The sequence below is a fragment of the Alcanivorax sp. NBRC 102024 genome (assembly GCF_001602235.1).
Classification (GTDB): Bacteria; Pseudomonadota; Gammaproteobacteria; order Pseudomonadales; family Alcanivoracaceae; genus Alcanivorax.
In genome coordinates, this window is the sequence record NZ_BDAS01000001.1 from 454974 (window position 1) to 510010 (window position 55037).

Annotated in this window: 59 protein-coding genes (2 of these 59 cut by a window edge); 28 read left to right on the forward strand and 31 right to left on the reverse strand. The window is 59.7% G+C overall.

Going from position 1 to position 55037, the window contains the following annotated elements; all coding sequences use genetic code 11:
- Positions 1-163: the end of a hypothetical protein gene (locus A0251_RS02135; RefSeq protein ID WP_062815173.1), read on the forward strand. It extends 599 nt beyond the left edge of the window; the window shows 163 of its 762 coding nt (coding positions 600-762); the start codon falls outside the window, past its left edge; it ends in the stop codon at positions 161-163.
- Positions 163-873: a hypothetical protein gene (locus A0251_RS02140; RefSeq protein ID WP_062815174.1), complete on the forward strand. Its 711-nt coding sequence runs from the start codon at positions 163-165 to the stop codon at positions 871-873. Before A0251_RS02135 ends, A0251_RS02140 begins: the two co-directional genes overlap by 1 nt.
- Positions 874-897: 24 nt before the next feature.
- Here A0251_RS02140 and A0251_RS02145 read toward each other — a convergent pair whose 3' ends face one another.
- A complete protein-coding gene (locus A0251_RS02145) occupies positions 898-1800 on the reverse strand; it encodes a LysR family transcriptional regulator (protein WP_062815175.1) in 903 nt (300 codons plus the stop codon).
- Positions 1801-1930: 130 nt separating this feature from the next.
- Here A0251_RS02145 and A0251_RS02150 point away from each other — a divergent pair, with 130 nt between their 5' ends.
- The 3 genes from A0251_RS02150 (at position 1931) to A0251_RS02160 (ending at position 4567) form a co-directional block, all read left to right on the forward strand.
- Positions 1931-2518: an FMN-dependent NADH-azoreductase gene (locus A0251_RS02150; protein WP_062815176.1), complete on the forward strand. Its 588-nt coding sequence runs from the start codon at positions 1931-1933 to the stop codon at positions 2516-2518.
- An 89-nt stretch (positions 2519-2607) separates the two neighbouring features.
- Complete coding sequence (locus A0251_RS02155; protein ID WP_062815177.1) at positions 2608-3612, forward strand: glutathione S-transferase family protein; 1005 nt, start codon at positions 2608-2610, stop codon at positions 3610-3612.
- A 94-nt stretch (positions 3613-3706) separates the two neighbouring features.
- Positions 3707-4567 carry a pirin family protein gene (locus A0251_RS02160; protein ID WP_062815178.1) on the forward strand — a complete coding sequence of 287 codons (861 nt, stop codon included), beginning with the start codon at positions 3707-3709 and terminating at the stop codon, positions 4565-4567.
- A gap of 102 nt (positions 4568-4669) precedes the next feature.
- Here A0251_RS02160 and A0251_RS17115 read toward each other — a convergent pair whose 3' ends face one another.
- The gene (locus A0251_RS17115; protein ID WP_035245841.1) at positions 4670-4828 is read right to left on the reverse strand and encodes a YqaE/Pmp3 family membrane protein; all 159 of its coding nucleotides are present in this window, start codon (positions 4826-4828) and stop codon (positions 4670-4672) included.
- Between the two features lie 152 nt (positions 4829-4980).
- On the opposite strand from A0251_RS17115, the gene A0251_RS02165 reads away from it, so the two are divergent.
- Complete coding sequence (locus tag A0251_RS02165) at positions 4981-5526, forward strand: NADPH-dependent FMN reductase (RefSeq protein ID WP_062815179.1); 546 nt, start codon at positions 4981-4983, stop codon at positions 5524-5526.
- Positions 5527-5621: 95 nt separating this feature from the next.
- On the opposite strand, the gene A0251_RS02170 is transcribed toward A0251_RS02165, so the two are convergent.
- The 4 genes from A0251_RS02170 to ubiA form a co-directional block, all read right to left on the reverse strand.
- Positions 5622-6206, reverse strand: a complete 585-nt coding sequence (locus A0251_RS02170) for a TIGR00730 family Rossman fold protein (protein ID WP_062815180.1) — start codon at positions 6204-6206, stop codon at positions 5622-5624.
- 55 nt (positions 6207-6261) lie between these two features.
- Positions 6262-7572 (reverse strand): phosphate regulon sensor histidine kinase PhoR, encoded by a 1311-nt coding sequence (gene phoR, locus A0251_RS02175; RefSeq protein WP_062815181.1) that lies wholly within the window; start codon positions 7570-7572, stop codon positions 6262-6264.
- 111 nt (positions 7573-7683) lie between these two features.
- Positions 7684-8388 carry a phosphate regulon transcriptional regulator PhoB gene (gene phoB, locus A0251_RS02180; RefSeq protein ID WP_062815182.1) on the reverse strand — a complete coding sequence of 235 codons (705 nt, stop codon included), beginning with the start codon at positions 8386-8388 and terminating at the stop codon, positions 7684-7686.
- A 197-nt stretch (positions 8389-8585) separates the two neighbouring features.
- Positions 8586-9458 (reverse strand): 4-hydroxybenzoate octaprenyltransferase, encoded by an 873-nt coding sequence (ubiA, locus tag A0251_RS02185; RefSeq protein ID WP_062815183.1) that lies wholly within the window; start codon positions 9456-9458, stop codon positions 8586-8588.
- 262 nt (positions 9459-9720) lie between these two features.
- On the opposite strand from ubiA, the gene A0251_RS17325 reads away from it, so the two are divergent.
- Both A0251_RS17325 and A0251_RS02195 read left to right on the forward strand, forming a co-directional pair.
- Positions 9721-10098, forward strand: a complete 378-nt coding sequence (locus tag A0251_RS17325) for a hypothetical protein (protein ID WP_156478217.1) — start codon at positions 9721-9723, stop codon at positions 10096-10098.
- Positions 10095-10286: a helix-turn-helix transcriptional regulator gene (locus A0251_RS02195; protein WP_062815488.1), complete on the forward strand. Its 192-nt coding sequence runs from the start codon at positions 10095-10097 to the stop codon at positions 10284-10286. Before A0251_RS17325 ends, A0251_RS02195 begins: the two co-directional genes overlap by 4 nt.
- Positions 10287-10478: 192 nt before the next feature.
- On the opposite strand, the gene A0251_RS02200 is transcribed toward A0251_RS02195, so the two are convergent.
- Positions 10479-11009, reverse strand: coding sequence for a chorismate lyase (locus A0251_RS02200; RefSeq protein WP_062815185.1), 531 nt, complete (start codon positions 11007-11009; stop codon positions 10479-10481).
- 257 nt (positions 11010-11266) lie between these two features.
- Here A0251_RS02200 and rd point away from each other — a divergent pair, with 257 nt between their 5' ends.
- From rd to A0251_RS02225, 5 genes are all read left to right on the forward strand, one after another.
- Complete coding sequence (rd, locus tag A0251_RS02205; RefSeq protein WP_008929914.1) at positions 11267-11431, forward strand: rubredoxin; 165 nt, start codon at positions 11267-11269, stop codon at positions 11429-11431.
- A 50-nt stretch (positions 11432-11481) separates the two neighbouring features.
- Positions 11482-12630, forward strand: a complete 1149-nt coding sequence (locus A0251_RS02210) for an NAD(P)/FAD-dependent oxidoreductase (RefSeq protein WP_062815186.1) — start codon at positions 11482-11484, stop codon at positions 12628-12630.
- Positions 12631-12715: 85 nt separating this feature from the next.
- Complete coding sequence (locus tag A0251_RS02215) at positions 12716-13096, forward strand: hypothetical protein (RefSeq protein ID WP_062815187.1); 381 nt, start codon at positions 12716-12718, stop codon at positions 13094-13096.
- 154 nt (positions 13097-13250) lie between these two features.
- Positions 13251-13487 (forward strand): DUF5062 family protein, encoded by a 237-nt coding sequence (locus A0251_RS02220; RefSeq protein WP_062815188.1) that lies wholly within the window; start codon positions 13251-13253, stop codon positions 13485-13487.
- A 106-nt stretch (positions 13488-13593) separates the two neighbouring features.
- Positions 13594-14235, forward strand: a complete 642-nt coding sequence (locus tag A0251_RS02225) for a hypothetical protein (RefSeq protein WP_062815189.1) — start codon at positions 13594-13596, stop codon at positions 14233-14235.
- Between the two features lie 52 nt (positions 14236-14287).
- Here A0251_RS02225 and A0251_RS02230 read toward each other — a convergent pair whose 3' ends face one another.
- From A0251_RS02230 to znuC, 3 genes are all read right to left on the reverse strand, one after another.
- Positions 14288-15571 carry an MATE family efflux transporter gene (locus A0251_RS02230; RefSeq protein ID WP_082810729.1) on the reverse strand — a complete coding sequence of 428 codons (1284 nt, stop codon included), beginning with the start codon at positions 15569-15571 and terminating at the stop codon, positions 14288-14290.
- Positions 15572-15762: 191 nt separating this feature from the next.
- The gene (znuB, locus tag A0251_RS02235; RefSeq protein ID WP_062815191.1) at positions 15763-16545 is read right to left on the reverse strand and encodes a zinc ABC transporter permease subunit ZnuB; all 783 of its coding nucleotides are present in this window, start codon (positions 16543-16545) and stop codon (positions 15763-15765) included.
- A complete protein-coding gene (gene znuC, locus A0251_RS02240) occupies positions 16538-17311 on the reverse strand; it encodes a zinc ABC transporter ATP-binding protein ZnuC (protein ID WP_062815192.1) in 774 nt (257 codons plus the stop codon). The genes znuB and znuC overlap by 8 nt, the downstream gene beginning before the upstream one ends.
- Positions 17312-17552: 241 nt before the next feature.
- On the opposite strand from znuC, the gene A0251_RS02245 reads away from it, so the two are divergent.
- Positions 17553-18416, forward strand: coding sequence for a metal ABC transporter substrate-binding protein (locus tag A0251_RS02245; protein WP_062815193.1), 864 nt, complete (start codon positions 17553-17555; stop codon positions 18414-18416).
- Between the two features lie 277 nt (positions 18417-18693).
- Here A0251_RS02245 and A0251_RS02250 read toward each other — a convergent pair whose 3' ends face one another.
- Positions 18694-19044 (reverse strand): hypothetical protein, encoded by a 351-nt coding sequence (locus A0251_RS02250; RefSeq protein WP_062815194.1) that lies wholly within the window; start codon positions 19042-19044, stop codon positions 18694-18696.
- Positions 19045-19204: 160 nt separating this feature from the next.
- On the opposite strand from A0251_RS02250, the gene A0251_RS02255 reads away from it, so the two are divergent.
- Complete coding sequence (locus A0251_RS02255; protein WP_062815195.1) at positions 19205-20305, forward strand: cellulase-like family protein; 1101 nt, start codon at positions 19205-19207, stop codon at positions 20303-20305.
- A 276-nt stretch (positions 20306-20581) separates the two neighbouring features.
- Here the strand turns inward: A0251_RS02255 and A0251_RS02260 are convergent, their stop codons facing one another.
- The gene (locus A0251_RS02260) at positions 20582-21499 is read right to left on the reverse strand and encodes a homoserine kinase (RefSeq protein ID WP_062815196.1); all 918 of its coding nucleotides are present in this window, start codon (positions 21497-21499) and stop codon (positions 20582-20584) included.
- Between the two features lie 118 nt (positions 21500-21617).
- Between A0251_RS02260 and A0251_RS02265 the strand changes: the two genes are divergently transcribed.
- Together A0251_RS02265 and A0251_RS02270 are read left to right on the forward strand one after the other, a co-directional pair.
- A complete protein-coding gene (locus tag A0251_RS02265) occupies positions 21618-22226 on the forward strand; it encodes an outer membrane beta-barrel protein (RefSeq protein ID WP_062815197.1) in 609 nt (202 codons plus the stop codon).
- Positions 22227-22291: 65 nt separating this feature from the next.
- Positions 22292-23320 carry an alpha/beta hydrolase gene (locus A0251_RS02270; protein ID WP_062815198.1) on the forward strand — a complete coding sequence of 343 codons (1029 nt, stop codon included), beginning with the start codon at positions 22292-22294 and terminating at the stop codon, positions 23318-23320.
- Positions 23321-23482: 162 nt separating this feature from the next.
- Here the strand turns inward: A0251_RS02270 and A0251_RS02275 are convergent, their stop codons facing one another.
- The gene (locus tag A0251_RS02275) at positions 23483-24250 is read right to left on the reverse strand and encodes an ATP-binding protein (protein ID WP_062815199.1); all 768 of its coding nucleotides are present in this window, start codon (positions 24248-24250) and stop codon (positions 23483-23485) included.
- A 256-nt stretch (positions 24251-24506) separates the two neighbouring features.
- On the opposite strand from A0251_RS02275, the gene A0251_RS02280 reads away from it, so the two are divergent.
- The 4 genes from A0251_RS02280 (at position 24507) to A0251_RS02295 (ending at position 28610) form a co-directional block, all read left to right on the forward strand.
- Entirely contained in the window at positions 24507-24794 is a 288-nt protein-coding gene (locus tag A0251_RS02280) for a hypothetical protein (RefSeq protein WP_062815200.1), read from the forward strand.
- Between the two features lie 15 nt (positions 24795-24809).
- Complete coding sequence (locus A0251_RS02285; protein WP_062815201.1) at positions 24810-26168, forward strand: DUF2868 domain-containing protein; 1359 nt, start codon at positions 24810-24812, stop codon at positions 26166-26168.
- Positions 26165-27616: a GTPase/DUF3482 domain-containing protein gene (locus A0251_RS02290; RefSeq protein ID WP_062815202.1), complete on the forward strand. Its 1452-nt coding sequence runs from the start codon at positions 26165-26167 to the stop codon at positions 27614-27616. The genes A0251_RS02285 and A0251_RS02290 overlap by 4 nt, the downstream gene beginning before the upstream one ends.
- 268 nt (positions 27617-27884) lie before the next feature.
- Positions 27885-28610: a DUF1963 domain-containing protein gene (locus tag A0251_RS02295; RefSeq protein ID WP_062815203.1), complete on the forward strand. Its 726-nt coding sequence runs from the start codon at positions 27885-27887 to the stop codon at positions 28608-28610.
- Positions 28611-28909: 299 nt separating this feature from the next.
- On the opposite strand, the gene A0251_RS02300 is transcribed toward A0251_RS02295, so the two are convergent.
- Positions 28910-29821 (reverse strand): AraC family transcriptional regulator, encoded by a 912-nt coding sequence (locus A0251_RS02300; protein ID WP_062815204.1) that lies wholly within the window; start codon positions 29819-29821, stop codon positions 28910-28912.
- A 139-nt stretch (positions 29822-29960) separates the two neighbouring features.
- On the opposite strand from A0251_RS02300, the gene A0251_RS02305 reads away from it, so the two are divergent.
- From A0251_RS02305 to mmsB, 3 genes are all read left to right on the forward strand, one after another.
- Positions 29961-31457 (forward strand): CoA-acylating methylmalonate-semialdehyde dehydrogenase, encoded by a 1497-nt coding sequence (locus A0251_RS02305; protein WP_062815205.1) that lies wholly within the window; start codon positions 29961-29963, stop codon positions 31455-31457.
- A gap of 118 nt (positions 31458-31575) precedes the next feature.
- Complete coding sequence (locus A0251_RS02310) at positions 31576-32727, forward strand: acyl-CoA dehydrogenase family protein (RefSeq protein ID WP_062815206.1); 1152 nt, start codon at positions 31576-31578, stop codon at positions 32725-32727.
- A gap of 79 nt (positions 32728-32806) precedes the next feature.
- Positions 32807-33709, forward strand: coding sequence for a 3-hydroxyisobutyrate dehydrogenase (gene mmsB / locus A0251_RS02315; RefSeq protein ID WP_062815207.1), 903 nt, complete (start codon positions 32807-32809; stop codon positions 33707-33709).
- A gap of 132 nt (positions 33710-33841) precedes the next feature.
- Here the strand turns inward: mmsB and thpD are convergent, their stop codons facing one another.
- The 4 genes from thpD to A0251_RS02335 form a co-directional block, all read right to left on the reverse strand.
- Complete coding sequence (gene thpD / locus A0251_RS02320; protein WP_062815208.1) at positions 33842-34774, reverse strand: ectoine hydroxylase; 933 nt, start codon at positions 34772-34774, stop codon at positions 33842-33844.
- Positions 34775-35148: 374 nt separating this feature from the next.
- Positions 35149-35817: a DUF899 family protein gene (locus A0251_RS02325; RefSeq protein WP_062815209.1), complete on the reverse strand. Its 669-nt coding sequence runs from the start codon at positions 35815-35817 to the stop codon at positions 35149-35151.
- A gap of 250 nt (positions 35818-36067) precedes the next feature.
- On the reverse strand, positions 36068-37150 hold the full coding sequence (locus A0251_RS02330) for an alkane 1-monooxygenase (protein ID WP_404840816.1): 1083 nt from the start codon (positions 37148-37150) through the stop codon (positions 36068-36070).
- A 137-nt stretch (positions 37151-37287) separates the two neighbouring features.
- Positions 37288-38307: a putative solute-binding protein gene (locus A0251_RS02335; RefSeq protein ID WP_035245912.1), complete on the reverse strand. Its 1020-nt coding sequence runs from the start codon at positions 38305-38307 to the stop codon at positions 37288-37290.
- Positions 38308-38499: 192 nt separating this feature from the next.
- Between A0251_RS02335 and A0251_RS02340 the strand changes: the two genes are divergently transcribed.
- The gene (locus tag A0251_RS02340) at positions 38500-39516 is read left to right on the forward strand and encodes an AraC family transcriptional regulator (RefSeq protein ID WP_103917222.1); all 1017 of its coding nucleotides are present in this window, start codon (positions 38500-38502) and stop codon (positions 39514-39516) included.
- Positions 39517-39524: 8 nt separating this feature from the next.
- Here A0251_RS02340 and A0251_RS02345 read toward each other — a convergent pair whose 3' ends face one another.
- From A0251_RS02345 to A0251_RS02375, 7 genes are all read right to left on the reverse strand, one after another.
- Positions 39525-40145 (reverse strand): class I SAM-dependent methyltransferase, encoded by a 621-nt coding sequence (locus A0251_RS02345; protein WP_062815210.1) that lies wholly within the window; start codon positions 40143-40145, stop codon positions 39525-39527.
- Positions 40146-40157: 12 nt separating this feature from the next.
- A complete protein-coding gene (locus A0251_RS02350; RefSeq protein ID WP_062815211.1) occupies positions 40158-40877 on the reverse strand; it encodes a lysophospholipid acyltransferase family protein in 720 nt (239 codons plus the stop codon).
- Between the two features lie 123 nt (positions 40878-41000).
- Entirely contained in the window at positions 41001-41882 is an 882-nt protein-coding gene (locus A0251_RS02355) for a DUF4231 domain-containing protein (RefSeq protein ID WP_062815212.1), read from the reverse strand.
- The gene (locus A0251_RS02360) at positions 41879-42289 is read right to left on the reverse strand and encodes a TIR domain-containing protein (protein ID WP_062815213.1); all 411 of its coding nucleotides are present in this window, start codon (positions 42287-42289) and stop codon (positions 41879-41881) included. The genes A0251_RS02355 and A0251_RS02360 overlap by 4 nt, the downstream gene beginning before the upstream one ends.
- A 119-nt stretch (positions 42290-42408) precedes the next feature.
- The gene (locus A0251_RS17485; RefSeq protein WP_062815214.1) at positions 42409-43512 is read right to left on the reverse strand and encodes a TIR domain-containing protein; all 1104 of its coding nucleotides are present in this window, start codon (positions 43510-43512) and stop codon (positions 42409-42411) included.
- A gap of 133 nt (positions 43513-43645) precedes the next feature.
- Positions 43646-44197, reverse strand: coding sequence for a hypothetical protein (locus A0251_RS02370; RefSeq protein ID WP_062815215.1), 552 nt, complete (start codon positions 44195-44197; stop codon positions 43646-43648).
- 316 nt (positions 44198-44513) lie between these two features.
- Positions 44514-45584 carry a fatty acid desaturase gene (locus A0251_RS02375; protein ID WP_062815216.1) on the reverse strand — a complete coding sequence of 357 codons (1071 nt, stop codon included), beginning with the start codon at positions 45582-45584 and terminating at the stop codon, positions 44514-44516.
- Positions 45585-45676: 92 nt separating this feature from the next.
- Here A0251_RS02375 and A0251_RS02380 point away from each other — a divergent pair, with 92 nt between their 5' ends.
- Entirely contained in the window at positions 45677-46669 is a 993-nt protein-coding gene (locus A0251_RS02380) for an AraC family transcriptional regulator (RefSeq protein WP_062815217.1), read from the forward strand.
- 86 nt (positions 46670-46755) lie between these two features.
- Here the strand turns inward: A0251_RS02380 and A0251_RS02385 are convergent, their stop codons facing one another.
- From A0251_RS02385 to A0251_RS02395, 3 genes are all read right to left on the reverse strand, one after another.
- The gene (locus tag A0251_RS02385) at positions 46756-47025 is read right to left on the reverse strand and encodes a YdeI/OmpD-associated family protein (protein WP_062815218.1); all 270 of its coding nucleotides are present in this window, start codon (positions 47023-47025) and stop codon (positions 46756-46758) included.
- A 146-nt stretch (positions 47026-47171) separates the two neighbouring features.
- The gene (locus tag A0251_RS02390; RefSeq protein WP_062815219.1) at positions 47172-48590 is read right to left on the reverse strand and encodes an amidase; all 1419 of its coding nucleotides are present in this window, start codon (positions 48588-48590) and stop codon (positions 47172-47174) included.
- A 266-nt stretch (positions 48591-48856) separates the two neighbouring features.
- The gene (locus A0251_RS02395) at positions 48857-49684 is read right to left on the reverse strand and encodes an HAD family hydrolase (RefSeq protein ID WP_062815220.1); all 828 of its coding nucleotides are present in this window, start codon (positions 49682-49684) and stop codon (positions 48857-48859) included.
- A 161-nt stretch (positions 49685-49845) separates the two neighbouring features.
- Between A0251_RS02395 and glsA the strand changes: the two genes are divergently transcribed.
- Positions 49846-50880 (forward strand): glutaminase A, encoded by a 1035-nt coding sequence (glsA, locus tag A0251_RS02400; RefSeq protein WP_082810730.1) that lies wholly within the window; start codon positions 49846-49848, stop codon positions 50878-50880.
- A 133-nt stretch (positions 50881-51013) separates the two neighbouring features.
- On the opposite strand, the gene A0251_RS02405 is transcribed toward glsA, so the two are convergent.
- Both A0251_RS02405 and A0251_RS02410 read right to left on the reverse strand, forming a co-directional pair.
- Positions 51014-51487 carry a peroxiredoxin gene (locus A0251_RS02405; protein WP_062815222.1) on the reverse strand — a complete coding sequence of 158 codons (474 nt, stop codon included), beginning with the start codon at positions 51485-51487 and terminating at the stop codon, positions 51014-51016.
- A gap of 398 nt (positions 51488-51885) precedes the next feature.
- Positions 51886-53760, reverse strand: coding sequence for a hypothetical protein (locus A0251_RS02410; protein WP_062815223.1), 1875 nt, complete (start codon positions 53758-53760; stop codon positions 51886-51888).
- Between the two features lie 219 nt (positions 53761-53979).
- On the opposite strand from A0251_RS02410, the gene A0251_RS02415 reads away from it, so the two are divergent.
- Positions 53980-54645, forward strand: coding sequence for an SDR family oxidoreductase (locus A0251_RS02415; RefSeq protein ID WP_062815224.1), 666 nt, complete (start codon positions 53980-53982; stop codon positions 54643-54645).
- A 197-nt stretch (positions 54646-54842) separates the two neighbouring features.
- On the opposite strand, the gene tmpT is transcribed toward A0251_RS02415, so the two are convergent.
- On the reverse strand, positions 54843-55037 hold the final stretch of the coding sequence (gene tmpT / locus A0251_RS02420) for a thiopurine S-methyltransferase (RefSeq protein WP_062815225.1). Its footprint extends 453 nt past the window's final position; 195 of the gene's 648 nt are visible here — the last part of the coding sequence; its start codon lies off the right edge, out of view; its stop codon occupies positions 54843-54845.

The window sequence follows — 55037 nt, forward strand, 5'->3', positions numbered from 1 at the left end:
GCTGCGCGCCAGCGCCACCATCCTGGAACCCGCGGACGCCCTGATTGCCGAGATGGATCTGAAATTGCCACTGCGGGAAGTGGGCCTGTCGTTTGTCAAGGACGGCAAATCTGCCACGGCTGATGAGGGTGGCATGACCCCGCCCCGCGGGGAGCAGCCTTGATGGGCCGTTGGGTGCTATGGGGCTGGGTGTCACTTGCGGTTATTGTGACAGGGCTGTTTCTGGGTTTTGTGCTCTACAGCCGTATCGTCATCGGTGTGGGCCTGCAGGAACAGTTCGCACTGCTGAAATTGCCGGAAAGCCTGATCGTGCAGACCCGGGCGGAGGAGGACGCGGCAATTACCCTGCAAGGGCGGGTGGAAGTGGATGTGCCGTTCAAGCACCAGGCCCTGCCGTTACCCCTGCGTGGCACCTACAAGGCCAATCTGGCGCTGGATACCATGGTGCCCCTGCGCATGACCATCGAGTATCAGGACGTGATATCCATCGACACCACCGTGGCCATCGAAGGGGATACCAAACTGATAGCCGACTGGCTGCCGCGCATTCCCCTGGAGGGTGAGCTGCCCTTGAAGCTGGATGTGCCGGTGTCCCTGAAAGTGCCGGTGGATACCCGTATCCGGTTTGTGTACGACGGGCCGGTGCAGGTGGGGTTCGACCAGACCATTCGACCGCCGGTGGATACAACCCTTCATACAGCCATCAATCTGGATGAGGAAATCAGCGCACCGATCACCAATGTGTTCGAGGCCCGGGTGATCCCCGATAACCGGGCGTTGCCCATTATCCTTACGGATACCGGTTTGACCTTGCCGCTGGAGAATCTTCGGGTTCGTCCCATGGCGTCCCGGGTGCAAGACGAGACACCCTAGCCGGGATTGGTGGGCCTGGAACGATCAGGACACGGTGACCCCGGGACAGGGCACCGCAGCGGCCTCGCGAATCCGCTCGCCCAGGTAACGGGCGGCTTGCCCGGCGTACTGCCCATCCGCATAAATCAGATGCAGGTCCACCAGCCGTTCAACCCCCTCTTTCAAGGGCAGCACCTTCAGTGCCCCGGTTTCCAGGCCGTCGCCGATCTCGGCCTCGGGGACCCAGGCAAACCCCAGGCCCCGGCGAATGGCGGCGATACGGGTGGACGGGTGTGACACGGTCCAGCGTTGCTCAGCGCCCAGCCAGCCGGAGTCGATGCGGCGGCTGCCGGAATCACGGATCACGATTTGCCGATGCTGGCGAAGATCCTCATGGGTGAGGCTGTCGGCCTGGTTGAGTGGATGGTCTGCTGCGGCCACCGCCACAAAGCGCACCCGCATCAGTGGATCACCGAAGAACCCCGGCGGTACCCGCCCGCCGATCACCACATCCGCCTCCTTGCGTAGCAGGGCTTCATCGGAGCCGGACAGCACGGTCTCGGTGTACTCCACGCGGGTCAGCGGGCTGTGCTGGGCGAACGCATCCAGGGCCGAGAGCATGCAGTGTTGCGGGAACAGGGCGTCAGCGGCCACGCGTACCAGCGGCTCCCAGCCCTGGCTGAGCTGGATGGCGGCACTCTCGATCCGGTTGGCCTCCTCCACCAGCACCTTGGCCTGGCGATACAGCATCTGGCCGGTTTCCGTCAGCCTGGCCCGCCGCCCTTCCAGGGCAAAGGCGCGGACCCCCAGCTCGGTCTCGATTTTCTGCACCGCATAGCTGATGGCGGACTGGCTCTTGTCCAGGGCCTCGGCGGCGCTGGCGTAACCGCCCTCATCCACTACCGCAATCAGGGCTTGCCACTGATCCAGACTGATTTTCGCTGACATATCGAATTACCTGAGCTAAACGTGCAAATTTATCCGGTTTTATATCGCATTTGCTGAATCCAGAATAGCCCTACAGTTAGCAAACAGCGTTCGGCCGTTGCCGACACAGTCATTACAAGGAGTTGGGGTCATGAATATTCTGGTCATCAAAAGCAGCGTCTTCGGCGATAACGGCAATTCTTCCACTCTGGTCAACGAGCAGGTGGAGCGTCTGAAGGCCCAGCACCCGGAAGCGACCGTGGTAGTGCGTGACCTGTCTGCAGAGCCGATTCCGCATCTGGACGGCGAGCGGGTTGGCGCCTTTTTTACCCCGGCGGATCAGCGCACTGACGAGCAACAGACAGTGGAAGACTTTTCCCAGGCGCTGATCGCGGAGCTCAAGGCTGCGGATCATGTGGTGCTCGGTCTGCCCATGTATAACTTCGGCATTCCCAGCCAGCTGAAGAGCTGGATCGATCATGTGGCCCGCGCCGGCATCACTTTCCGCTATACGGAAAATGGCCCGCAGGGATTGCTGGATGACAAGCCGGTCACCGTACTGGCCGCCCGTGGCGGGCTATATGCCGGTACCGAGAACGATACGGTGACACCGTACATCAAACTGTTCTTCGGCTTTGTGGGTATCACCGATGTGTCGTTCGTGTTTGCGGAAGGTCTGAACATGGGTGATGAGAGCAAAGAGAAAGCCATGAGCGAAGCCCGGGCTGCGCTGCAGTGATCCAGGTTGCAGGAGCTATGCTTGCATGGCGAACTTGCCAAGGCACGGCTCCTGCGGTGAGACGGTAATTCTGCAACAAGGAGACAATCATGGGACTGCTGGTTGATGGCAAATGGCAGGACAAGTGGTACGACACCAAGAGTACCGGTGGGCGTTTCAAGCGTTCCGAAAGTCAGTTCCGCAACTGGGTGACGGCGGATGGCAGCGCTGGCCCCAGTGGCGACAGTGGCTTTCAGGCAGAAAGTGGCCGCTATCACCTGTACGTGTCCTACGCCTGTCCCTGGGCACACCGCACGTTAATCGTGCGGGCGCTGAAAGGGCTCCAGGAACATATCAGCGTATCCGTGGTGCATCCGCACATGCTGGAGAACGGCTGGGAACTGCGCGATGACTTTGACGGCGCCACCGGCGATGGGCTCTATGGCTTCAGCAAGCTGTATGAGTTGTACCTGAAGGCCGATGCCAGCTACACCGGTCGCGTCACGGTTCCGGTGCTGTGGGACAAGCAGCGCGAAACCATCGTCAGCAATGAGTCCGCAGAAATTATTCGCATGCTCAATACCAGCTTTGACGGGTTGGCGGCGGTGCCGGGGAATTTCTATCCCGAAGCGTTGCAGGCGGAAATCGATGCCATTAACGACCCGGTCTATAACCACGTGAACAATGGCGTCTACAAGGCCGGTTTTGCTACCAGTCAGCAGGCCTATGATGAAGCGGTGGTGACGCTTTTCGAGCAGCTGGATGCTCTCGAGCAACGACTGGGCAAGCAGCGTTATCTGGTGGGTAACACCCTCACCGAAGCGGACATTCGCTTATGGACGACCCTGGTGCGCTTTGATCCGGTGTATGTCACCCACTTCAAGTGTGACAAAAAACGCATTGCCGATTATCCGAACCTGAACGGATTTTTGAAAGAGATTTACCAGCTGCCCGGTGTGGCCGAAACCGTGAATATGGCGCATATCCGCCACCACTATTTCCGCAGCCATCCGACCATCAACCCCCACGGGGTTATTTCCATCGGGCCAGAGCTGGATTGGGATTCGCCCCACGGCCGTGAACGGCTCGGGGAAAGAGAGATTATCAACCAGTGACGAGGGGCGAGTAACGAGAAGCGAGTTTCGAAAATCAAAATCGGTTTCGCTCTTCGCAACTCGTAACTCGACACTGCTACATCAGGAGGTTCCCATGGAACGCACAATTCTCAACACCATTCGCGCGCTGGATACATCCGACGGTGCCGGTGTTCGCCTGAAGCGGGCGCTGGGCTACAACCCCATGGTGCGGCTGGATCCCTTTCTGATGCTGGACGCTTTCTCCTCCGATAATCCGGATGATTACATTGCCGGCTTCCCGCCGCACCCGCACCGGGGCTTTGAAACGGTGACCTACCTGATGGAAGGCCACATGAAGCACCGTGACCATCTGGGTAACGAAGGGAATCTGCAGCAGGGTGGTGTGCAATGGATGACCGCGGGCCGCGGCATTATCCACGAGGAAATGCCACAACAGCAGGATGGTCTGTTGCGGGGTTTTCAGCTGTGGATCAACCTGCCGGCAGCGGAAAAAATGAAAGCGGCCGGTTACCGGGACATTGCCGATAACGAGATCCCGCGTCTGGACTTGTCCAGTGGAGGCCAGATCAAGGCCATCGCCGGGGAAGTGATCATCGGCAATCAGGTGATCAGCGGGCCGGTAAAAGGCGGTAGCACCGATCCACTTTACCTGGACGTGAAATTGCGTGCGGGTGAAAGGGTGACGGTGCCGCTGACACAGGGTTACAACGCTTTCCTGTATCTGTTCGAAGGTGAGGTCAGCGTGGCGGATGAGGCGGTCAAGAGCGACCATCTGGCGACCTTCACTGACGGTGACAGGGTCACTCTGGTGGCCGGAGAACACGGTGCCAGATTGCTGCTACTGGCGGGCAAACCCATTGGCGAGCCCATTGCCCAGTACGGCCCGTTCGTGATGAATACCCAAGACGAAATCAACCAGGCCCTGAGTGATTATCGCGACGGCACCCTGACCGCCGAACCGTCGTTGTTATAACGATGTCCTGGAAGCGAGTGGCGAGTAACGGGTTTTGAAAGGCAACACCTCTATGGGGTTAAGGCTTTCGCGACTCGCAACTCGCTTCTCGCTCTTTCTTTTCTAGCGTGACGCGATCACCCAGACCGCATGCACGATGCCGGGGATGTAGCCGAGAATGGTCAGCACAATGTTGATCCAGAAATGCTTGCCGATCCCCTCCTGGAGAAATACGCCCAGTGGCGGAAGCAGGATGGCGATAAGAATGCGTAACAGGTCCATGCGTCTCTCCTTGAGTCCGAAAGTCTCACTGTAAGATCATTCTTTCATGGCGTCTGCTAAAAAATACAAACTGCAGCACAGATTGCGTTGCTGACACCGTTAATTTCCGCGAAGCTGGTCGTTATTACGATATCCGGGAAAGGAGAGACAGTATGAAAGTTCTGGCCATAGCTGGCAGCTTGCGGGAAAAATCCTATAACCGTGGTCTGGTGCGCGCCGCCCGGGCATTGGCGCCGGCGGGCATGGAAATCATCGAAGCGGATATCAGCGATATTCCACTTTATAACGGTGATGACGATGGTGACACCCAACCTGCTCCAGTGCTGGCTCTGGCGGAAAAGGTAAAAGAAGCGGATGCCCTGTTGTTTGCCACGCCGGAATACAATTACTCCATCCCCGGGGTGCTGAAGAATGCCATTGACTGGATGTCACGCGTGCCGGGCGGCATCTTTGCCGGCAAGCCCGCTGCCATCATGGGGGCCTCCATGGGCGGCATGGGGACCAGCCGCAGCCAGTACCACCTGCGTCAGGTGCTGGTGTTTCTGGATGTACATCCGCTCAACAAGCCGGAAGTGTTCGTCTCCGCCGCCCATGAGAAATGTGATGGCAATGGCGATCTGCAGGATGAAAAAACCAGAGAAATGATCGGCAAGCAATTGGAGGCACTTAAGGTCTGGGCGGAGCGGCTCGGCGAATAATTAAGGTCGTTGGAGCCTTGCTTGCAAGGCGAAGCTTTCAGAGCGGGGCGACGGGGGTGTCTCTTCACCTTGCAAGCAAGGCTCCAACGCGGTTCCTAGAGTTGGCTTTCTCGCCGAATCCATTTGGTGACATCCGGCGCCTGATAATCCGCGAAGCTGTCCAGCAGCACTGTCGGGGTATCGTGAACCTGAAGCAGGCCTCTGTGTTCCTGGCGCAGAAAGCCCTGGCTGACGGCATGGTCGAGGAAAGTGATTAGGTGGTCGTAATAGCCGTTGATGTTCAGCAGGGCGCAAGGTTTGTGGTGAAAGCCCAGTTGCGCCCAGGTCAGAATTTCAAAAATTTCTTCCAGCGTACCCATGCCGCCGGGCAAGGCGATAAAGCCGTCAGAGCAATCGGCCATGGCCGCTTTGCGCTCATGCATGGAACCGACTACACGCAATTCGGTGAGATGGTCGTTGCCGATTTCCTTGCGCATTAAGGCATCGGGAATAATGCCGATCACCTCACCGCCCCGTTGCATGACCGCATTGGCGATGGCGCCCATGACACCGACGCTGGCGCCACCATAAACGAGTCCCAGCCCGCGCTTTACCAGTTCGTCGGCCAGATCTTCAGCGGCGGTGATGTAGTCGTTCCCCTCACCGGGGCTGGAGCCGCAATAGACGCAGATTCTTTTCATGGATATTCACCTGATCCCTGCGACGCTCCTACGGCGGGGTATTTAAAAGTATCACTCATCCCGCCACCGCCGTGGGTTTGCTCACCAACCGCTCCGCCGGGAAATGACAGGTGAAGACGCTCCCCTTGCCCAGCTGACTCTTGATTTCCAGTTTGCCGTTATGACGGATCATCACATGTTTGACGATGGCCAGGCCCAGGCCGGTACCGCCGGTCTCGGTGACGCGGCTGTTGTCCGGGCGGTAGAAGCGTTCGGTGAGACGCGGGATATGCGCCGGGTCGATGCCGACACCGTTATCACTCACCGCCAGGTGTGCGCCACGCTCATCCTGCCACCAGTGAATACGGATCTGGCCACCGGCGGGGGTGTACTTGACCGCATTGGTGATCAGATTGCCGAAGGCGCTCTCCAGCTCCGCCGGGTTGGCAATCAGGCGGGCTTCTTCGGGCACGTCCAGCTCAATGCTGTGGCCCTTGTCGGCGCTGATCGCCAGGGCATTTTCGCGCATGCGCTTGAGCATGCCGTGGACAGGGACCGCCTGGCTGAGATTGTCCGCATTGGTGCCCTCCAGCCGTGCCAGCAACAGCAGGTCCGAGACCAGGGCTTCCATACGGTTGGACTGGTTGTCCATCTGGGTGAGGGCCCGCCGTAACCGGGACTGTTCCTCCGGCACCGTGTCCAGCAGGGTTTCCAGGTAGCCCTTGAGCACGGTCAGTGGGGTTTTCAGTTCGTGGCTCACGTTGGCCACGAAATCCTTGCGCATCTGTTCCAGATGATGGATCCGGGTGACATCCCTGGCCATCATCAACTGCTCGCCCACCCCAAATTCGGTAATGCGAAATTGCAGGATGCGGTTGTCGTCCACCGGCGAGGGAATCTCCAGCGCCTCGCGGAAATCCCCCTTGCTCAGGTATTCGGTGAATTTCGGATGGCGCACCAGGTTGGTCAGCGGCTGGCCCAGATCCTGGCGGGCGTTGAACCCCATGTAGCGTTCCGCAGCCTGGTTCCAGTATTCCAGGTAGCCGTGCTGGTCAATCAGAATGACCACATCTTCCAGGGCATTCACCGATTGCTGGGCACGGTGAATGATGCCCTGCAGATTTTCCTGGGCGCGGCGTTCTTTCTGGAAAAGGTGCTCAAGGCGGGTGTAGAACTCCCCCCACAGCCCGATGCTGTCCGGGGGTTCGGTGTGGTCATCGCGCACCAGCCAGCTGTACAGACCAAACAGCTGCCGGGTGCTCCAGATGATGTAGCCCAGCAGACCGACCACCAGTGGCCAGATGTGGCCCACTGCCAGCGCTGCCGCAACGGACAGCAGGATCAAGCCGACTATGCGATTTACTTCCTTGGCCAGACTGGCTTTCATGATCTCGCTTCCACCGCCCCGTTGCGGCTACGTGGGTGCATTCACCGTCACCGATCCGCATTGCATCACCTCTGGGGATTGCGCGCAACGCGCCATGCGGACCGGATCGCTTCAGCTTGCCTTGGCGGATTTTACCGAAAAACGGTAGCCAGTGCCGCGGACTGTCTGGATAAAGCGGTCGTAGCCGAAGGGGGACAGGGCCTTGCGCAGCCGGCGGATATGCACATCGATGGTGCGGTCTTCCACATAGACATTGGCGCCCCACACCTGATCCAGCAGCTGGGTCCGCGAATAGGCCCGCTCCTGGTGGCTCATGAAGAATTCCAGCAGACGGTACTCCGTGGGCCCCATGTCCACCGGCTCATCGTCGGCGCTGATGCGATGGCTCACCGGATCCAGGCACAGGCCTTCCACTTCGATGGCCTTGTCTGCCGCGGTGCTGGAAGCACGCCGCAGCACGGCCTTGATGCGGGAGATCAGTTCGCGGGTGGAAAACGGCTTGGTGATGTAGTCGTCGGCGCCCACATCCAGCCCCTGGATCTTGTTGTCCTCTTCGCTCTTGGCGGTAAGCATGATGATGGGGATTTCGTTGGTGGTCTCATCACGCTTGAGGCGGCGGGCCAGCTCGATACCGGTAACCGACGGCAGCATCCAGTCCAGCAACACCAGATCCGGGCGTTCATCGACAATAATTTCGTGGCCTCGCTGGGCGTTTTCCGCCTCCAGCACATCAAAATCGGCCAGCTCCAGCGCAACGGCCACCATTTCCCGAATGGCGGGTTCGTCGTCAACAATCAGAATACGGTTACGGGACATGGCTTTCCTTCCTTGCCTGTCTGTCTGTGTTGCCCTATTAGATTGCTTTTTTGTGACATCTGTATGACAAATTGGGCGGAAACGGGCGAAAAAGCAAGGGGGGGAAGCGTTACGAGGTACGAGTCGCGCGTGACGAAAAACCGGACAATCGAGACGGGGTTGTCCGGTTTTCGGAACTCGCCACTTTCAACTCGCGGCTAGAAGTACTGGAAATACAACCCGACAAACACACACGCCCCGGCCCAGTGGTTATTGAGAAAAGCGTGGAAGCTGGGCCAGCGTTCCCGGTAACGGATCAGGCTGTGCTGGAACAGGAAACTCAGGGACATGCCGGCCAGACCCAGGAACCAGGGCCAGGAAAAGTCCAGCCGTTGCCCCACCATGATCAGGGCCAGCAGAGTCAGCCCCTGGAGGATGGCGATCATCAAGCGGTCCGCATCGCCGAACAGGATGGCGGTGCTCTTGATGCCCAGTTTCAGGTCGTCTTCCCGGTCGCACATGGCGTATTCGGTGTCGTAGGCCACGGTCCACACCAGGTTGGCCACGTAAAGCAGCCAGGCGATTTCCGGCACGGCACCGGTTTCGGCGGCAAAGGCCATGGGAATGGCCCAGCTGAAGGCGGCGCCGAGAAACAGTTGCGGCATAAAGGTGAAGCGCTTGGTAAAGGGGTACAGCACCGCCAGCCCCAGCCCGCCGAAGGACAGCCAGAACGTCAGTTCATTGAGAAACAGCACCAGCACAAAGGCCAGCAGCCCCAGCCCGCAAAACAACGCCAGGGCTTTCTTGGCGCTGATAGCACCGGTGGCCAGCGGACGGCCTTTGGTGCGTTCCACATCGCCGTCGAAATCCCGGTCGGCAAAGTCGTTAATCACGCAGCCAGCGGCACGCATGATGATCACCCCGAGAATGAAGATCACCACGGTCTTCAGGCTGGGCGTACCGTTCCCGGCAATCCACACCGCCCACAGGGTCGGCCACAACAGCAACAAGGTGCCGATGGGGCGGTCCAGCCGCATCAACTGAATGTAGGGCCAGAGCGACGGGTAGCGTTGTTCAACGAAGGCAAACATGGGACATCCGGTTGTCAGGGGCGGGGGTAAGTTTCAAGTTGAAAGTGGAAAGTTTCAAGGCGCGAATCGAATGGGTAGCCAATCGAGATCGCCGATAACGCGCCGCCGCGCAAGAAGAGATCATGAATCGCGGCCCGCATGGTTTGGCGGTAGCGTGATCTTACCGGTCGTTGCTTCAGAAGGCGTCAAGTATGCTTGACATTCGAACAAGAGGTTCCTAGGATTTTATGTAAAGCTCGCTTTACATATCAGGGTCTTTACAATGTGGAATACAAAACGATATCTAACTGAATTTGGCCTGAGCATGGCGCTATATATGGCCGCGCTGTTCTTTAGCATTTATTTCCTTGTGCATTATCCAGATGCCTCCTGGATTGTCTGGGTGTCCTTGTTGCCAGTGCTGCCAGCGATATTGGCAACCGTATCCGTCCTTAGAGCGCTTAGACGGCTTGATGAGCTTCAGCAGCGAATACAGCTGATGAGCTTTGCTATCAGTTTTGCCATTGTTGGTCTTGTGACCTTTACCTATGGCTTTCTTGAAAATGTCGGCTTCCCGCATATCCCTTATGTATGGATTTTCCCTTTCATGATAGCTGTGTGGGGTTTATCTATGCCCTTTGTCGCGAGATCTTATCGATGAGGAATACATTACGAGAGTTAAGGTCGAAAGAAGGTATGTCGCAGGCAGAGATAGCCAAAATACTGAAGGTGTCACGCCAAACCATTAACTCAATTGAAAAAGGCAAGTACGACCCAAGCTTGCCTCTAGCGTTCAGGATAGCCGGCCATTTTGGTTTGAAAATAGAAGAGATCTTCGTTCCGGATTGAGGCAAATCGCGCATTCGGTTATTGGCGGCGGAGATGAGTTCCCGCCTGCAAGCTGCAAATCTAAAGGCATGAATCAGGCGAGTAGCCAACCGAAATCACCGGAGCCGCGCCGCCGCTGTGAGCGCTCCAAAAATAGAAGCGCGGCGATAACCTTGCCGTTTAACCAAGGCTCTTGCCCGCGCCTTGCAACTTTCAACTCGCAACTTTCAACTGAACCTTCTCCCACAGCGCCGGCAGGAAGTATTCTGCCACCAGCAACGGTTCACCGCGTTTGATAAAACGGGACTGGCGCCCCCAGCACACTGGCATGGCTTCTGCAGGGCTACCAAAGCGGGCCCAGACCTGGTCGCGCTGGCAGGTGGGGCGTTTGTACAGTTCCAGGCCCAGGGAGCGGCTGCCCATATGGCCCAGGGAGCGATTGGCACCGGTCAGACTGGTCAGGGGGAGTACGCTGCGGGCGGCCACCACCGGGGTGTCGTCCAGCAGCAGGGTCACTTCGCGGATTAGCGCCGCCCGCCGGGGGGCCAGGTTCAGCAGTTGCCGTTCGTCGGCGCGGGGAAAGCTGATGGCGTGGTAGCCCGGCGCTACCCGGAACTGGCCGTGACGCTTCAGGCGCAGGGTCAGGGAGGCGGGATCCGCCATCCAGTCACGGATACGCGGCGGCAGCACCAGCTGTTCCAGCGGGCGCCAAAGGCTGTCAGGATGCAGGGCGGCAGGCAGCATGGGTCTCTCAACGTCGCAGGCCGCAGGACTATGGCGCAAGCGGTGACTCAGGGCAAGTCGGCGGTCAGCCTGTGTGCAGGCGCTTGCCTGCAAGGGATAATGGCGCTGGGCCCGGTCGATGGACCCCGGCGCCGTGCTTTGCCAGCGCCCAATGTCATTGATTTTTCGGGCGTGCGCCGATAGGTTAACGCCCCCCGAGAAACACCCTGTATGTAGCAGAGTAAGCAAGTACTTACTCCAAATCGACGAGGTTCACGATGAAGAAGTGGGAATGCGTAGTGTGCGGTTTCATCTATGACGAAGCCGAAGGTCTGCCCGATGAGGGTATTGCCCCGGGTACCGCCTGGGATGACGTGCCGGAAGACTGGGTTTGCCCGGATTGCGGCGTGGGCAAGGAAGACTTCGAAATGGTGGAAATCTGAGCCACTGCTACGGTCATTCTGCCCGTTCACTGATTAATTAAGGACTGTTCATGCAACCTATCGTCATCATCGGTTCCGGCCTTGCCGGCTTCAACACCGTCAAGGAATTCCGCAAGCTGGACAAGGACACGCCCATCGTCATGCTCACCAGTGACGACGGCCGTAACTATTCCAAGCCCATGCTGTCCGCCGGTTTTACCAAGGAAAAAACCGCTGATGACCTGTGCATGGCCACGCCGGAGAAGGTTGCCGAGCAGTTCAATGTGGAAGTGCGCACCGATGTGCACGTGGCAGAGATCGATCCTTCCGGCAAGCGCGTGCTGCTGCCGGACGACCACCTGGACTACAGCAAGCTGGTGCTGGCCCTGGGCGCGGATACCTGGACGCCGCCGCTGGAAGGCGATGCCGTGGGCGACGTGTTCTCCGTCAATGACTTGATGGATTACGGCAAATTCCGCACTGCCCTGCAGGGCGCCAAGAAAGTCACCATCCTCGGTGGGGGTCTGATTGGCTGTGAGTTTGCCAATGACCTGTCCAACGGTGGCTATGCGGTGACCCTGGTGGAACCCCAGGGCCGTTGTCTGCCGCTGTTGCTGCCGGAACCGGCCTCTGCCGCCGTGGGTCGTGGCCTGGCGGATCTGGGCGTGACCTTCCACTTTGGCCCCCTGGCCCAGGCGGTGAATCACGGCGACAACAACCAGCTGGTCACCGAGCTGTCCGACGGCACGCGCATTGAATCCGATGTGGTGCTGTCCGCCATCGGCCTGCGCCCGCGCATCGCCCTGGCCAAGGAGGCCGGCCTGGCTATCAACCGTGGCATCATCACTGACAAGACCCTCAAGACCAGCGCTGAAGACATCTACGCCCTGGGTGATTGCGCCGAGGTCCAGGGCCATGTGCTGCCCTATGTGTTGCCGCTGATGGCCTCCGCCCGTGCCCTGGCCAAGACCCTGGCCGGCGAAACCACGGCGGTGAGCTATGGCGTCATGCCGGTCACCATCAAGACCCCGGCCTGCCCGGTGGTGGTGTGTCCGCCTGCAGATGCAGAGAATGGCGAGTGGGAAATCCAGGAAGACGGCAACAACGTTCAGGCCCTGTTCCGCGGCAAGGACGGCAGCCTGCAGGGTTATGCCCTCACCGGTGATGCGGTGAAAGAGAAGATGAAGCTCAACAAGGAACTGCCGCCGTTGATGCCGTAACGACGGCCCGCCGCAGGAGCCATGCTTGCATGGCGAACCGCCCAGGTAGCGCTCCTGCCATCGGCCACCCAACAAAGGAACGCCCATGAAATTTGCACTGGTTTTGCTGGTCCTTGGCTGGCGTTTGCGCTGGTTGGCCTGGCGTAATGCGGGTTTTCGCAAACAACTGGAAAACCGCAACGTGATAATGCAGTGGCGGACCTTCAAGGGTAAGCCGGCGCGCAGTTTTCATTTCACGCCAGGCAAGGTGGTGTCCTCCGGTGGCCTGCACGACAAGCCCACGGTCACCCTGAACTTCAAGGACGCCAGCTACGCCTTCCGCACTCTGCAGGTGGCGGGCAAGAACCAGATGGCCTTCATGGAAGGCATGCAGGCCGGCGACATCAAGATCGAAGGCGATCCGGGGCAGCTCATGTGGTTCATGACCCTGATGAAATTCATCATGCCGGGTGGCAAGAAAAAATAGCTCTCCCGGTTCTTCCTGCAAATGTCTCACTGCACGCCCCGGATTCGGGGCGTGTTCGTGTCTGGCCCTCCGCTTCCGTTTTCCCTTTGGTAAATTCGGGTCATCCCGTAGGCTGGTGAAATATTCAGGTTGCTAACCAAGACAGGGAATGGCGATGAAGAAACTGAAAAACGAAAAGGAACTGGTCAAGAAAGCCATTGCACTGGGGGTGGATTACGCGGAGAAGCGCGGTGTGGTGGAATTCGAACCCACCGATTCTGCGGCGGAGAAACTGGAGTACATCTACCGGCTGCTGGTGCACGACAAGGTGATTCAGCCGTTGCCGGAGGACCAGGTATCTCAGCCCTCCATTCAGCACAAACTCGCGATCTGGGCTTCCAAGCAGACATAACCGGTATCGCTTGTTGCTTGCCGGTCTGTTATAAAAATCCTTGAACTCGAGCCTGTGGGCAAGTTCCCGCGCTCGATGGAATTGCCCCTCTTCAAAAGGACCTGATATGCGACGCATCGCCCTGTTGGCCATTGCCAGTATCGTTTTGCTACTGACCGCCTGTGCGACAACCACGGAAACCCATTCCACCTGGCAAACCAAAACCGGAGAATCCCACCCGACCTTCCGGCATATGTATGTGCTGGTGCTGGCGGATGACCCGGCGGTTGCTGCCACGGCAGAACAGCAGGTGCGCAAGAGCCTGAATCATCGGGCCGTGGAAGCCACGCTGGCCAGTGAGACCCTGGGCGAGCGAGAGAGCGAACGGGAGGCGTACCGTGCCCAGGTAGAGGCGGCCGTGAAGGCCAGCGGTGTCGATGGCGTCATGGTGGTGTCGTTGCTGAAAGTGGAAGAACGCTCCGAGTATGTCCCGCCCCAGGTGGACTATGTGCCCGTGCCCTCTGCCCCCATGTATCTGGGCTACGGCCCCTATGTGGGCCACAGTTACGGTGCCATTTATCAGCCCGGCTATTACCACAATGCCAAGGACTATTACCTGCAGACCCAGGTCTACAGCGTGGAGCGCAAGCGCCCGGTGTGGCAGGCCCAGTCGCGCAGCATGAATCCGGATAGTCTGAAGAACGGCGCCAAGGGCTATGCCAAGAGCATTGTCTCGCAGCTGGACAAGGATGGTGCCCTGAAGCGCTAGCCGTTATGCCAGAGAGGGCACAGAGCCCGCGCAACCCCCTCCGCTCTGTGCCCTATCCCGCCAGCCGTTTTTTCAGCACCCAGCCCATCAATATCCCTCGCCCCGCCATAAAGCCGTTCATGGCCAGCCACAGGCCGTGGTTCTCCCAGCCCAGGGTTAACGCCCAGAGCACAAAGAAAATCCCCACTGCCAGCAACATGGTGTTGCGCATGGCCGCGCCCCAGGTGGCGCCCACGAAGATGCCGTCCAGCCAGAAGCCGGCACTGGCGGTGAGGGGTAACAGCAACATCCAGGGCAGATAGGTAATGGCTGTGTCGCGGATGCCGGGCAGGTCAGTGAGCAGATGAATCAGTGGCACACCGCCGAGACTGAACGCGATCAGCCCGAGGGCCGCACAGGCCACGGTCCAGCGGCCGGTGGCGCCAATCGCCTGGCGCAAGGCCTGTCGATCATGTCGGCCATGGGCGTCTCCCACCAACGCTTCCGCCGCATTGGCAAAGCCGTCCAGCAGGTTGCTGAGCAGCAACAGAAAGGTGATCAGTACCGCATTGGCGGCCAGCACCGCATCCCCCAGGCGGGCGCCCTGGGCGGTGAAGAAAAAGAAGGTGCTGAGCAGGGCCAGACTGCGCAGAAAGATATCCCGGTTCACCGCCATCAGCGCCAGCATGGCCGCCGGCTGCCACAACCGTTCCTGTCGCGCCGGTGGTCGCAGGGCGGCGCGCAGCCAGAACAGACCGCCGGCCAGGCCCACGTATTCCGCCGTGGCACTGGCGATGGCAACGCCGCGCACATCCAGATGCCAGACCTGTACCAGCAGCACGTCCAGCAGGGCATTGGTGCTGTGCATCAGCACCGTCATCTTCAATGGCACCCGGGTATTGTGGGTGCCAATGGCAAAACCGATCAGGGCAAAATTGGCCAGCGCCGCCGGGGCGCCCAGAATGCGGATGTTGATGTAGTCCCCGGCCAGCTTCTGTACCTCGTCGCTGCCGCCCAGCAGCCACAGCCCGGATTCCCGCAGCAGCGGCGACAGGGCAATCAGCCCCAGCCCAAGCACGGTGGACAGCAACAGGGCGCGCAGCAATACCACCCGGGTATCCTTCTCGCCACCCCGCGCCTGGGAGGCAAAGCCGGTGGTGCCCATGCGCAGGAAATTGAAGGAGAAATACAGGAACATGAAGACATTGCCACCCAGCGCCACCGCCGCCAGATAGCGGGGATGGTCCAGATGCCCCACCACGGCGGTGTCCACCAGCCCCAGCAACGGCGCCGTCAGATTGGACAGCAACAGCGGCCAGGCCAGCATCCAGATGCGGCGGTTAATCGATAAGCTCACTCAGCCCTCTTCAACAATCCTTCTACGGAGCCGCTGTAGGAGCGCCTCTCGAGGCGCGAACCGCGTGTAAACGCGGAAATCGCCCGCAGGGCGATCAGGCATCCCGGGGCTCGACAGGTTTGGATAGAAACCCGATCCCCCGCTATTGCTCGGGTTCGCACCTCAAGCGGTGCTCCTGCAGAGAGAAACCGTCAGGCCGGTTTCCGCAGCAACGTCAGCACAAACAAACTGCTGGCGGCGACCACGATGGAGGGTCCCACCGGTGTATTGGCAAACCAGCTCACCGCCAGCCCGGCCAACACTGCCAGGGTGCCCAGCACGCTGGCCACCGCCGCCATCTGCGCCGGGGTATGGGTGAGCCGGCGGGCGCTGGCGGCGGGGATCACCAGCAGGGAGGTGATCAACAATACCCCCACGGTGCGGATGGCACCGGCGATCAACAGGGCCAGCAACAACATCAGCAGCAGCCGGGTGCGCTGTACTGCCACCCCTTCCACCTGGGCCAGTTCCTCGCTGACGGTGATGCTCAGCAGGGCCCGCCACTGCCACAGCATCAGCAACAGAATCAGGATGGCACCGGCCCACAGGGCCAGGGCATCCTGCCAGCCCACCGCCAGCAGGTCGCCGAACAGATAGGCAAACAGGTCCACCTGGATACCCTGCTGCAGGCTGATGGCGATCACCCCCAGGGCCAGGGTGGTGTGGGCGACAATGCCCAGCAGGGTATCGCTGGCCAGTTTCTGTTGATGCTGCAGGGCGGTGAGGGCAGCGGCCAGGCCCAGGCATACGGCCACCACAGCCAGGTACAGACTGATATCCAGCGCCAGCCCCAGGGCCGCCCCCAGCAGCGCGCCGTGGGCCAGGGTGTCGCCAAAGAAGGCCATGCGCCGCCAGACCACAAAGGCCCCCATGGGCCCGGACACCAGGGCCACGGCCAGGCCGGCGAACAGCGGCGGCAACAGCAGCTCAATCATGGTGGCAATTCCCGTCGTGTTGGTGGCCCGGTTGGGCGTCGCCATGCAGATCATGGTCGTGGTCATGATCGTGGGTGTAGAGCGCCAGGTTGGGGGTGCCGGCGCCGGGCCCGAACAACTCGTGGTAGGCCGGGTCCCGGCTCACGGATTCCGGGCTGCCGGAGCAGCACACATGGCGCTGCAGGCAGATCACTTCGTCGGTGGCGGCCATCACCAGATGCAAGTCGTGGGAAATCAGCAGGATGGCGCAGCCCAAGTCATCGCGGACCGATTTGAGCAGCCCATAGAGCGCATTCTGCCCGGCCACGTCCACCCCCTGGGCCGGTTCGTCCAGCACCAGCAGGTCCGGCTTGCGCAGCAGGGCCCGGGCCAGCAGCACCCGCTGCATCTCGCCGCCGGACAGCTGTTGTACCGCGCGGCGGCGCAGGTGGGCCACCCCGGCCTGCTCCAGGGCTGCCCGCCGGGCGGAGGTGGGACCGGGAGCGGCCAGCCACAGGAAGCGGTCCACGGTCAGCGGCAGGCTGTCGTCGATCTTGATGTGCTGGGGCATATAGCCCACCCGCAGGCCCTTGCGCCGGGTCACCGAGCCGCTGGACGGCGTCACCAGCCCCAGCACCACCCGCGCCAGGGTACTTTTGCCGGCGCCATTGGGGCCGATCAGGGTGGTGATGCGCCCGGGAGCCAGGGTCAGGCTCACCCCGGACAGCACGCTGTTGCCACCCAGGGTGACTGACACCGCCTGCACATTGACCAGAGGATCCGACATAGCAAAAGGGCCCGAAGAACAAAGGCGCAATGATATACTGCCGGCCTTTCGCCTGCACTTTGGGTTCAGTTGAAAGTTCAAAGTTGAAAGTTGAAACGCGCGGATAAAGCCATAGCCACTCGAAACGGGCCGTGCCCGCGCTTCACTGTCTCGACGGAAAACGCGGGCACGGCCTGGAAACCACGATCGCACTTCCCGCGCTTTTCAACTTTGAACTTTCAACTCGCTAAACGAGGAAATGATGCGCAGTGTGTGGTTGGTAACGTTGATGATGCTCAGTGCCCAGGCAGTGAGCCAGACCCTGGTGGCCAGTGTGGAGCCGTTGGCCAAGGTGCTGCGCGGCCTCTATGGCGACCAGGTGGAGGTGGTGACCCTGTTGCAGGCCAACCAGAACCCGCATCAGCTGGCCCTGTCCCCCCGCCAGGCCATGCTGGTGCAGCAGGCGGATCTGCTGGTGTGGCTGGGCGAGGCGGTGGAAGCGCCGCTGGCTCCCCTGGTGGCCCGCCGGCAGGGTCCGACCCTGAGCCTGCTGGCCCTGGAAGGCGTCCATCGCCGGGAAGGGGGGGAGGATCATGACCATGGACATCAACATGCCGACCACGCCGATGCCACTCTGGATCCGCACCTGTGGCTGTCACTGGACAACATGATGCGACTGGCCGGAGCGCTGGCGCAGCAATACCCGCAGGGGCTGAAAGCCGGAGAACCGGCACGCTGGCAGCAACAGGCCAAAGAGCGCCATGCCCGGCACCGGCAGGCGCTGGTCGGGCTGGAGGGAGTGTCCTGGCTGAGCTACCACCAGCCCTGGGGGTATCTCACCGAAACCCTGGGGCTGGCGGAGCCGCTGGTGGTGTCAAAGCAACTGGATGCGGGACCCGGTAGCCGGCGTTTTGTGGCGCTGGCCGGCGAGATTCGCGAGCAGCAGGTCCGCTGCGCCATCCTTGAGCCGGAAGCCCGCGCCGCCATGGTCTCCCGGCTGTGTCCGGATTGCCGGGTGCAGCCTCTGGACCCGCTGGGCCGGGACTACCCGGAACTGGATTATCTGAGCTGGCGGGATCGGCTGGTGGAAGGTTTCAGGGCGTGTCTGCAGGCGGGAGCGGGCTGAAGCTACGAGCTCCGCTCGCTGGATAAGAAAAGGTTGGAAGGTTCCCAAGGCTTCGGCATTTCTTACGAAGCCGCTGTAGGAGTACCTCTTGAGGTGCGAACCTTGCGAAGCAAGGAAATCGCCCGAAGGGCGATCAGGCATTTCAGCACTCGACAGGTTTCAGAAAGAATGGCTGTAAGATTGATCTTTGTCGCCTCGCTAAGCGCGGTTCGCATGTCGCAGATCCCCTGCGGGGGCAAGCATGGCTCCTACAAAAGACTGCCAACCCTCGCAGCTGCTAAAGCTCCCGAATCGGAATCAACGTGGGTGGCGGTGGCGGAGGGGTGTTGTCGCGCAGCGCTGGAGGGCGGACAGATTCGGCCTGGCGCTGACGCAGCTCCTGTTGCTCGTCTTCCAGATACCGGGTGTCCGGGCTGACCGCATTCATGCCCCGGCTTTCATCGCTAGTATCCAGTTCCCGGGGGGACTCCAGATACATGGCCTCCAGCTCCTTGCCATCCAGCGGCTGGGCGGGAACCGGCTCGCGGGTTTGCGGCGCATCATCGTCCGGCGGCGCGGAGTCGGGCAGTTGTTCCGCCGCCAGGCTCAGGGCCGGGGCCATTAACAGGGCAATCATTATTTTTTTCATATCCCGATCATAGCGCTCCCGCAGGCCCGGGGGAACTGGCGGATTCGCACCACCCGGTGTCAAGGCGGGTCAATAATTCCCCGTTGGGCTCAGGGCCATTGAGGCGGCACCGGAAAACGGTATGCTGGAGCGCTTAATCTGAAACGGGTGCAGGGCCTGAATGGCACAGCAAAGCAAACCTATCGCAATGGCCTGCTGGGATTTGTCCTGGCTGCTGGACCGTGACAGCCGTCACGGGGCCTTTGCGTCGCTGGAAAAAGTGCTCGATGAAACCCAGCAACGGGGTTTCAATGCCTTGCGCCTGGATCCGTGCCCGCACCTGATTGCCCGCCCCGAGAACGGTGTCCATCTGGACCGCTGTGAATTGCAGGCGCCCGGGTGTGAGCCGGTGGAAGTGAAAATCCGCCACAGCCTGCAGAAACTGCTGCAGTCTGCCCACGAGCGCGGCCTGAAGGTCTGGTTCAGCAGCCGTTTTGTGGATGACAGCCGCGCGCGCCGTTCCTTTGTGCGACGGCCGGAAGACTTCGTCGCGGTGTGGAGCGATACCCTGTCCCTGGTGCAGGAATGGGGCTACCTGGAGGATGTGGCCGGGGTGGATTTCTGCCACCAGTTCCCCGCCCTGCCCTACGCCCACGGCGTCACCCGTCGGGTGTTCAACCGGTCGCCGGACCGGCCCCTGCCGCCGCGTTGGTCCGCCAGCGCCGCCGAACGCATTGAGGAGTATCTGCTGGATATTCCCCGCGCTCTGCATGCCCTGTTCCCCGGGGTGCCCATCGGCCTGAGCACCACCACCCAGATCAGCGAGCAGTTGCGGCAGCTGGATACCAGTGAGCTGGATTTTCTCGATTTCAGCCTGTGGCTGGATGATGATCCGCGCTATCGACTGGCCAGCGGCGAGGCGGTGCCCATGACCGGCCTGGCCCGACGCCTGGCCAGCCCGGTGAAGCAGCTTCTGCTGGATGCCGGCGGCATGCACTGGCAGCGGCGCATGGAAGACCAGTTACAGCGGCGTATGGCTTTTACCCGTCTGCGGCGTCTGCAGCCGGTGATCGGTGAGGGCTTTGTTCGCCAGCCCCGCCATCTGCGCCGCCTGCCCACCGGCTGGGCGGACCTGCACGAAATGATGGTGGTCAGCGCCCTTACCCAGGGGGTGGAATCCATGACGCCCACCTCCCTGGCCTGCCCGGCCTATGAGTGGCTGTGGCGGGAAGAGGAGTACCTGGCGCACCTGAATCATCTGATTCTGTCCGGCTCGGAGTAATCCCCCGCCCTCTATTCTCACCACAGAGCTCACAGAGAACACAGAGTGAATGTAGGAGCGTCGCTGGCGGCGCGATTCACCCAGGTTCGAGTTACGAGGAGCGAGTTCCGAAAAGCGAAAAGCGTTTTTACTACAGAGGGCAGAGAGTTCACTGAGGGAAACATTACGTTATCTATCTGCGCTCAGTGCCCCTGCCGGCAGGGCACTGGCGGTGTGAAAAGTCGGGGGGTGGTTGTGATTGTCGAAACCCGCTCCTCGGAACTCGCTCCTGGCCTCTTACCCCGCCAACGCCGCAATCCGCCACTGAAAAATCCGCGCAAACTCTTCCGGGTCCTTGCTGCCCTGCCCTTCGCTGTGCTCGGACACCGGGCCGGCCAGTCGCGACAACCAGAAGCGCAGGGCCGCCACCGCCAGCGCCTCCAGCAACAGGCTGTCATCCACCTGCCCGCCGGACTCCCGGTAGCCCGCCAGCAGCGCTTGCTCCCGCTCTGCCACCGGCTTGCCATTGCGATCCACACACCAGTCGTTGAGCGTTACCGCCAGATCGTATTCCGGGTAATCCAGGCAGGCGTTGTAGAAGTCCAGCAGGGCGCTGATGCGACCCTGTTGCCACAGCAGGTTGTCGCGGAACAGGTCGCCGTGGATCAGGGTGGTGCCGGTGGGTCGTGCCTGCCAGTCACTCAGCAGTGCCCTGGCCCCCTCGCGGTGGTCGTCTGGCAGCTGGTCCAGGTGGCTAGCCAGTGTCTCCAGCCGTTGACGTTCGCCGGGCAGGGCCCGCAGGGAGCCGGTATCACATTGATGCAGTTGGGCGAGCAGCGCGCCCACCTGTCGGCAACGGTCCAGATCCACGGCAAAATCATGCTCCCCGGGCAGGCGCGGCATCAGCACCGCCGGTTTGCCGGCCACCGTGATCTGGTCCTGGCCGCCATGATCCGTCAGCGGGGCGGGCACCGGCAGACCCTGTTCAGCCAGGTGCGCCAGCAGCACCAGATAAGGGGCGAGAGCCGCGTGGGTCAGGGTTTCGAAAACCGTCAGCACCAGTGGGGCAGGTTGCTGGTGGCGATCCTCTGCCTCAATCAGGAAGGTGCTGTTCTCGATGCCATGGCTGGCCGCCCGGAATGCCAGTAGTCGGTAGCCGTAACCGTCCAGAACGGCGGCAAGCTGACGGTGACTGAGCGGCGTATAAACGGACATGGGATTCCTTGTCGGCAAAAAGGCCGCAGATGACCGGACTCTGCGGGCGAGCAATGGTATAACAGGCGCTGATAACAATAACGACGCATCTCCAACAATAACAAAAGGATGACTTGCCATGCGTTACGGGATTCTGTTTTTCGGGTTACTGTTTGCTGCCGCCAGCCAGGCGGACGGGGTGGCGCACTATCAGGACCAGCGTTTCGGCTACGTGGCCGGCAATCTGATGAACATCACCCTGGACTATGACAACCGCGAGCTGACTCCCACCGGGGTGGGGGTGCGTCTGGGGGGCATGATCGACCCGTACTGGGGGGTGGAGCTGCGTGCTGCCGTGGCGCCTTCCGGCGATACCTGGCGGGCCGAGAACAGCCGCAACAAGGTGGATTACACCGTGGATCATATCGGCGCCTTGCTGGCCACCGGCCGGTTGCCGTTCCAGTCACCGGTCACGCTGCCCGTGCTGGATGCCTACGTGGACGAATTTTTCGTGCAGGGCTTTGCGGGTATTGCCGATGTGAAGGTGAAAACCAACCGGCGCCGCTGCAACGCGCTGCGCTGCCGGGATGATGTCTCGCGTAATGATGAGACCAGTCTGGCCTTTGGCGCCGGAGTGGGCGTGCGCACCACGTTCAATCTGGGGCTGACCCTCCAGTACATGCAGTACGTGGACAAGGATTACATCACCGTGACCGGCATCGAAGGCGGTCTGGAGTGGTATTTTTAGTAACGTTTCATGCCGACGGCCTGATGCATGAGCGTCATCGACGGCAGATACAAAGAGGACAATCGATGAATCCTGCAGTATTCGAGCGTGGCGCGGTGCGCGCCCTGATGAGCCTGCCCGGTGCGGTGCTGGACAAGCTGTCCGCCGGCCTGGAAACCCACAGTCGCTCCCATCTGGATTCCCGCCTGCGCTTCCTGCTGGCGCTCAGCGCCGCCAAGCCGACGCTGGATAGCGGTACCGTGGAACAGGCCCGCCGCCTGTACCGGGATGTCATCAATCTGCTGGATGTGGCGCCGGTGTCATTGCCTGTGGTGGTCGATCACCAGGTGCCGCGGGACGATGGCAGCTCGATGCGGGTGCGGCGTTATCGTCCGGCCCTGGCGCCACGGGTGGCGCCGGCAATCCTGTTCATGCACGGTGGCGGCTTTACCGTGGGTGGCGTGGACGAGTACGACCGCCTGTGCCGCTACATTGCCGACCGCACCAATGCGGTGGTGTTGAGTGTGGATTACCGGTTGTCCCCGGAGCATCCCTCTCCGGCGGCGGCGGAGGATTGCCTGGCCGCCTGGCGCTGGTTGCTCGACAACACCGCCGCCATGGGGCTGGACCCGCAGCGGCTGGCGGTGATGGGCGACAGTGCCGGCGGCAACCTGAGCGCCGTGGTCTGCCAGCAGGCCAAACAGGCCGGCCTGCCCCTGCCTGCCCTGCAAGTGCTGATCTATCCCACCACCGACGGGGCCCTCAAGCACCCCTCGGTGCAGACCCTGGGCCAGGGCTTCGGCCTGGATATGGCCTTGCTGACCTGGTTTCGCAGCCAGTTTATTCAGGATCCGGCGATGATGGAGGACTACCGCGTGTCGCCCCTGCGCAACCCGGACCTGTCCGATCTGCCCCCCGCCATCCTGATCACCGCCACCGATCCCCTGCGGGATGAAGGGCTGGAATATGGGGAGAAGTTGCGGGCAGCGGGGGTGGATGTCACTGCCCTGGATTACCCGCAACTGGTCCACGGCTTTCTCACCATGGGCGGCGTTATTCCTGCGGCACGCAAGGCGGTCAATGCCATCTGCGACGCCACTGTCCAGCGGTTGTGATTCAGCTACAAGCTACAAGCCGCAAGCTACAACGCGATAAGGAACAGTGCATTCACGAACCATAGAGGCCGCGACCACACATTGGACGCGGCCTCTATCCTTGAAGATACAGAAAGAGGCGATCCGCGTTGCAGCTTGCGGCTTGTAGCTTGCAGCTGCGTCTCAGAACTCCCCCACAAACTGATTATAAAACTGCCGCGCCGTGCGCCCGGAGCGTACGCCTTTCTCCATGGAAAACCGCCGGGCGCGCACGTGCAATTGATCGCGGTCTTTCACCTCGCCAAACAGGTGATCGACGATCTCGAAATACTGCGGTTCGCTGATCGGGTAAAAACTCAACGCCAGCCCGAAACGATCCGAAAGGGAAATCTTTTCCTCCACCGCATCACCGTGATGAATCTCCCGGCCCACCACCTGGCTCTGTTCATTGTCCTTCATGTATTCCGGCACCAGATGGCGACGATTGCTGGTGGCGTACAGGCGCACATTCTCCGGCGGCAATTCCAGGGAGCCTTCCAGCACACTTTTCAGATGCTTGTACTGATGTTCTCCGTCCTCGAACGACAGGTCATCGCAGTAGACGATAAAGCGCTGACTGCGTTCGCGGATATCATCAACGATATCCGGCAGATCCTGCAGGTCGTCCTTGTCCACCTCGATCACCCGCAACCCCCGCGGCGCAAACTCGTTCAGCAACGCCTTGACGATGGAGGACTTGCCGGTGCCCCGGCTGCCCCACAGCAGCACATGGTTGCAGGGGTCGCCGCGCAGAAACCGTTCCGTGTTCTGCAGGATCTTCGCCTTCTGGGTATCGATGCCGAGCAGATCCTCCAACCGTACCGGATCCGGTCGGCTCACCGGTCGCAGGGTGCCGGAACGGCCCCGCCAGATCGCGGCAGGAATGTTGCGCCAGTCGATGTTGGACGCCATGGAAGCCTCGTGAGAAAAAGTGGGAAAGCAATGATGCCGCCAGGAAAATAACGAAGCCTGACAAACCGGTCTTTCGTTGGAGCCTTGCTTGCAAGGCGAAGAGGCGGCTGTTCTGAAAGGATTCGCCTTGCAAGCAAGGCTCCAACGGTGAAAGTCTAACAAAAGTTTTTCCTCTGGAGCATGCGTGGCCGCTGAACTTTCACTATGCTTGAATCTCCAATGCATGGTCCTCGACGACTATTTCAGGAGATCGTCAATGAAAGCTGTTGCCCTGGTTGTGCCCGCCTTTGCCTTGCTGGCCACCGCCTGCGCCACCCAGTACGACACGGACTACCCGGCCGGGCTGCCGGAAAGCACCACCGCCTGCCCGGAAGATCCGCCCCAGGCCTGCACCATGGATTACCGCCCGGCCTTCGGCTATGACGAGCAAGGGGGCATCCTCGGCGAGTACGGCAATGCCTGCGGAGCCTGTGCCACTGACGGGGTGAAATACACCTCCCCCAAACAGCTGCCGCAACCGGCCGCTGCCCCGGACGACAAATAACCTCGAGGTCGCCCCTTGCCCAAGGCCCTGACCCTGCTGCTGGATTTTGACGACCAGTACCGTCGTGATGTGCAACAGAGCCACGCCTTTCTGCACCGCCGCGATCGCCGTTTTGCCCAGCAGCAGGAAGACCAGAAACAACCGCTCACCGTGCCCGCCTGGCTGGCGGCTCTGCATGCCCTGAACGGCCAGCGCCGTGAAGCCGGCGCCGACCCGCGCCTGCGTCACTGGCGCCAGGCCCGCTGGGTGTTTGCCGGCTTGGGAGCCCTGCTGGGGGCGGGTTTCATGCTGGGTCTGCTCTGGTATGACGGCAGCCGGCAGATCAACCTGACCCTGCTGATCGGCCTGGTGGCCCTGCAACTGCTGCTGGCCCTGTTCACCAGCCTGCAGGCCTGGCTGGGCTGGCAGCCCTGGGGCAGCCTGCTGGGGGCGCGCCAGGGGGAGGATCCTCTGGCCGCCCTGCGCCCGGCCCTGTGTGCCCGCATCGCCCACACCGGGGGGTTGCTGTTTGCCATCAGTGGTCTGCTGACCTTGCTGGCCCTGGTGGTGGTGCAGGATCTGGCCTTCGGCTGGAGTACGACACTGCAGACCTCCGCCGACGGCTATCACCGGATGGTGGCGGCCCTGGCTCAGCCCTGGCAGAGCCTGTGGCCCGCAGCGGTCCCCTCGGCGGAGCTGGTAAGCGCATCCCAGTTCTACCGGCTTGCGGACACTCCGGCGGATAACCCGGCCTTGCTGGGGACCTGGTGGCCCTTCGTTCTGATGCTGTGGCTGGTGTATGTGCTGTTGCCCCGGCTGGTGTTGCTGATGCTGGCGGCCCTGCAGCTCCGCTGGCAGGCCGGCCGGGCCCTGCGCGCCCACCCTGGCTGGCAGGGGCTGTTCTATCGCTTCGAGACGCCCTGGGTGGAGACCCGTGGCCAGGAAGACAGCCAGCCCGCCCCGGCGGCGGCCAAAACGGACCTGTCGCCCCTGCCGGACAGTGCCACCCTGATCCACTGGGCCGGCGCCGCCATGGACGCCCCCGGCCTGTTGCCCCGCCTCAGCCGCGATCCGGGGCCGCTGCAGTGCCGTGCCGGGGGCAACAATTCCCTGGAAGAGGATGCCCGGGTGCTGGAACAGACCGGTGCCCGCAATCAGCCGGTGATCCTGGTTACCCGGGGCTGGGAGCCACCCACCGGGGAACTCAGCGATTTCATTGTCGATGCCCGCGATCACTGGCCCGCCGCCACCCTGCTGGCCCTGGTGCCGCTGGCGGATGAGCAGGGCACCGCGCTCACCGATGCCGGGCTGCTGGCCCAGTGGCAACGCTTCGTGGATCGTCAGGGCGACAGCCATCTGTTGCTGTGCGCCCCCCGGGAACAGGATCAACCATGAACGAAACGGCCCAACAACTGCCCCGCTTTGCCGTGGTTGGCCACCCCAACAAGGGCAAGTCCAGCGTGGTGGCCACCCTGGCCCAGAACGATTCCATTGCCATCGCCATGGAGCCGGGCACCACCCGCGACAGCCACCGTTACCCCATGAAGGTGGATGACACGACCCTCTACGAGCTGATCGACACTCCCGGGTTCCAGCGTCCCCGCAAGGTACTGGCCTGGTTGCAGGGGCACAGCCTGTCCGCCTCCGATCGCCCGGAAACCGTGGCCGCCTTCGTCACCCAGCATGGGGATGACCCGCGCTATCACGATGAATGCCAGTTGCTGGCTCCCATCGTGGACGGTGCGGGGATCATCTATGTGGTGGACGGCTCGGTACCCTACAACCGCGAACACGAAGCGGAAATGAACATCCTGCGCTGGACCGGCCGCCCCAGCCTGGCGCTGATCAACCAGATCGGCAGCGACGATCACAGTGCTGACTGGGAAGCGGCCCTGGGCCAGTATTTCCAGATCGTTCGCCGTTTTGACGCGGTGCGCGCCCCCTTCGAAAAGCACCTGGACCTGCTGCGCAGCTTCGGGCAACTGGCGCCGGACTGGCGCGAGCCGCTGGATGCGGCGCTGGAATACCTGCAGGCCCTCAAATTTGGCCGCGACAGCCAGGCCCTGGAACATATCGCCGATGCCCTGATCGACATGCTCGGCCATCAGGAAAGTGCCCGCCTGGGCGAGCACGAACCGGCCAAACCGCTGCTGCCCAAATTGCGCCAGCGGTGGCATCACTGGCAGCGCGAACGGGAGCAGCGCCTGCGCCGGTCGGTGGAAGATCTTTATCAGCACCGTCGCCTGCAACGGCAGGAAAGCGACCTGCTCACCCCGGACGATGGTGACCTGTTCAGTGAGCGCACCCGCCAGCTCTGGGGCATCAGCAAGGCCCAGCTGGCCGCCGCCGGCTTCGGTGCCGGTGCGGTGGGCGGCGCGGGCCTGGATGCGGTGACGCTGGGGCATTCCCTGGGCACCGGCGCGCTGATCGGTGGCCTGCTGGGCGCCGCCGGCAGCTATTACTACAGCGACAAGCTCACCCGCCTGAAACTGGGCCCGCTCAGTGGCGGCTTCCGGGAAGCGGTCTACGGCCCCCTGAAAGACCCCCAGTTCGCCTATGTGGTCCTGGGCCGGGCCCTGGTGCACAGCTACGAGGTCAGCCAGCGCAACCACGCCGGCCGCGACGTGCTGGTGGTCAACGAGGCCGGTGAACACTGGCTAGATCACATGGACCGCAAGGAGCGCCAGCGCCTGCACAAGACCCTGCTATCCCTGGCCAGCCGTAAATTCGAACCGGGCAAACGCCAACGGCTGATCGAGCAGCTGGAACAGGCGCAACAGGCGTTCGGGCAATGGCAGATGGGGCAGTTTGAGGGCAGTGAACAGTTAACAGTGAACAGTTAACAGTGAATAGTTAACAGCAACGCGGTTTGGTGTAGGTGCCAGGTTTAAAGGCCTGAGGCCGCGATCATCTTTGGGCGCGCGGCCTCAGGTGTTAAAGATAAGAAACAGGTGATTCGCGAACTGTTCACTGCTAACTATTCACTATTAACTGCCTTTTTTTGCATTCCACTCAGTCAGCAAAACCGCCCTGGCAGCAGATTTGTGAAGGCTATTCGTTGCCTTGGTCCCGCACTCTGGGCAAGCTAAAACGACCTTGCGAGGACGTGTGATGCTGCCTGAAGAAATCAAACTCAAGCTGGCCCCCTTGTCCCGGAGTGCCTGGCGGCCCCGGACAGGCCCTGCTGTGCCCGGCGCGCGTTCGAAATTCGGGGGCTTGCCCCTGTTGAGGCCCGACGAGTCCTGGCCCTGTTGTGCCCATTGCCATCAGCCCATGCAGTTGTTCGTGCAGCTGGATTCCGGGGATTTGCCGGCGGAGGCGGGTCAGCCGTTCGGTGACGGGGTATTACAGGTGTTCTACTGCACCAACATGGAAGAAGAATGCGAGGTGCTTTGCCAGGCCCATCTGCCCTTCTCCGAAGCCTCACTCACCCGGGTGATTCCCCGGGATCAGACCGGCGGCTTCGACGCCTTGCCGGTGACCATTCCTGATGCCTTCCCCGAACAGTCGCTCACTGGCTGGAGTCGCCACAACGATTTTCCCGATCAGCAGGAAACCGTGGCCATCAATGATGATCTCCCCGACGGCACCCTCGCCCTGCTCCATGCCCACCGCCCTGCCCCGCGGGCCGGCGACAAGCTGCTGGGCTGGCCGCACTGGGTGCAGAATGTGGACTACCCGACCTGCCCCTGTTGCCAGAAAAAAATGCAATTTATCATGCAGCTGGATTCCACCGACACCCTGCCCTTCTGGTTCGGTGATTACGGTTGCGCCTATGTTTTTCAGTGTGAAAATCACCCTGACGTGATGACCATGACCTGGTCAAGCCGCGCCTGATTTTTGAAAATAAAATTAAAAAAATAAATATGGGAAGCGATGCTTGCGTCGCGAATCCAGCAGTATCTGCGAGGCAGTACCGTCAGCTTTTCAAATAACACCCAGCCGAACCATTAAACGACTACCCACCAATTACCGTAGGGTGCACTGAGCCTAAGGCGAACTGCACCGGTCCGGCGTTTGATGGTGCAGTTCGCCTTAGGCTCAGTGCACTCTACATATCCGCTGGCGTGCTAAAGAATGAGTAACCGTCGTGTGTCCTGCGGTTAACGTACTTTATATTCTGGCTCACTATGGCCCTAATGCCCCCGCTCACGACGGTAACGTTGTGGCGAAACGCCCATCACTTTTTTAAACAATCGCGAAAAATAATAGGGGTCATCATAGCCCAGCCGGGCGGCAATCTGCGCCAGGGTGTCGTCGCTGATATCCAGCAGATAGCAGGCATGGCTGACCTTGATGCGTTGAAAGGCCTGCATGGGAGTTTGCCCGGTCTGGCGTTTGTATTCGCGGATAAAGTGGTAGCGCGACAGCGTACTGGTGGCGCTCACCAGCTCGTCCAGATTGAGACGGCGGGTGAGGGCGGTCTGAAGGTAGCTGTTGACCCGGTTGATGTCCAGGGAGGCGTGGCGGGTGGTGTACTGGCGGCGCATCAGGGCCGCAAAGGCCAGCAGGCTGCGCAGCAGGTTGGCAGCGTAGACCAGGTGCTCCGGCTGTACCCGGGTGGCGGCGGCGAGCAGGGCCTGAAATTCCTCTGCCAATCGTGAATGCACCCCTACCGTTACCCGCTGACGCTCCACGCCCTCCCCGGCAATTTCGTCAAAATACCCTGCGACCTCATCCCCCCCTAAATGCACCCAGTAAATACTCCAGGGATCACTGTCGTCCGCCTGATAGCGATGGGGAAGGCCTTCCGGCAGCAGTAACAGATCCCCGGCGGTTACCGCCAATGTCTGGCCCTCGACCTGCAGCTGGCCCTGGCCTGAGACGCAGTAAATCAGCAGATCATCCGCGGGATTCGCCCGGTACATGCGGTGTCCGCTGGCATGGGGGTAGTAGCCGACGCCATGGGGCAGGCAGCCGCGACAGAGTGGGTGCGCCGTCATGGTGGCCAGCACCGCCGGGGGCACCACGGTGCGCTGGCCACTGGCGGGCAGCGGCCAGCGGGAGGTTTCCGCCGGGTGGTTGTCGGGGTCGGTTGAAGAGCTCATAAGCAGCAATATAGTCCATCTTGGATCAAAAGTGGCTATCTCTATCCGCCGGAGGCTGTGCTACAACGTATTCAGAGGTTCCTTATCGCGCAGACTCGCTTCACGCTGGCTCGCCAGCCCAAACAAGAATGGAGACCCCATGGCTCGTCAACTCCCCATGCTGATCAATGGCGAATTCGTCGCCAGCCAGACCGACCAGTGGATACCGGTTACCAATCCGGCCACGCAAGAGGTGCTGTGCGAAGCCCCGGCGGCCACCGCCGGCGAAATGGAGCAGGCCATCGCTTCCGCCAAGGCGGCCTTTGCCGACTGGAAGGAAGTGCCAGTGTCCGAGCGGGCGCGGTTGATGCTGCGTTACCAGGCCCTGCTCAAGGAGCACCAGGAAGAGATTGCCGAGATCCTCAGCCAGGAAACCGGCAAGACCTTCGAGGATGCCAAGGGCGATGTGTGGCGCGGTATCGAAGTGGCCGAGCAGGCCGCCAATATCGCCTCGCTGATGATGGGCGAGACCATGGGCAATGTGGCGCGCAGCATCGACAGCCACTCCTGGACCCAGCCGCTGGGGGTCTGTGCCGGTATCACCCCCTTTAACTTCCCGGCCATGATTCCCCTGTGGATGTTTCCCCTGGCCATCGCCGCCGGTAACACCTTCGTGCTCAAGCCTTCCGAGCAGGATCCCATGACCCCCAACCGGCTGGCGGAGCTGTTCCAGCAAGCCGGTGCGGCGCCGGGTCTGCTTCAGGTGGTCCATGGCGGCAAGGAGCAGGTGGATACCCTGCTGACCCATCCCGATATCAAGGCGGTGTCCTTTGTGGGTTCGGTGCCGGTGGGGCAGCACGTGTACCGCACGGCCACTGAGCATTTGAAACGGGCCCAATGTTTTGCCGGTGCCAAGAACCATATGGTGATCATGCCGGATGCGAAAAAAGAACAGGTGATCAGCAGCCTGGTGGGCTCCTCCTGCGGGGCGGCGGGGCAGCGCTGCATGGCCATCAGTGTGGCGGTGTTCGTGGGCGACTCCAAAGCCTGGATTGATGAGCTGAAAGACGAGTTCGCCAAGATTCGCCCCGGCGCCTGGAACGATCCCGATGCCGCCTACGGCCCGCAGATCAGTCCCCAGGCCAAACAGCGTGTGCTGACCCTGATCAAGCAGGGCAAGGAAGAGGGCGCCAACTGTTTGCTGGATGGTTCCGAGTGCACCGTGGATGGCCTGCCGGATGGCAACTGGGTGGGGCCCACCCTGTTTTCCGGTGTGACCCCGGAGATGTCCATCTACCGGGAAGAAATCTTCGGCCCGGTACTCTGCTGCGTCACCGTGGATACCCTGGAAGAGGCGTTGGAGCTGGTCAACAACAGCCCCTACGGCAACGGCACCTCCATCTTCACCGCCTGCGGCGCCGCGGCGCGCAAATACCAGCATGAAGTGGAAGTGGGGCAGGTGGGTATCAATGTGCCGATTCCGGTGCCGCTGCCGTTCTTCAGCTTTACCGGCTGGAAAGGCTCGTTCTACGGTGACCAGCACGCCTACGGCAAACAGGCCGTGCGCTTCTACACAGAAACCAAGACCGTCACCAGTCGCTGGTTCGATTCCGATATTCCGGCGGCCGGGCCAAACATGAGTATCAATTTGAAGTGACGGGATTCTCCGTAGGAGCGTCGCTGGCGGCGCGATTCCAGCGTCAGGTTATCGCGCCGCCAGCGACGCTCCCGGGGCAGGGTCTTGAATGATGAAAAGGTCTTGAAAGGATCAACGCGTGGACTTTTCTTTTAGCGAAGAACAAATCGCCTTCCGCGAAACGGCCAGACAGTTTTCTGAAAAAGCGCTGGCGCCTTTCGCCGCAGAATGGGATGCAAACAGCCTCTTTCCCAAAGACGCCATTCGCGAAGCTGGGGCGTTGGGATTCTGTTCCCTGTACTGCGATGAAGAGCACGGCGGCATGGGGCTGAGCCGACTGGATGCGGCGCTGATCTTCGAGCAACTCTCCCAGGGCTGCACCTCGACCACGGCTTTCATCACCATCCACAACATGGCCACCTGGATGCTCACCCGGTTTGGCAGCGATGCCATCCGGGCGCGCTGGGCGGCGGACCTGATGAGTGGGGAAAAGCTGGCGTCCTACTGCCTTACCGAACCGGGGGCCGGTTCCGATGCGGCCTCATTAAGCACCACCGCGAAAAAAGACGGCGATGACTATGTGCTGAATGGCGCCAAAGCCTTCATCTCCGGCGCCGGCGATACCGATGTGCTGGTATTGATGGCGCGCACCGGTGGGCCCGGAGCCGGCGGTATTTCCTGCTTTGCGGTGCCCGCGGATACCCCCGGCATCAGCTATGGGCGCAACGAAGCCAAGATGGGCTGGAAAAGCCAGCCCACCCGGGCGGTGATTCTGGAAGACGCACGAATTTCTGCCGATTGCCTGATCGGTGAAGAAGGGCAGGGCTTCCGAATCGCCATGGCCGGGCTGGATGGTGGCCGCATCAATATCGCCAGCTGCTCCCTGGGTGCGGCCCAGGCAGCTCTGCGCCAGGCCCAGCAATACGTGCAGGAACGCAAACAGTTCGGCCAGGCCATCGGTGATTTCCAGACCGTGCAATTCACCCTGGCGGATATGGCCACAGAACTGGTGGCTGCCCAGCAAATGGTGCGCCTGGCCGCCTGGAAACTGGATCAGAATCACAGCGATAAAAGCATGCTGTGCGCCATGGCCAAACGCCTGGCCACGGACCTGTGCTTCAACGTCTGCAACCAGGCCCTGCAACTGCATGGTGGCTATGGCTATATCAGTGAGTACCCGCTGGAGCGCTACGTGCGTGATACGCGGGTGCACCAGATTCTGGAAGGCACCAACGAAATCATGCGCGTGATTATCGCGCGCAATGTGCTGAAAGATTTATCGTTTCTGTAAAGGGTCGGACGTCAGAAGTCCGGCCCGTCTCTAAACGCACAAAAATATCCGCTCGGGAAAGCGGCAGGGAGAGACAACCATGAAAATCGGATTCTTCGGTGTCGGTCATATGGGTGGTCCCATGGCCGCCAATCTGGTCAAGGCCGGACATGAGGTAGCGGCATTTGATCTGGTGCCCGCCTTGTTGGCGGCTGCAGTGAATGATGGCGTCAAGGCTGCCGAGAGTGCCGCTGAAGCGGTGCAGGGAGCGGACGTGATCGTGAGCATGCTGCCCTCGGCGGCGGCGGTTCGTGGCTTGTACCTTGGCGCCCGGGATAGAGAAGACGGGGGCGTGCTGCAACACATCGATAAAAGCGCCCTGATTATCGACTGCTCCACCATCGATGCGGACACTGCGCGGGATGTGGCAGGCATTGCCCGAGAGCAGGGCAGGGTGATGATCGACGCCCCGGTCTCCGGTGGCGTGGGCGGGGCAAAGGCGGGCACCCTGACTTTTATCTGTGGCGGTGAAAGCGACGCCATCGAACGGGCCCGCCCGGTGCTGGAATGCATGGGCGCCCAGGTGTTCCGTGCCGGCGACAACGGTGCCGGCCAGCTGGCGAAAATCTGCAACAACATGCTGCTGGCCATCCACATGATCGGCACCGCGGAAGCCCTGCAGATGGGCGCGGACCACGGCCTGGACCCGGCGGTACTGTCCGAGATCATGAAAGCCAGTTCCGGCGATAACTGGTCCCTGGACAAGTACAACCCCTGGCCCGGTGTCATGGAAAATGTCCCTTCATCGAAAGACTATGAAGGCGGCTTCGCCGTGAAGCTGATGAACAAGGATCTGGGCCTGGCACTGCAAGCCGCCCTGAGCACTCAGTCCGCCACCCCCATGGGAAACCTGGCAAAAAGCCTCTACGCCGCTCATGGGAACCATGGCTACTCTGAAAAAGACTTTTCCAGTATCCAGCGGTTTTTTCGCCACAAGGAGTAAGGCAGTTAACAGTTAACAGTGAATAGTTAACAGCGCGCGAGAGAGCGTCACTCCAACTGAAATGAAAAAGGCCGCGCCCAAATCGGGGTGCGGCCTTTTTTGTTTTCGCTGTTAACTGTTCACTATTCACTGTTAACTATCGTCCGCTTGCCAAAGCCGATCCGGCTCATGCCCAAGAAAACGCGGGCGCCGTTTTTTGGCTGCATAAGGTTTATGGCAGGCGTTGTCACGCCGGTTGAACACGAAGAACACATTGCTGCGCGGGTCCGGCGACATGTTGGCGTTGGAGCCGTGCAGGGTGTTGCAGTCGAACAGCAGCAGGCTGCCAGCCGGGCCGGTGGGGGCGTCGATACCATGGCGACTGATCATGGCTGCCAGCGTCTGCTCCGAGGGGACGCCGATCTGCTGGGTTTTCAGTGATTGCTTGTGGTGCTCATCCGGTGTGGGGCCTACACAGGGAATAAAGTGTTTGTGGGACCCGGGGATCAGCATCAGCGGTCCATTGAAGGAGTGATTATCCGTCAGGATGATGGAGGCACTTACCGCATGCATGGCCGGCATGCCGTCTTCCGCATGCCAGGTTTCAAAATCGGAATGCCAGTTGAACCCCTTGCCCTTGAAGCCGGGTTTGTAGTTGATCCGGGACTGGTGCACATAGTGGCCGCCACCGAGAATCTGCTCCACCCGTTGGGTCAGTCGCGGATCGCGGGCCAGGTGTTGAAAGGCCCGGTGCAGGAAATGCACGGCAAACACGGACCGGATCTCATGGCTATCCGGCTCGGTGATAGTGAACGGCTTGCCCCGGTAGTCCTCACGATTGAGCAGCTCACTCATGGCCTCGGTCAGAGAGGCTACCTCCTCAGGCGGCAGAAAACCGGGCTCGAAAAGAAAGCCGTTTTCCTCGAAATGATCCAGCTGTTGTTCGGTCAGTGGACCGGGCAAGTGGCGGCCTTTGACCGTATTCTCCCGGCGCTCGTGCCAGGGGTGTTCCGGTTGCTGGTGCAGCCGGGTGGGGTAGGGGTCGGCCTGTATCGGGGCCGGGCAAGTCAGGTTCTGCGCTGACATCAAATCACCTCCGCGATCTAATCCACCGTTCAGAAACCGCCTTGCTAAAAGGCGTTCAGTGTCATCATCTCCTGTTGGCGACCTGGGCACTCGAACAGCCGCCATCGGGCCAGACGGCAAAAAAACTGACGCAGTGCATCAAGTCGAGTCTGTTGCTCAAATAATCCGGCAAGCAGAAAGGCCGGGGTGCGTGAAGATAAGGGTTATAACGGGAGTTTCAACCCTTGTGTGGGAAGTTGTCGGGCAATAGCGTTGTCCGTATTGCACATGGTTAACTCACCCTGCCTGGCCCGGGCGATGCGTTTCGTCTCAACGTGGAGATAGCAGTTGGCGAACGCCATGTCTAAGTCCATATCCGCCAGCATGCTTATCAACTAGTAGTCATCGTGCATACGCCACCATTGGTAGGGCTCGCTTTGTGGCCAGCCACCGGGCGAATCTTCCCACTGTTCCTGGCGGCCGTACGGGGTGATATCCAGCAGCCGGAAATGGGTATCGAACAGTTCTCCGCCACGGTCGGTACTGAAGTAGGTGCGGTAGACCAGGTTGTCGTCGTCGCGAATAAACACGTTGATGGCAAACCCCTTGCCGGCGCCGAACGCATCCGCGAAACGACGCTGATGGTCGGTATACCAGGGCGCCTGCCAGTGCATACGCTTTTGCAGTGCCAGGATCTCGTGTTGCGGTGCCGGGGAGGTGAACACGAACGTCGTATCCCTGGCGTTGACGTGGGCAAGATTGTGGCCAATGTTGTCCATCACCATTGAGCAACCCTCAAAGGGGGTGGCGCCGGGCTCAAGCATTGCGCAATAGACAATCAGTTGCCGGCGTCCCTCAAACAGATCCACCAGACCCACCTCACCATGCGGCCCGGTGAAGGTGTAGTTTTCTTCCACGGGCACCATCGGTAACCGACGGCGTTCGGCAGCCAGCTCGTCCTGCATTCGGGTCAATGCCTTCTCCCTGTCAAGCAGGGCCTGTAGAGACGCTTCCCACTCATTGTGGGAGGTGGTTTTTGGTAGTGCCGTTTTTTTCGAGGTCATGAGTGCGACTCCTTTTGTTCCGGGTGGTCTACTTCATGATCGAATGTGCCGCGTCGATTTCGACAAGATCCTGACTCTGGCAGTGTAGGCATTTGGCGTGGCCGGTCAAAGGGCGCTACCGTGTTGAAAAAAGGCGTTAATGCTTTTCGAAGGGAGGGGAAAGCGGTGGCAATGTGTCGGTAAAACACCGGACTGTGATGCAGTGCGAAAACACCGGTGAGCGGCGCAAGGCCACTCACCGGTACCGAAATCAGGCAATATTGTTGATGCGCGGGCCTTCGCGGAACAGCTGATCCAGCTCGCCTTGGTAGTAGGCTTCCACCCGCGGGTTCATCACGGCTTTCCACAATGGCGGCACCATGGCCAGCAACATCATGGCGGAATAACCAGCTGGCAGTTGCGGGCTCTCGTCATAGTGGCGCAGCACCTGGTAACGACGCTTGGCATAGGCGTGGTGGTCGCTGTGGCGTTGCAGTTGGAACAGCACCAAATTGGTCACAAGGAAATTCGAGTTCCAGCTGTGTGCCGGGGTGACCCGTTCATAGCGACCGGTCTGCAGTTGGCGACGATGCAGGCCGTAGTGTTCGATGTAGTTGACGATCTCCAGCGCCAGAGCCGCAAAGAAACTCTGGCCGACAAAAAACAGCACTCCTTGCCAACCCCACAGGACACCGAAGGCTACCGCAAACAGGAAGGAGATGCCGTACCACCAAATCAGCTCGTTATGAATGCTGATGTTGTTCTTGCCCTTGCGTTCCAGGTACTGCTTTTCCAGTTTCCACGCATTCTTGAAATTGCGCACAAACGCCTTGGGCAGAAAATCATACAGAGACTGGTTATAGCGGCTGGAAGACGCATCATCCGGGGTGGACACATGCACATGGTGACCACGCACATGCTCCACCTTGAAGCCGCCGTAGGTCACCGACGACAACAACAGGCCGCCCATCCAGTTTTCCACCTTGGGGTCCTTGTGAATCAGCTCGTGACCCAGGTTGATAGCGATCATGCCGCCAAGCAGGCCGATGGACATGATCCAGCCGAGCATGCCGGCCGAGGAATAGTCATTGCTGACGAACACATGGCCGGCATAGAACAACAGGCCCAGCCAGGCCACGGCCAGCAGCAGGGGCAGGGAGCGGTAGCTCTTGTCCTGGGACAGTTCGGGGACCTGTTTTTCTTCATCCGGGTTCACCGGGTCCTTGCCGACCAGGTAATCCACCACCGGCACCAGAATGAAGAACACCGCCAGAATCATCCAGGCCCAGAGATTCTGGGTGCCCTGCTCACGACCCACCAGCGCGGAAAACGGCACCATGGGAAGAAAGAGCATCCAGCAGGCCAGGTAGCCCTATTTTTTCAAACGCAACAAGGTATCAGGATTGATTTTTTCCAACATGATAATGCCTCGCATAATGCTGTGCAGATCACTGCAAGATGACGTTGAAAGAAAAGAAATAATCGATCAGATCATTCGACGGGATTGACGCATTCCGCTCGGGACGGATTGCCCTTGCAGCGCACCTTGCGCAGCAGGCTCATCATGTCCTTGTTGTAAACGCCCTGGTTGGCCAGATCGATACGGGCCTGGCGAAACATTTCGTCGTAACGAGTAGTTTCTTCATCAGAAATATTGATCCACCACTTTTCATTCACTTCGCCGTCGGCGTTGTTGATGATGCGCATGGCACGATCAAACTGGCCGGCCAGATACTTGCGGGATTGATCGGCAAAATCTGCGGGGAAAAGATCCTTGCGAAGAATCAGCTGTGCACTCAATTGGCCGAGCACCAGATCAATGATGCCGCCGTCCGGCTGCATGCCCTTGTACAGTTCTAGGGCGGAATAACCGAAGATGGGAGCGAAGCAGGTATCCACGGAACCGTTGTTGAAACGGGTGGAGAAGTTGGTGATATCCGACATCACCGGTGACATGCCCACACGCTTGGCCATGTTCGCCTCGGCCACATCGTATTCCAGCACCGCAATGGATTTTCCCGCCAGTTCTTCCACCGTATCGATGCTGTTGTCCTTCACGAACAGATAGGCTGCGCCCATGGGTACCAGGCCGCCAAACTCATAGGGGCCGGACACCAGATGTGGGTTTACCTTGGGGTTACCGCTGGCCAGGATCGTCACCACCATGCGCATAGCATCGTAGTCGGGGATGGCGCCGATGGAATCCATGCTGCCGGTATAGCTGATGAACTGACGGCCACGGATGCCGGTAAGCAGGGCGCCATCGCATTGCTTCGCCTTCAAATCTTCGGCGGCAATTTTCTCGTCGGTATAGGGCTTCAATTCAATGTCCACGCCCCAGCCGAGCGCGGCGGTCTTGAAATCCTTCATGATGCCGTAGAAATCACCGTTGGCACCGACCAGATCGAAAACGCAGAGTGTGCGTTTGTTGCCAATGCTGGCGTGAGTGCTGTTGGCGAAAAGGACCGTGGAAACCACGAGAAAAATAATAAATTGTTTTGCATATCGCATGATGTTCTCCCTGATGAAAGGCAGCCAATACGTAAGGTTTTATTGTGCTTTGTTACCTTCCTGTACCGTTGTCGTGCTCGGGGTTTGAGCAGTGGAGATCGATGCTAGATATGCGACCGGTGCTGGGGTAGGTTGTCTGTAGACAGATTGGGGTCATTTTTTGACAATGCGAATTTTCGGATCTTGCCAGCCATGAACCAGCCGATGGAATGGGCACTGTCCATCAACTATCTCCGCCAGGTGGCAGACCAGCTCACGGAGATGGGGATCGACGTTGCTCCCTGGTTGGCTTCCCATGAGCTGTCGCTGGCCGATCTTGAACAGGCCGATACCAGCGTTCCCTGGGAGGTGGTCCGAGCCCTGTTTCTGGAAGCGGAAGCGATCACCGGAGAATCCGCCCTGGGTCTGATGGTGGGCGAGCGGCTGCGCATCAATAATCATGGCATGGTCGGCTATGCAGCCATGAACAGTGGTTCTGTCCGCCAGGTGGTGGAATTACTGGAGCGGTTTATTCCCCTGCGTATCAACCTGGTCATGGTCAGCCATCAGGTGGAGGGCAACTACCTGAATCTGCAGATACGGGAATTGCTGCCGCTGGGTGAGCTGGGGCCCTTCCTGCTCGGGGCCGTGGTGGTGGCGGTAAAGAACGTGCTCGACTTCATTACCCTGGGCAACTGTCAGGTGGCTGAGGCCAGCTTTACCTTTGACGAAGCCTTCGACCGGGAACTGGTCCGCTCCCTGTTCCGCTGCCCGGTACGCTACAACCAGAACTGGACCGGCCTGTCCCTGCCGCTGGAAGTGGTGGACCAGCCCCTGAGAACCGCCGACCCTGCCGCCTTCGAACATGCGGAAAAACTCTGCGAACGGGAATTGCAGAACCTGGTATCGGATGCGTCCGTATCAGCACGGGTGCGCCGACTGATGCTGGCCAAACAGGTGAACTTTCCCTCACTCACCGTCACCGCCCGCATCCTGCACATGACCCCGCGAACCCTGCACCGCCGGTTGCTGGATGAAGGCACCTCGTTCCAGGAAATCCTCGACGAAGTCCGCCACGCCCTGGCCATGGAATACCTGAAAAGCCAGCACATGACCATTCAGGAACTGGCTTACACCCTGGGCTACGGCGACACCGCCAACTTCCGCCGCGCCTTCAAACGCTGGACCGGCGTAGCGCCGTCGTTTTTCCGGGAGGGGAATGAAAACTGACGAAACAGTCAGGCGCGCTTTCTGGCCACAATAAAGACAGACAGGCTGTCCGGCTGCCATTCATGGTCGATATCAAAGCCAGCCCGAGCCAGCATGGCGAACAACTCGTCCCTGTCGAAGCGACTGACATGGGGCGCAAAACCAAGCGCCTGCATTAACGGGATAAGCAGTCGCCAGTGCAGCTTCATATCGGCGGCAAGTACCGTGTTGGCAACGAAAATACCGCCGGGTTTCAGCAGACTGCTGACTCGGCCGATGGCGGCGTCGGGGTCTTCCAGCAGATGTAAGATATTCAATCCCAGCACGGCATCAAAACTCCCGGGGGCCAGCGGCAGGCTGTCCAGCGTGCCCTGCTGGAAGCGGATATTGCCAATGCCGGCATCAGCAGCTTTGGTTTGCGCGATCTCCAGCATATTTTTGGAAATATCCGTGGCAAGAATGTCCCGCACATAAGGCGAATGGAGGATGGCTGTGCCGCCAGTGCCACAACCGAATTCCAAAACAGACCAATCCGGTTGGAAGTACTCCCGGGTGATGGCCAGTTTTTTCTGGTAGCTGGCTTCGTCCCGAATCGGACTTTTGGCATAGCGGGCGGCGGCCTTGTCCCAGAAAGTTTCCGCGCTTTTCATTGGTTGTGTCCTTCAGGTGCTGGCATGTTCCGTCAGCATTTCCTGCAAACGGCGCTCCAGTGCGGCATGAAAGGCATCAACGGCATTAGGGTCATCGTCGCTACAATTGCCGGGCGGTGACATTGGTGCATTCAGGTAATGAACCAGTTTGGCGGGCCTGGGAATGGGGGTGCCGAACTTGCCAAGGATAACCGGGGCGGCCAGCCTGTAGCGGTTGTACACCCAGTCGGTCACCGGGTTCGCGATCACATGATAAATGTCGTCCGCCGCCGGGCAGGCGGACAGCACCACCGGCGCGCCGGTACGCATGGCCAGCCGCGCAAACCCTTTCCGGTCACGGATATTCAGCTGGTACTTCTGGCTACTGGGCCGCAGCGCTTCACGCATGCCCCCCGGCGCCACCAACACCAGCTCGCCATCGCGCAACAGACTTTCCGCGTTGTGCTGTGAACCCTCAACGAAACCGTAGGCGGATGCCAGATCCCGGACCACCGGAATCTTGAAGATATAGCGATCACCCAGCAGCCACACATCACGACCCAGGCGTTCCCGCACAGCGGCAGCCAGCAGGCCGCTGTCATAGGTGGCCAGGGAATGATTCACCACAATCAGGGCCGGCCCGCTGGCCGGGATGTGCTCCAGGCCCTCGACGCGGTGATCGTGATAGCGGGCGGCGCGGTTCATGACGGTGTCTGCGATATTGATGATGTTCATGGTGTTGGGCCGTTTCAAGTCTGTTTCTCAAGGGGGGGTCTAGTTTTCTTGGAGAACTAGGGACATTAACGTTTGCAGCATGCGCAACTACGGAATGGAGCCGAAAGCGCAATCTAGCGGGCGTTACCGTGACTGCGCTGGTTAAAGTGCATTTTGCCGTGCGACCCATTGTGTATGCTCACGAGAGAAAGCGAGCTCTGCTTCATTAATAAATTCTGATAGATCTTCTTCAGATTCTATTTCTTCGAGGCGCCCTTGGATTATCCCGATTTCATGTGCGGTCAGCGTATAAGCTGAGGCCAATTCATTGAACTTCTTTATTTGCATCCAGCCGATAATTGACGACGCTAAGACTATTAGTGGCTCGAATGGCCAAAACTGCCATTCTGGGAATGAGGGGCGGAGCACTAGCAGGACAATCGCAGCTCCATAGGTTGCCGTACACACGAGGACCCAACGCGTTGCAGCTTTTTTATTGTCTCTCGCTTTCTTTGTGTACCAACCTCGCTGCTCCTTAATGCGGTTTTCCATGTAAAATTGCTTACGTTCCTCAATCGATAGCGCTCTAATGTCATCCATAGAACCAGTGATCTGATCATCTGCGGCCGAATCTGGAGGGATACGGTCTCCTATGTATCGGTTGGCTCGTAAGATTTCGCGTAGATGGTTTCTGAATTCAGCTCTAATTATTCGAACATCAGTTACATTCTCAAACGGTGCCGATCTGATACAGTAACGCCAAGTTGAGGTTTTAATTGACTCTGCAAGTGCCCGCCCCTTATACCAATCTTGCTCCGGTTTAGTCTTGAAGCGATAAAGCAACAACGCTGCAAGTGCAATAAATACTATTGTATGTATTGACTGAATTTCTCTACTAGGATCGGCCACCATCGAAATAACTGCGGCTAAGATCAAAAGGCAGTATTCCGATTTTAGGAGTCGGTGATACCAATTTTGAGATTTCTCGGACAAATCATTTGCAGCTTTGTATAGTGCAGGATAATCAAAATTTATAGATTTCAAGGGGTTATCTCCCTGATGCCCGAAACGATGGTATTAGCGTTCCAGCCAACCATCTTATTTGCTGCCAATGACACACTTATCGGTGTCCGTTCTGCACCCCATGGAATAATTCCAAGAATGGGTTTGCCGAGCGATTGAGCAAAGTCAATTTCAAACTGGATCCAATCACTATGGGCAGCGTACATTCCCGCGATTACAACTACGCACTGGGCGGGACGAATCTGCTGACGAAGCTCTTCTTCAAGTGCACGGACTGACATTTGCTCAAATCTCTTGTCAATGGGAACCGAGTAGTTTGTCCACGAAAAGTTAGGAGCTGCGTTTAAAAAATTGATCGCTCGGTCATACCGTTCGCTGTAACGCCAGGCATGGCTTACGAAAAGCCGGTAATTGTGTAGGTAAGGCATACCTTAACTCCGATTGATTTCATTCTGTGGTGTCTGACTTAGTATTCTCTGACGCTCGGCTTTGCGGAGTACCGGAGCGCTAGCGGGGATGCGTCCGACGAAAGCCGCTTGTTAGACTATTACTCGACGATACCTTCCCGCTCTAATACTTGCCTTATATCCTCAAAAATTGCAGAGATGTTCCCTTTAGGAAATCGAATTTGGCCAAGCCCCTGAATATTGCTGAACTCATTACAACCTTCTTCTAAGAGCACAATCGCCCTACCAAATCCAAGTCGCCCCTGAAATAGTCCCACTTCATGGATTACATTCATTCTTGCGTGTAAGTTGCCATCGATCTGCTCATCCTCTGCAGTCATTACAAGAAATGCTATGCATGCTTGGTCAAGCATTTGTGCTAGCCGGGCGATGTTAGTTACACCCGCAACCGGAACTCTATTGAATTCGTCCCATGGCAAGCTCAATCTATCACTCACGAAATCCTTTAATTCCCTCCAGTAGGGAGACCGCCCATGTCCGATAAAAACATTTGTGCCAATCCTTTCCTCTACAGAATTTCTGTTCTCCAGATTTTGAATATGGCTCGCAAGCTTTATAACTGTTTCTTTGAGATTTCCACATGCCAGAAATGGCTGTTTCAACGCAAAAACTCTTGAAATAACTGAAATATGTGGCGGCGTAACTAACCCCTTTTCAATTGCGATCATGTCCCGGGAAATCATCTTTCCGTTTGGACGAAGGTGTTTAATTACGTCCGTCTGTGTTAGAATCTTATTGGACTCTATTTGATCCACAAGTCGCTTAGTAAACTTATCTGTTTCTGGATCGATATTGGCGTACACAAGCGACTGAGTCTTCGCCTTGGCATCTTCGAACGCCTTCTTTGCTTTATCGGCCTTCTCAGATATCTCAGATAGATCAGGCTCACCCGCTTCATGTTTAATGAGAGACACAACGTCATCATAGTTGTACTCTCTCCAATCTCCGCGACTACCCATCGAAAAGGCATTCTGCATCCCCCATTCTTGACTAAAGGCAGCACCAGGAGGCGGCTCCTGGAAATCCCCGTAGTACACCTTCGAGTGATAGCCTAGCCAGGACCCTGACCATGCCTTCCCAATATCTTCAGCAGCAGCTTTTAGCTCATCCAATTCTGGAGATGAAAACTCTTCGAACTGTCGGAGGGCAGAAGCTATTTCAAATAACTCTTTCGATATGCTCACCAGTACCTCTTTTATTTGCGTCTAACGCCAACCGCAGCGGAAGCCGGAGCCGAGCGCCTTTCGTGCTAATGTTTTAGAGCCAGCGAGTAGCATATAAGGTGCGGATTTTTGGCTGTCCGACTGCCGGTAATCGTTATGCATTAGGAAATCTACAGACTATCTTTTCGCCATATAGCGTTTCAAATTCAGCGACTACTGTAAGCTGCTCTACTGCAGATTCAATTACACTGTGGCTACACGATTGGTTGGCTATAAACTCAAAGATACGAACCTCATTACCTTCCTTAAATGACTCACCTTTGTCAGGCATGTACATGATGGAGTCAGTTTTATCAATTTCGAATCCAGCTCCTTTCAGCAAAGGAACAATTTCCTTTCGTTTAGGAAATACGACACTCACTCCATTTGCAGTAACTGAAAAACTAGTAAGCAAGCCAGGGCCCAAGCCAAAGTTACATAGAAGGATTTTGATACGAGCTTGTTTGTCTGTTGATTTGGTAAAATGAAGTTTCGGTGCCACGCTTAGTTTATTGTGTTTTCGTGAAGCTCGAGACTCTAAAATTGCTACAATTAGGGCTGAGAGTGCTATCACCACAGAGGCAGCCGCTATTATTTCAGCTGCTCCAAATCCAGCGCTAGAGTTTTGAATATTTTCAAATATCGCGGTCACTTCATCCTGATTCATAAGTTAAATCCTTTTGCATAACAGCGTATTAACTAGAACGTTCCGTATAATCCGGTTCCTTATAATTCTGAAACCAGACCCAATGAATTATCAAAAAAACCGCAATAACAATGCAGTAGCCAACTATGGCAAACTTCTTACACTGAGTTCAAAGGAACGTTCCTTTGAACTCTTGAGTCGGTATTTAAGACACAATATAAACAAAATGCTTGATAGTCATGAGCTTGTAAAGTAACCCAGGGTCGAGAGACAGCCTTTCCGCTGAAAACAAAAAAGCCCGCACTCGGCGGGCTTTATGTTGGTAAGTCGTCACTATTCAGGCGGCTTGCGGTTTGTCGTGCATCCGGTTGGCCCGTCGGAAGGTGCCAAGATCATTGAATCTCACCCCATTCTCCTTCAACACCACATGGGCCCGCTTGGCAGTCATCTGCCGTACATAGAAGGGGTCGCGGACCACGAAGTGGTGGATGGCGTGGGTGCTGCCAAAGTTGAAGCAGAAGGCCTGCAGGGGCCACAGCCACCAGACGTTCAGCACCTGGCATTGTTCGGTGATCTTGCCCGGTTCGTTGTCGCCGTAGTAATGCATATTGGACGAGATGAAGTGCAGGCAGAAGGTGCGCAGCATGTTGGGGGCGATCAGCACCACTACCAGCGGAGTGATCCAGGTGAACTGGGCGGTAACCACTTCCGGCCACGGGATGCTGATGCCGGCCAGCCAGGCGGCGCCATTGAGCAGGTGGTAGAGCACGAAGAAGTGCCAGATGGCGTGGACGATCACGCCCAAGGGGTTGTAGCTCACCAGGCCGATGAGACGGAAGTTCTTCAGGTCCTTGCGGGTGATAACGCCGCGGCGGTAGAGCTTCAGGGGTTCGGTCAGGTATTTCACCGCACGCAGATAGACGGCCAGCATATTGTCGCCCACCATGATCAGGCGCTTGAGGCCCCACTTCTCGCCATTGGTGATACCGCGCTCTTCCAGGTCGGTCTCGCTGCCGGAATGCTTGTGGTGATGGAAGTGCAGGTGGCGACGCACCCAGGGGTTGATGGTAGTAGGGCGCCACAGGTACACGCCGAGCATCATCAGGTGATGAACCAGCTTGTTGTTCTTGAAGTACATCCAGTGGATCAGGTCGTGCTCCAGTTCATGGAGCAGTGACGTCCAGAAGGCAGTCAGCAGGATCACCGCCCAGGCGGGCATGATGCCTTGCAGGTAAAGCACGGCGTTGAGGGTGCAACCGGCAATCGCCAGGGCAAAGATGCCGAAGCCGATGGCGTTCTGGTGCTTGAGCCAGCCGTGCCGTTGCCGTATATCATCACTGATAGCGATGATGTCGCGTTGAATCTTCTTGTCTGTCGCGGACTTGCCGCGGGCAGGTGCAGTTGCCATGGGAAACCTCCATTTCTCGATGGCAACGACTTTAGGTAAGGCTGGCCAGAAAAACTCGGCTTTGCCCGCCAACCGTTTGACCGGGGACGCCAATGTCAGAAAAAAAACAGGCGGCAGCGCTGCTGATGGGGCCGCTTGTGCACTTGTTGCACGAGCGGGGACTGGACGGCGATGCCATTCTGCGCCGCCACGGGCTGGACCCGCAGATGGTGCAGGACCCGGAGGCCCGGCTGGATGCGGCGGTGTCCACGGCGCTGCTGGATGATTGCCTGCAGGAGCTGGGCGATCCGGGCATGGCCATCGAGGTGGCCCGCCATGCCCAGTACAACACCTTCGGCGCCCTGGGGCTGGCGGTGGCGGCGGGGGGCGATCTGTACAGCGTGCTCAACCGCATTACCCGCTTTCATCGCCTGATCAGCGATCTGGTGACCACGGACCTGATCGCCGATGACCACAGTGTGGCCCTGCGCTTTACCTCCAATACCGATCACCAGCCCCACCCCCAGGCCATTGTCTTTGTCATGGCCACCATTGTTCGCCTGCTGCGGATTCGTATTCATCGTGACCATAACCCGGTGGCGGTGTGCGCGCCGGAGTGGCTGGAGCCGGGGTTACGCCAGGCCATGGCCCGCTATTTTCGTTGTCAGGTGTCGGTGGCGGATCACTACAGCCTGGCGTTCGACAAGGACAACGCCCAACACATGTTGGCGGCCAGTGATGTGCAGCTGGCCGCCATGCTGGATGCCACCCTGGCCCAGCGCCTGGCAGCCAGTGAGCAGGCGGCCTTGGCCAGCCGGTTGGCACTGTGGATCGAGCAGCGTTTACCGGATGGCGAGCCCGCCCAGGCGGATGCGGCGACGGAATGCTGCATGAGCACCCGCAGCCTGCAGCGGCGGCTGGCAGACGAGGGGCTGAGCTGGAAACAGTTGCTGGAGGATACCCGCAAGACTCTGGTGGAACGCCACCTGCGCACCCCGGGGATGACGGTGACACAGATGGCGTTTCTGTTGGGGTTTTCCGAGGTGAGTGCGTTTTCCCGGGCGTTCAAAAAATGGTACGGGGTGTCGCCGAGCCAGTTTCGGTGATGTGGCTCGTAATCGCCGATCTGTAGGGGCTTGCCTGCAAGCGATGGGTGTCGGGTTCGCCATGCAAGCATAGCTCCAACGGCCAGTCAGGCCTTGCCGGTGCGTTCGCGGTGGGGGCAGCCCGGCCAGCAGCAGGGGCGTCGTTTGCCGGCGGTGAGGTTTTCCCGGGCGCGGGTGATGCGCCCCTGCCGGGTTGCCTCTCTCTTGGCATCTTCAATCCAGCAGATCCATTCGTTGCGGGCCAGCGGGGTGATGTCTTGCCATTGTGCCAGCATGGCGCTATCCGCCTGGAGGGCTTGGCGAAGGTCATCCGGTAGCGCGTGGACCACGCCGCCGCTGATGGTCTGGTTTTCCATGATCCGGATTCCTTGTTAGATCAACGTAGCGACCATAGCAAAAGGCGGTGGGCGGCCACTATGACGTGAGTCGCTGAGTTTGGTTCTTCCAGCGATTACCTGTCGTGTGGGGCCTGGGCGGGGTGATGGTGCAGTGCGCCTGAGGCTCAGTGCACCCTACCCAGAGATTGGAAGGGGTGGGCCTCTTCCAGTTCGAAGGCCAGACCCAATAGCAGGGCCTCTTCGCCGTTGGCGGCGGAGAACTGCACGCCGATGGGCAGGCCATCGGCCGTCTGGCCCAGGGGCAGGGAGATGCCGGGGCCGCCGGAGGCGTTGTTGGCGGGGGTGAAGGTGGTGTAGCGCAGCAGCCGTTCCAGTTGGGTGTCGAAGGGCAGGTCGGTGCCCAGGTAGCCGATTTGCGGGGTGGTGTGGGCCAGTACCGGGCTGAGGATCACATCGTATTGCGCAAAGGCGGCGGCGTAGCGCTGCCGGGCCAGACGCAGCTGGCGCAGCATGCCCGGGGTTTTCAGAAAACGTTGCTGGTAATAGTCGGCCAGGCCACGGGTGAGCGGGTCCAGCTGGCCGGCATCAAAACCCTGGGGGAACAGGGCCTTGCCGCCCTTGCTGACCAGGAAGCCAAGCATGGCCCAGTAGAGCAGGAAATCTTCCACGAACCGGGCGGGCAGGTCGATATGGGCCTCTTCCACGGTGTGTCCCAGACTTTCCAGCAGGCGGGCGGTGTCCTCTACGGCGCGGCGGGTCTGCGGGCAGGTGGCGTCGCCGGTGACGGAGTCGATCATCATGCCCACGCGCAGCCGCTGCTTGCCCGGGCCGGTGACCTGGCCGATGGGTTTGAGCTTGCGGTTGCGGTAGTAGCGTTCCGCTTCCATAAAGAAGTGGGCGGTGTCGCGGACGCTGCGGGTGAGTACGCCATCGTTGACGATATTCACCGGCAGCACCTTGGCGGCCTCCTGGTCGATCAGGCGCCCGCGGGTGCCTTTCAGACCCACCAGGCCACAGCAGGCGGCGGGAATACGGATGGAGCCACCCCCGTCGTTGCCATGGGCGATGGGCACGGCGCCGGCGGCTACCAGGGCGGCGCTGCCCCCGGAAGACCCGCCGGCGGAGTAGTCGCTGTGCCAGGGGTTGCGGGTGGCGGACACGCCCACCTGTTCGGTACTGGCGGTGAAGCCAAAGGCGGGCAGGGTGCTCTTGCCCAGCAGGTTGAAACCCTGGGCCAGGTACTGTTTGGCGATGCCGCTGGTTTTCTTCAGTGGTGCCTGACCCAGGGCGCGGCTGCCGTGGCCGGTGGGCAGGCCGCGCAGGTCCAGGTTGTCCTTGATCAGGCTGGGCACACCGGCGAAGAAGCCGCTGAAGCGTTTGCTGTCGGCGCGCTGGCGGGCGGCGTCGAAGGTGTCCAGGGTGAGCCCTTTCAGGATGGGCTCCACGCGCTGTAGCCGGGCGATGGCCGCCTCGGTGACCTCCCGGTTGCTGACCTGACCCTGGCGCAATCGCTCGGCCAGGGCGGTGGCGTCGTCGTGCCCGAGGGCGTCGTCGCAGAAGGCGTGGAGGGGGTTGCTGGCCATGAGTCTCTCCCGGCTAAAAAGATGCACGATCGTACCATTAATAATCTGTGCGAAGGGGCCAATTGTTGTTTTACGGCGCTGACCGAATCCGGGTTTTAGCACGACGGATGGGTCAGGCGGAATGCTTCCCTTTGGCGCCTTGCTCGCAAGGCGAACTCCTTGATCCCTCTCCCGGCTCCTTCGCCTTGCGAGCAAGGCTCCAACGGGAATGGCAACGGGTTCCCTTCGTTGGGAATCGCGCCGCGGGCGACGCTCCTACGGGAGGGCTAGCGGGCACGCTCCACGCGCTTGTGCTGGGCCAGCAGGTGGCGGGCCAGGCTGGTGAGCTCGGCAATGCTGCCGACCACGGCGTCCGGGCGATGAGGGTGCTTGATGGTGTTGGGGAAGATCTTGTCCAGCCAGGCCTGATCCCAGCCGGCGCCGTTGTAGAAAATGGAGGTAACACCGGCTTCCTTGGCGGCGATCACGTCGGTGGTGCTGTCGCCCACGTACCAGCAGCTTTCCGAGGGGGGAAGGCCCAGTTTTTCCATGGCCAGTAGCAGCATTTCCGGGGATGGCTTGCGCTTGCTCACGTCGCTGCCGCACACCACCACATCGAACAGGTCTTCCCAGCCGGTACCGTCCACCAGGGCCAGTTCGTGTTCCAGAAAGTCCCGTTTGCGATTGGAGATCAGGCCGACCTTGATGCCCAGTGCACGGATACGTTCCAGCTGCTGGCGGATGTCGTCTTCCAGGGGGAACACTTCGTCCACGTATTTTTTATAGGCCTCGTCGAAGGCCTGGTGGGCACGGCCCTTGGCATCCTGATCGCTGCCGAACAACACCTCGAAAATATCGGTGCGGGAAATTTTTCGCTGGGCAACGATCTTGGGATGCAGGCGTTTATGGTCCTTCACATAAATGAGCAGCTTGGCGTCTTCGATGGTCTTGGAATCATCCGGGTCCAGAAGTCGGTCCCACAGGTCCAGCTCCTTGAGGTGCGGCAACACATCGTCCACGGCGTGGTACATGGCATCGTGGGTGTCCACCAGGGTAGCGTGCCAGTCGATGAGGATGGCTTCGGGTTTCGCATGGGGCAGTTGCAGGATGCTCATGGTGCTCTGTCCTTGCCGTTCATAACGTATTGTTAGCACATAACCTGTGGCGCTGATGTGAACCCGTGGCGGATAGGTGCTGGTCAGGTTGCTGGCCACCCGTATAGCATCCCTACTCAAGGTGGCATTGTTCAAGTTGGTTGGTGCAAGGGAGAGAGAGCATGGGATGGGTTGCAGGGAAGAGAGTGCTGAGCAGGATGGTGTTGGTCGGTGGCCTGTTGGTGTCGGGCCTGACGCTGGCCGGTGAGTTACCGTCGGCGGAGGCGATTCGCGCGGCACTGACGCAGGCCCATGAGCGTTATCAAGGACTGGACGAAGGCGCCAACGCGGATTATATCCCGGCCCTGGCCAAGGTGGATTCAGGCATTTTCGGCATTGTGCTGGTGACGGTGGATGGCCGGGTGTTCAGTGTCGGCGATGTGAAATCCGAGGTATCGATCCAGTCCATCTCCAAAGTCTTCACCATGGCCTTGGTGATGGAAGAGAAGGGCGTGGCGGCGTTACCGGATACCATGGGGGTGGATGCTACCGGGCAGCCGTTCAATTCCATCCATGCCATCGAGCAGTATCGGGGAGCGGAGATGAATCCGCTGGTCAACGCCGGGGCGATTACCGCCACCAGCATGGTGCAGGGGCGCAATGCCGATACGGTATGGAAAAAGATTCTCGGGTTTTATAACGATTTTGCCGGTCGGAAGCTCACCGTGCAGGACGACATCTATGCCTCGGAGGCGGCCACCAATCAGCGCAATCAGGCCATCGCGCATCTGATGCATGCCTACGGCCATCTGCAGGGCGATCCGGTGCAGGCCACGGATATTTATACCCGCCAGTGTTCAGTGGGTGTGAATGCCCGGGACCTGGCAGTAATGGCGGCGAGCCTGGCTAACGGCGGAGTGAATCCGGTGACCGGCAAGGCAGTGATGACAGCGGCCAATGTGCCCGAGGTGCTGGCGGTCATGGCCACCGCCGGTTTGTATGACGATGCCGGCAAGTGGCTGTATGCCACCGGCCTGCCCGCCAAGAGTGGGGTGGGCGGTGGCATTATTGCGGTGTCGCCGGGCAAGTTCGGCCTCGCGGCCATTTCCCCGCCACTGGATGCGGCGGGCAACAGTGTCCGTGGCCAGAAAGCCATTGCAGATATCTCGGCGGCGCTGGGTGGCAACCCTTATGAAGTGGTGCCGTATCAGCGGTAACCGGGTGATGAGGGGAAAGACCGGGCCTGAACGTAGGGTGCACTGAGCCCAGGCGAACTGCACCAGCCCAACGCTTGATGGTGCAGTTCGCCTGGGCTCAGTGCACCCTACACATTATCTTGCGTTGTTCGTCTCAGAGTTCGCCGAGCACGGTTTCGGCGCTGCTTTTTTCCACGCCTTTTTCATCCACACCCAGGTATTCCACCACGCCGTCATTGGCGATCAGGGCGAAGCGTTTGCTGCGGATGCCCATGCCGCCACCGGTGGCATCCAGTTCCAGGCCCAGGGCTTTGGCGAATTCCGCGTTGCCGTCCGCCAGCATGGTGATGTGCTCGGCGTTCTGGTCTTTCTGCCAGGCATCCATGACGAAGGCGTCATTGACCGCCATGCAGGCGATGGCATCGGCTTTTTCCAGAATGGCATCGGCGTTGATCACGAAACCGGGCATGTGGGTGTTGGAACAGCCTGGGGTGAAGGCGCCGGGTACCGCGAACAGGACCACTTTGCGGCCCTTGAAAAAATCCCCGGTGTTCAGGTCTTCCGGGCCTTTGGCGCCGTTGGTCTTGATGGTCAGGGTGGGAAGGGTATCGCCGACTGCAATGGTCATGATGGGCATCCTTTGTTGAAGAGCCTGTTTGAGGTCTATACGCAGCCGCGCCGGAGTCAATTTTTTCGTCAGGTCGTGATTGCGATTGTGCCGTGTAGTCACTCTACATGAGAAAGCGCAATCGCGGGCTGGCGGAAAAAGGGGCCCGGCCCTTCGGGTTGTTGCTCAAAATGGCGCCATACTGTGTTGCGAACCTTGAACTTGACCCGTCAGGCCCTGCGGTCCGCGCCTTGCCTGGCGCCATTTTGAGTAGCAACGCGGTTGCGTATAGACCTCAAACAGGCTCTTTAAAGTGGATGTCCACTGTAGCAAAGACGCGGTGACAGAAAAGGGGGAGGCGGGGCAGAAACAAAAAACGCCCCGTTAAAGGGGCGTTTTTTGTGAGGCTTGGTAGCGTATTAGCCGAGCAGACCCAGCAGGCCACCCAGTACCGGACCCAGTACCGGGATGGTGGTCAGGGCATCATTCAGCGGGGCCAGCAGGTTGCTGGCTTCGCTTTCACCCAGCAGGGATACCAGCAGGTTACCGACCAGATCGCCTACCAGCGGCAGTTCTTCCACCAGGGCGGAGACGGTATCCAGCAGGTTGCCGTTCTGGTCCAGGATGCCGTCCAGCAGGGAGGCAGGATCACCGCTCATCAGACCGCCCAGCAGGCTGCTCAGCAGCTCGCCGAGAACCGGAATCTGTTCCAGCATGGCCAGGTCCGGGGTCAGCATGTCGCCGCCAGCGCCGCCCTGCAGGGTGGTCAGGATCTGGTTGAGCAGATCACCCAGTACCGGAATCTCGTTGAGCATGTCGGTGCCCGGCAGCTCGCCACCGGTGCCAGCGCCGGTGAGGGCGGCCAGCAGTTCGTTGAGCACGTCACCCAGTACCGGAACCTGCTCCAGCAGGGCGGTGAACTGCTCCAGCTGGTCGGCGGAGTCGGTCAGGCAGTCCAGCGGGTTGGCGGCGTCACAGGACACAGCACCCAGCAGCTGGTTGACCACATCGCCCAGTACCGGCACGTTGGCCAGCAGGTCGGTCACCATGGCCAGTTGCTCGCCTTCCAGGGCGCCCATCAGGGCTTCCAGGCTCAGGGCGTCGGTGGGCAGGCCACCGCTGCCACCACCGGCTGCGCCATTGAGGATGTCGCCCAGTACCGGGATTTGCGTCAGCAGGTCAGGCAGGGATTGCAGGTCACCGAGGGTGTCGAACAGGTCGCCGCCGTTACCCAGCAGGCCGGCCAGTTGTTCACCCAGTACCGGGATCTGTTCCAGCATGGCGGGCAGTTCGCTCAGCAATTCCATGTTGCCCGGCTCGGCCAGGCCAGCCAGCAGGTCTTCCAGGATGCTCGGATCCAGCGGGCTTTGACCCAGCAGTTCGCCGATGGGGCCCAGGTTTTCGCCAGCCGCCAGCAGGCAGGTGAACGGGTCCGCGCCTTCCGGGCACAGTTCGCCCAGACCGCCGGTCAGGTTGAGGATGGAGCCCACGCCGCCGAGCACTTCGGTGAAGCATTGATCCGGCGCGAATTCCTCGGCCTTGGTGGCAATGGGGCACAGGGCCAGGGACAGGCTGTTCACGGTGCCGATCAGGGGTTCGCCCATGGCCAGGTTGTCCGCGACCTGGGTCAGGCAGAGCTGGGGATTGAGCGCGTTGTCGCAGCCCAGGTAGCCCAGTACGCCGGCCAGGGTGCTGTCCGGAACGGTGCTAAGGGCAACTACCACACACTCAAGCGGGTTTTCAGCGCCGGCACACAGCTGCTGGCCGATGGGGCCGCTGCTATCCAGGACGCCGCCCAGGGTGTCGATCAGATAAGGAACGCTTTCTTCCAGGCAGGTCGGCAGGAAAGTGGGTTCGCTCACACTGCCGAGCAGGTCGGTGTCAGTGGCGGCAACCGTGTTGGCGCAGAGCAGGCCCAGCACGTTGTCGTTGCCCAGGGAGATGTTGGTCAGCGCTTCGTTTTCGCAGGCCAGCACATCAATGGCGCCACCCAGCTGGGTGCCGAGCAGGGTCTGCGGGCAGACGGAAACGGTAAAGTGGTTGTTGGTGTCGATCAGCGTCAGAAGCTGTTGGCTCTCTTCGTCGGTGAGCGGCGGGGTCTCATCGTCGCCACCGTCTTCCCCCCCGGTGTCGCCACCGTCGGTATCACCCTCGTCTTCACCGCCAGTGTTGCCGGTTTCTTCGCTGGTGTTGCCGTTATCGTTGGTCGGGTTGCTGCCACCACCGCCGCCGCCGCAGGCGGCAAGGGTGACGAGCAGGGAGCTCATCAGCAGGATTTTCAAAAGATGTAGCATGGGTACTTCCCCCTTAATCTTCCATGAACACAAAGTGTGTATGACAGGCGTATCATCGCGATCCACCCATGCGCGCACTATATAAAATTCATTGCGGTGCCAATGTTGGCTAAAAATGTCGTTTTGTATCTGGTATTGCAGTGTTTTGTAATGCACAACAGAAGTGCTTGAATGGGGTGCCCGCTAAGTGGCTGGGATATCAACGGAAAGGAGGCAGATATGGCGAAGACAATTGTAATTACCGGCGCAAACCGGGGCATCGGCCTTGCACTGGCCCGGCACTGGAAGGCCCGTGGGGAAAGGGTGCTGGCGGTATGCCGTCAGGCGTCCACGGCGCTGATAGACAGTGGGGTGGAGGTCATTGACGGGGTGGATGTGAGCACCGCAGACGGGGTCAGCAACCTGACCAGTGCCCTGGGCGATACTCCGGTGGATATTCTCTACAACAACGCCGGCATCATGCTCAGTGAGACAGTGGACCAGATGGACTTTGAGCAGCTTCTGGACCAGTTCAAGGTCAACACCCTGGGCCCGCTGCGGGTGACCGTGGCATTGCTGGGCAATCTGCGTGAGGGCAGCAAGGTGGGATTGATGACCTCGCGGATGGGGTCCATCGCCGATAATACCTCCGGCAAGAAATACGGCTACCGCATCAGCAAGGCGGGCCTCAACGCGGCGGGTAAATCCCTGGCGCTGGACCTGCACGATCGCGGCATTGCCGTGGCAATCTTGCACCCCGGTTGGGTACAGACCGATATGACCGGCAACAGCGGTAATCTGACCGTGGACGAAGCAGCGGCCAACCTGATTGCCCGCATGGATGAACTGAACCTGGAAAACAGCGGCACCTTCTGGCACTCCGACGGCAGCGTGTTGCCCTGGTGATTTGATCGTGAGTGCGGCCAGATCAGGAAATATTTTTCCAAAGAGGGCCGAGAGGTGCGTGCTCTGCCATTTTGCGAAGAGTGTCTTTTGCAGGAGCTATGCTTGCATGGCGAAGGCTTGGGAGCGCAATGGGAGCATAGCTCCTGCAAGGCGAGCCGGCTTGCGGGTCTCGAGCACGCCGGCCCTCTACGAAAAAATCAGTCCAGCAGAAACGCATTTTCGTATAACGCCGATAGCCCTTTCTCCCGGAAAACCGGTTCGTGGTCGAGAATCATTTTTCGGGAGAGTGAGGTTACCCGGTAGTGATCGCCGTACCGCGTTTCCACTTCCTCCTGGTCCACCGAAAACGGCGGCCCCGCCATCTGCTGTTGATCATATTCCAGCGTGATCAG

Excerpts from the sequence above, each read along its gene's own strand:
- A0251_RS02140 (WP_062815174.1), top strand. The coding sequence starts at position 163 with ATGGGCCGTTGGGTGCTATGGGGCTGGGTGTCACTTGCGGTTATTGTG.
- A0251_RS02145 (WP_062815175.1), bottom strand. The coding sequence starts at position 1,800 with ATGTCAGCGAAAATCAGTCTGGATCAGTGGCAAGCCCTGATTGCGGTA.
- A0251_RS02150 (WP_062815176.1), top strand. The coding sequence starts at position 1,931 with ATGAATATTCTGGTCATCAAAAGCAGCGTCTTCGGCGATAACGGCAAT.
- A0251_RS02155 (WP_062815177.1), top strand. The coding sequence starts at position 2,608 with ATGGGACTGCTGGTTGATGGCAAATGGCAGGACAAGTGGTACGACACC.
- A0251_RS02160 (WP_062815178.1), top strand. The coding sequence starts at position 3,707 with ATGGAACGCACAATTCTCAACACCATTCGCGCGCTGGATACATCCGAC.
- A0251_RS17115 (WP_035245841.1), bottom strand. The coding sequence starts at position 4,828 with ATGGACCTGTTACGCATTCTTATCGCCATCCTGCTTCCGCCACTGGGC.
- A0251_RS02165 (WP_062815179.1), top strand. The coding sequence starts at position 4,981 with ATGAAAGTTCTGGCCATAGCTGGCAGCTTGCGGGAAAAATCCTATAAC.
- A0251_RS02170 (WP_062815180.1), bottom strand. The coding sequence starts at position 6,206 with ATGAAAAGAATCTGCGTCTATTGCGGCTCCAGCCCCGGTGAGGGGAAC.
- phoR (WP_062815181.1), bottom strand. The coding sequence starts at position 7,572 with ATGAAAGCCAGTCTGGCCAAGGAAGTAAATCGCATAGTCGGCTTGATC.
- phoB (WP_062815182.1), bottom strand. The coding sequence starts at position 8,388 with ATGTCCCGTAACCGTATTCTGATTGTTGACGACGAACCCGCCATTCGG.
- ubiA (WP_062815183.1), bottom strand. The coding sequence starts at position 9,458 with ATGTTTGCCTTCGTTGAACAACGCTACCCGTCGCTCTGGCCCTACATT.
- A0251_RS17325 (WP_156478217.1), top strand. The coding sequence starts at position 9,721 with ATGTGGAATACAAAACGATATCTAACTGAATTTGGCCTGAGCATGGCG.
- A0251_RS02195 (WP_062815488.1), top strand. The coding sequence starts at position 10,095 with ATGAGGAATACATTACGAGAGTTAAGGTCGAAAGAAGGTATGTCGCAG.
- A0251_RS02200 (WP_062815185.1), bottom strand. The coding sequence starts at position 11,009 with ATGCTGCCTGCCGCCCTGCATCCTGACAGCCTTTGGCGCCCGCTGGAA.
- rd (WP_008929914.1), top strand. The coding sequence starts at position 11,267 with ATGAAGAAGTGGGAATGCGTAGTGTGCGGTTTCATCTATGACGAAGCC.
- A0251_RS02210 (WP_062815186.1), top strand. The coding sequence starts at position 11,482 with ATGCAACCTATCGTCATCATCGGTTCCGGCCTTGCCGGCTTCAACACC.
- A0251_RS02215 (WP_062815187.1), top strand. The coding sequence starts at position 12,716 with ATGAAATTTGCACTGGTTTTGCTGGTCCTTGGCTGGCGTTTGCGCTGG.
- A0251_RS02220 (WP_062815188.1), top strand. The coding sequence starts at position 13,251 with ATGAAGAAACTGAAAAACGAAAAGGAACTGGTCAAGAAAGCCATTGCA.
- A0251_RS02225 (WP_062815189.1), top strand. The coding sequence starts at position 13,594 with ATGCGACGCATCGCCCTGTTGGCCATTGCCAGTATCGTTTTGCTACTG.
- znuB (WP_062815191.1), bottom strand. The coding sequence starts at position 16,545 with ATGATTGAGCTGCTGTTGCCGCCGCTGTTCGCCGGCCTGGCCGTGGCC.
- znuC (WP_062815192.1), bottom strand. The coding sequence starts at position 17,311 with ATGTCGGATCCTCTGGTCAATGTGCAGGCGGTGTCAGTCACCCTGGGT.
- A0251_RS02245 (WP_062815193.1), top strand. The coding sequence starts at position 17,553 with ATGCGCAGTGTGTGGTTGGTAACGTTGATGATGCTCAGTGCCCAGGCA.
- A0251_RS02250 (WP_062815194.1), bottom strand. The coding sequence starts at position 19,044 with ATGAAAAAAATAATGATTGCCCTGTTAATGGCCCCGGCCCTGAGCCTG.
- A0251_RS02255 (WP_062815195.1), top strand. The coding sequence starts at position 19,205 with ATGGCACAGCAAAGCAAACCTATCGCAATGGCCTGCTGGGATTTGTCC.
- A0251_RS02260 (WP_062815196.1), bottom strand. The coding sequence starts at position 21,499 with ATGTCCGTTTATACGCCGCTCAGTCACCGTCAGCTTGCCGCCGTTCTG.
- A0251_RS02265 (WP_062815197.1), top strand. The coding sequence starts at position 21,618 with ATGCGTTACGGGATTCTGTTTTTCGGGTTACTGTTTGCTGCCGCCAGC.
- A0251_RS02270 (WP_062815198.1), top strand. The coding sequence starts at position 22,292 with ATGAATCCTGCAGTATTCGAGCGTGGCGCGGTGCGCGCCCTGATGAGC.
- A0251_RS02275 (WP_062815199.1), bottom strand. The coding sequence starts at position 24,250 with ATGGCGTCCAACATCGACTGGCGCAACATTCCTGCCGCGATCTGGCGG.
- A0251_RS02280 (WP_062815200.1), top strand. The coding sequence starts at position 24,507 with ATGAAAGCTGTTGCCCTGGTTGTGCCCGCCTTTGCCTTGCTGGCCACC.
- A0251_RS02290 (WP_062815202.1), top strand. The coding sequence starts at position 26,165 with ATGAACGAAACGGCCCAACAACTGCCCCGCTTTGCCGTGGTTGGCCAC.
- A0251_RS02295 (WP_062815203.1), top strand. The coding sequence starts at position 27,885 with ATGCTGCCTGAAGAAATCAAACTCAAGCTGGCCCCCTTGTCCCGGAGT.
- A0251_RS02300 (WP_062815204.1), bottom strand. The coding sequence starts at position 29,821 with ATGAGCTCTTCAACCGACCCCGACAACCACCCGGCGGAAACCTCCCGC.
- A0251_RS02305 (WP_062815205.1), top strand. The coding sequence starts at position 29,961 with ATGGCTCGTCAACTCCCCATGCTGATCAATGGCGAATTCGTCGCCAGC.
- mmsB (WP_062815207.1), top strand. The coding sequence starts at position 32,807 with ATGAAAATCGGATTCTTCGGTGTCGGTCATATGGGTGGTCCCATGGCC.
- thpD (WP_062815208.1), bottom strand. The coding sequence starts at position 34,774 with ATGTCAGCGCAGAACCTGACTTGCCCGGCCCCGATACAGGCCGACCCC.
- A0251_RS02325 (WP_062815209.1), bottom strand. The coding sequence starts at position 35,817 with ATGACCTCGAAAAAAACGGCACTACCAAAAACCACCTCCCACAATGAG.
- A0251_RS02330 (WP_404840816.1), bottom strand. The coding sequence starts at position 37,150 with ATGCTCTTTCTTCCCATGGTGCCGTTTTCCGCGCTGGTGGGTCGTGAG.
- A0251_RS02335 (WP_035245912.1), bottom strand. The coding sequence starts at position 38,307 with ATGCGATATGCAAAACAATTTATTATTTTTCTCGTGGTTTCCACGGTC.
- A0251_RS02340 (WP_103917222.1), top strand. The coding sequence starts at position 38,500 with ATGAACCAGCCGATGGAATGGGCACTGTCCATCAACTATCTCCGCCAG.
- A0251_RS02345 (WP_062815210.1), bottom strand. The coding sequence starts at position 40,145 with ATGAAAAGCGCGGAAACTTTCTGGGACAAGGCCGCCGCCCGCTATGCC.
- A0251_RS02360 (WP_062815213.1), bottom strand. The coding sequence starts at position 42,289 with ATGCCTTACCTACACAATTACCGGCTTTTCGTAAGCCATGCCTGGCGT.
- A0251_RS02370 (WP_062815215.1), bottom strand. The coding sequence starts at position 44,197 with ATGAATCAGGATGAAGTGACCGCGATATTTGAAAATATTCAAAACTCT.
- A0251_RS02375 (WP_062815216.1), bottom strand. The coding sequence starts at position 45,584 with ATGGCAACTGCACCTGCCCGCGGCAAGTCCGCGACAGACAAGAAGATT.
- A0251_RS02380 (WP_062815217.1), top strand. The coding sequence starts at position 45,677 with ATGTCAGAAAAAAAACAGGCGGCAGCGCTGCTGATGGGGCCGCTTGTG.
- A0251_RS02385 (WP_062815218.1), bottom strand. The coding sequence starts at position 47,025 with ATGGAAAACCAGACCATCAGCGGCGGCGTGGTCCACGCGCTACCGGAT.
- A0251_RS02390 (WP_062815219.1), bottom strand. The coding sequence starts at position 48,590 with ATGGCCAGCAACCCCCTCCACGCCTTCTGCGACGACGCCCTCGGGCAC.
- A0251_RS02395 (WP_062815220.1), bottom strand. The coding sequence starts at position 49,684 with ATGAGCATCCTGCAACTGCCCCATGCGAAACCCGAAGCCATCCTCATC.
- glsA (WP_082810730.1), top strand. The coding sequence starts at position 49,846 with ATGGGATGGGTTGCAGGGAAGAGAGTGCTGAGCAGGATGGTGTTGGTC.
- A0251_RS02405 (WP_062815222.1), bottom strand. The coding sequence starts at position 51,487 with ATGACCATTGCAGTCGGCGATACCCTTCCCACCCTGACCATCAAGACC.
- A0251_RS02410 (WP_062815223.1), bottom strand. The coding sequence starts at position 53,760 with ATGCTACATCTTTTGAAAATCCTGCTGATGAGCTCCCTGCTCGTCACC.
- A0251_RS02415 (WP_062815224.1), top strand. The coding sequence starts at position 53,980 with ATGGCGAAGACAATTGTAATTACCGGCGCAAACCGGGGCATCGGCCTT.